Raw genomic sequence first — 57,671 nt, 5'->3', positions numbered from 1 at the left:
TATCTCGATCCATCCAACTTTGCGATACTTGGAAACATCGCGACGGACGAGTATTATAAAGGCGCGATGGAATATTTTGAAAAGAAATATCCGGACGTTCATTTCTATATTTTTACCAGCGATCATGAGTATGCTCGCGAGAATTACGGCGACGAGAGCAAGTACACGATCGTTGATTGGAATACCGGAAAAGACAGTATGTACGATCTTATGCTGATGAGTCACTGCAAGGGCAATATCTGTGCAAATTCAACCTTCAGCTTCTGGGGCGCAAGGCTAAGCGACAGGCCGGATCATGAAGTAATCCGAACTTATAAGATGAGAAACAATCAACCGGTAACACCGGAGATTATGCATGATTACTGGAAAGACTGGATACTTATGGACAACAAAGGAAATATAGTTTAATGGGAAGAGTTCAGGCAGCTAAAAAGAATATAATGTTTGGTACGGCGGGCAAGATCGCGACGGTGGTCTTACCCTTTATTCTGCGAACCCTTTTTATAGTTGATATGGACAAATATCTCGGTATCAACAGTTTGTATACCGAAGTTCTATCGTTCCTCAATATGGCTGAGCTGGGAATAGGAACAGCCATCAATTTCAGCCTCTACGGGCCCGTTGCCAGGGGTGAAAAAGAGAAGGTAAAGTCCTACATGCAGCTCTATAAGAAGGCGTATTATTACATAGCGCTTGTAGTTACTGTTATAGGACTTGCACTTGTGCCTTTCCTTGGTTGGATCGTCAAACAGCCTGAAGGGATGCAGATCGCACAAAGAGATCTGGTTCTTTTTTATCTGATCTTTCTTTTTAACACGGTGAGTTCGTATTTTGTGGCGTACAAATACAGCCTTGCCAATGCTGAGCAAAAGAGCTATATCCAGGAGAATGCATACAACGGAACCAAGATAATCTCTGTAATATTTCAGATCATCGTAGTTGTGCTTACAAAGAGCTTCTACATGTTCCTTATCACGGATGCGATAATTCAGCTTATTCAGAAGGTTATTATTTCGAGATATCTGGATAACAAATATCCTCTTTTAAAAGAAAAAAATGTAGAGCGGCTCAGCAAGGATGAGGAAGATACCATATGGACCAAGACCAAAGCGCTTGTCCTTCATAGGGTCGGGGATGTCTTCAGGCTTCAGACGGATGCCCTCATCATTTCCAAGATAATCGGAACGGACAACGTCGGATATGTCAACAATTACACCATGGTCGTAATGGCCGTTTCCGGTGTTGTTGATACACTGTTTAATTCGATCACTACAAGCTTTGGAAATCTCATCGCAACAGAAAGCAAGGAAAAGCAGTACAGTATGTTCAAGATATACAGGTTTGTTGCTTCTTGGATCTATGGTTTTGCCGGTGTCGGATTTATGCTGCTGCTTTCGCCGCTTATTGAGATATGGACCAAGGGCGCCAAGGGCGTTAAATGGGATCCGATCTGGCTGTTGACTCCGATTGCGGTATTCCTCTATATCACTGATTTTTATTTTAAGGGCGAGAGAAAGGTTCTCGTTAATTTCAAGACGGCTGCAGGAGTGTTCGAGCAGGACAAGTACCTTGCGCTTATTCAGGGCGTTGTTAATCTCATCCTGTCAATCTGGCTTGCAATCGCATGGCGCGATATTCCGACTATCTCAGGTATTGCCGGTGTATATGTGGGAACCGTGGTTTCAGGACTTATCGCCAATATAACCAAGCCCATAATTATTTACAGGACATGCTTTGACAAGAGTGCTTGGAGCTATTTCTTAGATTCATTCAAATACCTGGCATCTTTGATCGCTGTTATGGCGGCATGTTATGCTATTCAGAGACGCGTTATGCCTGTGGCAAGTATTCCGGGGTTCATCGTAATGGTAGTTGTTATTACGGTGTTGTTCAACGGAGTATATCTGCTTCTGTACGGAAGGACAGAGGAGTTTAAGTATCTCGTTGGTAAGATCAAGAACAGAAAGGCGTGAGTTTGGCGCCGGTCTGATCAGAAAAATGTGGCGGAAGCCGGAAAGGCGGAGCAGTGGAGAATTCAGCATATTTTGAACTTGTAAAAGTGACGGCGAATCAGCTTGAAAATATCATGAACGTGAGCCTTTCAGACAGGGCAAAAGATACGGTGAAAAAGGTACTCGGAAGAAGCGTGCGCACAAAAGATCCGCTGTTTTGGCCTGCAGGAATGCTGATGCTGGGGCTCGTTAGCGCGCTTGAGTATCTTGATGCTGAAAGTGTGGGTGAGGGCAATGTGACCGGTTCATCCGATGCAGGGGACCTCGGCGCGGATTCGCCCAAGACGTATGCCGATTCGGCACGCGGATTGCGTAAGCGGATCGAATCCGTGATCGGCAAGCACCTTGATATGTGGCTTTCAAAATATGGCGGCAAGATTGATTATATCGACGATGCGCTTTCGGGATTTTGCTTTATCAAGATGTATGAGAGAACGCGCAATACCAAGTACAAAGATGCCGCTGACAAACTCGCGGAGTTTATAATTAAAAGCCCCAAGGATTCGGCGGGCTCGGTTATCTACAATGCATCTCGAGGGAACAAAAATATCTTTGCCGACGGGGTCGGACAAGTAGCCATGTTCGCGGCGGAATATATTAAGGTATTTGGAACCGGTGAGGATTCGAGCGAGGGCGTAGAGAGTAGACATAAGGCGGAACAGAAAAAGTTTGTCGAAGGCATGCGTTCTGTCAAGGACAATCTTTTAAAGAATTTTCATACTTTCGGAAGAGATCCTAAGAGCGGACTTATCTATCATGCGTATGAATTACAGGAAAATGTGAGATACGTGATCGATGGTGTAAATAATGAAGAGCAGCGAAGACATACCGAGTTCTTCGCAGAGAAGAAAGGTCTCATGTGCTGGGGCAGAGCCTTCGGATGGCTCATAATGGGAGCCGCAGGCGCAGCAGCGTCAAGCTCAAGCGCAGCAGCCGGACCCGGCGCAGAAGGCGGCATCGGTGCGACCGGCGCGGCAGCATCGGGCTCAAGCGGCGCTTTCGACGTAGGCGATTGGTTCAAGGAGCTTGCCTTGGCGACATTGGATTATCAGCGCGAAGACGGCGGATGGAGCTGGCAGCTTCAGTCCGTTGACGGACATATCGACATGTCCGCTACAGGAATGATCGCATATGCGCTTTCTGTGGGATTAAAGAGTGATATCTTTTCTGCAGAAGAGCAGACCAAGATAAAAGAAGCAGTGCAGAAGGCTTCAGAGTGTATGTCACATCACATCGACGGAGGCGCAGTTCTAGACGCGCTCAGCTCATGTGATGACTTCGGCGTTCACTACCAGACTTACGGCAATTATCCCTGGGGACAGGGCGCAGTTCTCGCCGCAATGTCTTTTGCCAAGGCAAACTGAATACGACGCAGTACTTGCCGAAATGTCTTTTGCCAAGTCGAACTGAATACAACGCGGTTCTCGCATCGATTTCATTGGACATAAAAATACTGCCCGGATAATTTTATCCGAGCAGTTTTATTTTGAGTTTTTTGCTGACCGATTTATTTCGCTACCGCCCATGTGATACCGTACATCTGCTCCATGAGCTTTCTGAGCTCGTCCTTCATCTTGTCGCAGGCACTTGCTTCGTCAACGAAGTCGATCTCGCCGATGCGATCTTTTTTATCCTGGAAGAATACTGCCCAGCCGTTCTTGGTCTTGTCGAGGCAGATTCTGTTCTTGTGATGTCCGCCCACTTTGTATAATTTAGAAGGAACAAGGTGCTCCTTTAAAAATCTCTTAAGCTCTTTTGTATTCATAATGCGCCTCCCCACATGTAAAAAACACAATGTAGTTTTTAATACTACATGTAATATATCATATAACTACGTGAGGCGCAATAGCTTTTACCGGCTTTTATTCTGAATCGGAATCTGTCTTGGATTCCTTTTTCGAATCCTTTTTTGAAGCATCCGTCGGATTAGGTCCGGGGAAGTTCATCTGGAAGCTCTCATGGTTGGTTGCATTTATTTTAGTGGCTTCAAGAGTACCTTCAACATCGCCGCATGTAAAAGTATAAGTCTCGCCCGTGATAAGATCGGGTGAAGAGAAAATTATACTGTCGCAGTTCTTTTTGAGGGTCAACTGAGATACAAGGTTACCACTGTTATCAATAATGGTGATGATGCCGCCTTCATTAAGGTACTCATCAAATACGAACGTAAGTGATTGCTGCGTGGAGGATTCGTCAGCAACGTCAAGCATATCTGACATACCAAGTGCTGTTACGATGCCTCCTTTAATAACAAGCATTCCGCCGTCCTCGAATCCTACGTCAATTGCGGCATTTCCGGAATTGGAGGGTCCGTCAACGTAAACCTCTCCGCCGGTAATAATTATATTTTTGTTTGAATCTATTCCGTCTCCTTCGGCATTAACATAGACTTTACCTCCGGAGATATTTATGATTGGTTCGCCTTTTTTGTCGGATGCATTGATACCGTCATCGGTTGAGACAACACTGATATCGCCTCCGGAAATATCTATATTTGTTGATTCGATACCTTCACAGCAATCTGTAATGTTGAGCTTTCCGCCTGTTACGATAAGGCTGTTATCGGCGTGAACGGCGTCATCACTGGATGCGATCTGAATGCTTCCTCCGTTTATAACGACGCTGTTATCAGCGTGGATGCCGTCATCGGCGCTGTCTATAGTGATAGAACCATCATTTATCATGAGTGTATCACTTGCCTTGATAGCTTTTCGGCTAAGCTTTTCCGACTTCTTCGTTTTTTCCTTGGATTCTTCCGAAGAACCGGAGTTAGCTGAATCATCTGAATCGCCTGAATCATCGGAATCATCGATGGTCGCATCTGCGGGAGGCTCGGGGCGCATTCCGGAATCACCGAAGTTCGCATCTGCAGGCGGTGCGGGTGGCATTCCCGAATCGCCGAAGTTCGCATTTGCAGGAGGCATAGGAGGCATTCCCGAATTACCGAAGGCGGCATCAGGACTCATCCCTGCTCCGTCAAATGTGGGTGGAGTTTCAGATTTTTTTTCTATAGAGGCGGAGCCTTGACCCGTGGTGATATTGAAGGTGCCGCCGTTTATCGTAAGATTACCGTCAGCCTGAAGTCCGTCTCCGACAGATGCCAGATCGTAATGGCCCGATGTGACGATAATATCGTTGGTTGCTTTGATACCGTTGTTGGTCGTTGTAAGATTGATGGTCGTATCCTCAAGATATAAGGAATCCCTCGCATGAATGCCGTTTCTCATATATCCGAATACATCAAGTGTACCGCCGCCTTTGAAAGAAAGATTGCATTCCGAAACGATAACGCCCTTCTTGGTAACGGGAGTATCCTTGTTTTCGGAAGTTTCGGCCGATGCTTCGTTTGTGGAGTTGTTAGTGTATGTGGCCGCTTCCAAGGCGCTTTCATATGTGCCGATCTCAGCACAAGTAATACTGTTGGTGGTCGTATCGGGAACATAGACCGTTACGTTACTTGCGGATTCAACGTAGATCGGAGCCATGTTCAAACAGCGAAGATCGACTCCGTTTAGGATCAGAGTTACTTCTTCATCCGCTGTGAAAACTCTTATCTGTCCATCGTCAAGATAGCCCTCGATGCAGTAATTACCGCCTTCTGTGATCATAGCTACATTGCTGACCTGCGAAACATATTTTTTATCACAATTGACTTTCTTGCCGTTAAGAGTGATGGTTGAAGTTATTTCATAGGGAATCTGTGAATGCGGGACTGACTTGGCGTCGAAAGATCTTCCGCTCTTTGAATTCGAGGTGAAAAAGCGAAAGCAGGCAATGAATCCTGCGATAAAAAACGCCGATATGAGGATGACTACAATCGATTTTTTAAAGATGGATTTTGAGTTCATCGGTTTATTACCTTTACATGTGTGGTGGGGGTATTAGTTCTTAACCATAATTATAACAGTATGGTTCACAAAAAGACAGTAAAATATCTAACGATAAGGATGAACGGCAAATATTTTTTAGGATTCAAATTAATATTTTTTTTATAATTAAATACTTGATTTTTTGTTCTATTTGTTCTATAACATACTTGAAAAGAAAATTAGCAGCCGAGACATGAGAGTGCTAACACAACATGATCGGTTGCAACCAAACACTACAACAAAAAATTTATATAAAAAGGAGTGATGACTTATGTTGATGCCTATGTTATGGAGTAACAATAACTTATTTGATGAGATGGATGATTTCTTTAACAACAGATTCTTCGGTGACCTGTGCGATACAGGACTTACCGAGAGAAACTTCGAGCCGGCATCAGGTCTTATGAAGACTGACGTCATCGAGAAAGAAAACGGATATCAGCTCGAGGCTGAGCTGCCCGGATTCAACAAAGAAGATATCAACATCGATCTCAAGAACGAAGTCCTTACCATCAGTGCTTCTCACAATGAGAACAAGGACGAGAAGGATGAGAACGGCAAGTACATCCGCCGCGAGAGAAGAAGCTCATCTTACCAGAGATCCTTCCGTACACCCGGACTTAAGCCTGAGGATATCATAGCTCAGTACAAGAACGGTGTTCTTACGGTCAGCATCCCCAAGAAGGAAGCAATTCCCGAGAAGGAAGAAGCTGTGAAGATCGAAGTTAAGGACTGACGCGCCGGATTGAATTTAAGAATTGAATAAGAGTGAAAAGGGTCGGCAGCAACCGACCCTTTTTTTTAATGCTTCAATGATATAAAATGCTTATAAGGATTACAAATACATGTACAAAAAATATATGTATATAATGTACATGTATATAAAATGAGCAAATATCATGCGGAAACGGAGCACCATGGAAAAAGAATTCGAATACGAAGGCTACAAAGGGACCGTCAACTACGACAAAAACTGTGATTACTACACCGGTGAAGTCGTGATCGACGGGCGCATATATACATATGAGGGTGACACTCTCGAGGAACTTCGCGAAGATTTTGAAGACATTATTGATTCTATGATCGCATTTGAGGAAATGGACGATGGAGATACTTGAATACTTTCTTAAATATGCACTTCCGCTTATTCTGGCATATTTCATAAATCTTTTGATCAACAAATATATCAGCAAGGAAAGGCTTCGCGGCAAGATACACCTTGTCTTTTTGCGAGGCATATTGATCGCTGCTATCTGGGGATTGGCATTTTTTACGATCGCCGGCAATATTCCTTTATTTAAAAATGCGTGGAAGACATTCGCAGGATCATCAGCACTTATCGCGGCTATCTTCGGTCTTGCTGCTCAGTCGACATTATCCAATGTGTTTGCGGGAATAGCGATCTCGGCAGCGAAATCAAGACCTTTTGACATCGGCGACAGAATAAAGATTGATAACATTGATCCCGGCTTTGTCGAGAACATCACGCTTAGACACACCGTTATCAAGACTTATCAGAACGAGATAATCTATATACCCAACTCAACAGTGGGCGCGGCGACTATCATCAACTATACGCAGGAGCAGTCTTTTTCTTTTCCTATTGTGGTTTCGGTTGCTTACGGCACGGACATGCAAAAGGCTATGGACATAATGGCCGACGTTGTGGAGTCGCATCCGTCACATCACGGAATGAGACCTACAGTGCTTTGCAAGAGCTGTGACGACAGCGGAGTGACGCTTCGTGTGCTTGTTGAGACAAGGGATTTCAGGGAAAATCCGAAGGCATGCTCTGACTGCCTTGTTGAGATAATGAAGCGATTTGCACAGGAAGGAATCGAGATTCCTTACAACAAGCTTGTGGTCATCAATTCGGAAGAAAAATAAAGTGGAGAAGGTATGGGAAAGTTATATTTCAGGTACGGAGCAATGGGAAGCTCCAAGACGGCAAATGCGCTGATGGTGCGCTACAACTACATCGAGAAGGGACAAAAGTGCATTCTTTTAAAACCCAAGACCGATGACAGGGACGGCGAAAAAGTCGTTAAGTCCAGAATGGGACTCAGCGCAGAGGCAACATTTGTTGAGGATTTCATTGATGAAGTAAAAAACGAGTGGTTTACCAAAAAGTCTGAAGGCTGGAAGCAGCTTGACTGCGTGATCGTGGACGAGGCGCAGTTTCTGACGGAGGAACAGGTTGATATTTTGGCGCAGGTCGTTGATAAGTACGATCTTCCCGTTATTTGCTACGGACTGCGTACAGATTTTACGAGTCATCTTTTTCCCGGATCAAAAAGACTTATGGAGATTGCCAACTATATAGAAGAAGTTCCGACCGTGTGCTGGTGCGGACGCCGCGCGCATTTCAATGCAAGAGTGGCTGATGGCAAGATTGTTCGCACGGGCGAGCAGGTTATGATGGGCGGAAACGAATCTTACGTATCACTTTGCAGACGTCACTTCTTAAGCGGCGAAGTTTACGGGGAGAGAGAACGCGCAGTTGATCCTTGACCTAATAGTTGACCGGAAATAATATAACGCAAACAATAAGGGCGACCGCACCGAATGAATCAACATATTTCATTCGGGCGACGCCCATTTTTTTACCTTGCGGCCAGATCGATCTGCTGAACGACTCCGGCACCGCCGCTTTCCTTCAGATATACTCCGCTTGAGCGAAGCTTCGCTGCAATGTTAAAAGAGCCGTCTCGAAGCTGATAATCTGTCATGGCGCTTCTTAAGTATATCGCGCCGACATCAGCTTGTTTAAGTGAAAGAAGAGTGTCTGTTCCGTCTTCATTTCTTATCCAGACTCTTAGTTTGTTATAGATCTCGTCGTTTTCATCGATCCATCCGTTGCCGTCTTTGTCATAAGCGGAAAGATCGTTGAAACCGTTGCCGCTCTGCGTTCCGAAGAGCTCCGAGCCGTCGTTTATCTTGCCGTCATTGTTGATATCAAGGGCAAGAAATCCCGAGCCATCGGCGAGATTTGCGATTTTTTCTTCTGTTCCGTCACAGTCAAGATCGAAATAGAAGGATTGATCGCTGATCGTAGTTACATCGCTTCCAACATTGATAACGAGCGGATCAAGGAAGTTAAGCGACTGAGCGAAACTTAATCCTGCCGATTCAACGAGCTTTGATGACATGGAAAAACTGACTCCGAAATCGATGATGCGCCCATCTTCCGTGAATGCGGTTCCCGTGCCTTCAAATAAAACCTCCTCTTCTTCGATGTGACTTTGCGTCAGCGTTGTCACAGACAGCATGCTTCCTGATTGAATAAGTCCCGACATTTTTCCGAGCATATCATTGTAGCTTGCCGACTTGCTGTCGCCGCCGAGCCTTTGCATGAACTTCAGGATCTGATCCAAAAGAGATGTCCTGATCGCCATTAACTGCTCGGCAAGAGATTGTTCGGTTGGGCTTAGCTGCGCAGATTTTGTGGGCTTTAGAGAATTGTAATTCTCACTTCCCAGCGCAGTGCCCTCCCCGGATAATTCCGTGTTTTTCAGGGAAATCGAGTTTATAGTATCCAATGTCTTTTTTTGCTGCGCTTCCAGATTCCCTTGGAATTTTCCGTAGACTGCGATGCCGCTCGAAAACTCTGCAAGATTACTCTCGTAGTGCTTCGAAGTCGACACCAGGTTGACGTTACTTTGTGCAATTTTCATGGTTCTTACCTCCGATCGGTAGCCCTGAAGGTGCACATTTTGCGCAAAAAAAGTGAACCTTCAAAGCTGAAGATTTGATATCCTCCTTGAAGATCCATGCTTTCCGTAGCCCAATACACCGTGGCCGGAAGAAGACTTCCGGCGCGGTGATATTTCATAATATATATCGGCACGCGGCCGCGGCAAGTTAAGAGAGCAGCGTGGAAAATAAGAAAGAAGTTAAGGGATTACGGGGTGAAAAGAGAATGTGCTCACGAGCCCGTAAAAAGTAGCGGCGCATTACGGTTGGAAAAGAGAAAGTGCGCCGGGGCCCGTAAAGCATGCACCGCCTGCAGAGAAAATTGCGGTTTGCGGCGGTGCGAAAACTTGCAGAAACACCGCCAGAAACGAAAAATGTCGCTCCGGGCGGTGCGGAACGGAAAGAAAACACCGCCTGCAGAGAAAATTGCGGTTTGCGGCGGTGCAAAAACTTGCGGAAGCACCGCCAGAAACGAAAAATGTCGCTCCGGGCGGTGCGGAACGGAAGGAAAACACCGCCTGCAGAGAAAATTGCGGTTTGCGGCGGTGCAAAAACTTGCGGAAGCACCGCCTGAAACAAAAAATGACAATCCGGGCGGTGCAAGATACATTAACAAGGCTGCCCACCAATATAGATGGACAGCCTCATACTTAAAAACAAAAATGGCATTAGTTAATAAATATTACAGCCTTACGCGATGATAAAACAATTCCAAAAGAAATCTTGCCAGCTCTGGGGCAACTTATTTAATAATCTCATGTATATTCTCTCCTTTTATGCATTATATTTGTGAAATAAATATTTCATATACATAACATTATATTACGACAAGCCCCGCCCGGTGTCAACCCGAAAAAGCAAATACCCATCAAACTCCGCCCTCCACGCTGTCAAGATATAAAACAAATCCGCCCCGCCACCGAATTATATTGGTCATCCTGCACATTGTCTATTTCCGCCTGCGGTGTTATCATGGAGGCATATTTTTTTGAAACAAGGGCGTTTCATCTAGAAAAATCAGATGGGACGCCTATTTTATGTTATGCGGGACAAAAGCGTAAGTTCAAGCGAGCTTGGTGGAATCCCCGATAAGACATAAGGTTTCAGACAGCAGGAGGTTATACATTGTTAGCAGCACAGATTTTTGCCGTAATAATCTTTATCGGAATGTTCGTTATGATCGTTCTTGATAAGATTGAGAGGCACTACGTAACACTGGGAAGTGGTATTCTCACACTTACCGTCGTATTTGGAATTTGTATGGGCAATTTAAATGCCATACTCAATACACTCGCATTTAAAGATTTCTTTACAAGAGATTTCTGGTATCAGCTTGAGGAAAGCGAAAGCGCAGGTATCAACTGGGCGACCATCTTATTCATCGCCGGAATGATGGTGATGGTAGAAGGCATGGCAAAGGCGGGATTCTTCCGCTGGCTCTGCATGAAAATTGCTTTTCTTGTCAAATGCAAAACAATTCCGATCTTTATCACCTTTACTATAATGGCCGCCGTTCTTTCGATGTTCATCGACAGCATCACGGTTATCATGTTCCTTGCGGCCGTAACCGTAGAACTCGCACAGCTCTTGGACTTCAATCCTTTACCGATGATTCTTTCGGAGATTTTCTGCGCCAATCTTGGCGGAAGTGCGACCATGTGCGGAGATCCCCCGAACATCATCATCGGTACTTCACTTGGTTTATCATTCTTTGATTTCCTTACAAACACAGGTATTGCAGCGGGAATAGGCCTTGTTGTGGCTATCGTTTTCCTGTATTTTGCATTCAGAAAAGAGCTTGTTTCTAAGAAAGCAGAGAAGATAGATATCAGCAAGCTCCCCGATCCTTCGGAAGCAATTACGAATAAAAAAGACTTCATTATAAGTAGCGTTATTTTCGCATGCGCGGTTATTCTTCTCGTAACGCACGGCACAACTCACCTTACCGTTGCAACGATAGGTCTTTTCATCGGAGCGCTCACGCTCCTTACAGCGGGAAAGCACGCGCTTGAACTTCTCAAAAAAGTTGATTACAAGACTCTTGTCTTTTTCATCGGATTATTTATTGTCGTAAGCGGACTTGAAGAGACGCAGATTCTCGATAAGATCGCTATGTTTATCGAGAGCATAAGCGGCGGAAACAAGAGACTTATGATCGCCATCATTCTCTGGGTATCCGCTATCGCCAGCGCCTTTGTGGACAACATTCCTTTCGCGGCAACGATGGTTCCCGTCATAAAGAACCTCTCCGCAGCATCCGGAATGCCTATAACAACACTTGCATGGGCACTTGCCATAGGTACCGACATAGGCGGAAGCGCAACACCGATCGGAGCGTCTGCAAACGTAGTAGGAACCTCAGTTGCAGCCAAGAGCGGACACCCCGTAACATGGGGACGCTATTGCAAGAAACTTGCACCTGCAACAGTAATAATTTTGCTGGTTTCAACAATATATTTGTTTATAATATACTTATGATATAGGTGCCAAAAGACAGGGCACAGAAAGCTTACATGTTGGCATCAACGGGAGGGTGATTATGTCACAGATTATTATTTCAGTCGGACGTGAATTCGGAAGCGGCGGGCGAGTTATCGCCGAAGAACTGGCTAAGAGATTTGAGCTTCCTATATACGACCGTCATCTGATCACGGAGATCGCACAGAGAATGGGGATGACAATCGATTCCGTGGAGAAATACAACGAAACCCCCAAGAATGTCTTTTTATCAAGACGGGTTAAAGGATACAGCAATTCCATCGAGGACAATATCTCCGAGATGCAGTTCGATTTTCTTGAAGACAAGGCCAAGAGCGGCGAATCCTTTGTCGTGATCGGAAGATGTTCCGAGACCAAACTCAAGAAGTATCCGGGACTCATTTCCTTCTTTATATTAGGTGACATGGATAAAAAGATCGAACGCGTCATGGAAGTCTACGGACTAAGCGAAGAGGACGCCAAGAGATTCATACTTAAGAAGGATAAAAAGAGAAAGCGTTACCACAACTATCATTGTCAGGGAAAATGGGGCGATTCGAGACTCTACGATTTTTCAATAAACAGCTCCAAGCTCGGCATCGATAAAACCGTGGATATAATTGAAGAATATATTAAGGCACGTATAGAGGAACTTGGATAAGACAGACGTTTGTTACTGAAGATCTGAATGGTGAAACAATATAAAAATGGAGGTCAGTATGAGCAAATATACCAAAGAAGATATTTTCCGCATCGTTGAGGAAGAGGACGTAGCTTTCATAAGACTGCAGTTCTGCGACATATTCGGAATACCCAAGAACATCGCGATCGCTGCGAGCCAGCTTGAGTTTGCGCTTAACAACGAGTGCATGTTTGACGGCGTGTCCGTAGAAGGCTTTGTAAGAAGCGATGAGAGCGACATGTATCTCTATCCCGATCTAGACAGCTTCGAGATATATCCTTGGAGACCGCAGTCAGGCAAGGTTGCGAGAATGTTCTGCAACGTATATACGGTTGACGGCAAGCCTTTCATGGGAGATTCAAGGAACGTTCTTCATGAAGTTGTAAAAAGAGCTGAGAAAATGGGCCTTAGCTTCAAGCTTAATCCCGAGCCCGAGTTCTTCTTATTTGATTACGACGACGAAGGAAGACCGACCAACAAGACACATGAAAAAGGCGGATACTTTGACGTTGCTCCCGCAGATCAGGGCGAGAACGTAAGAAGAGACATCATTCTCAATCTCGAGGAACTCGGCTTCGACATCTCATCTTCACATCATGAGATCGCACCCGCACAGCACGAGATCGACTTTAGAGAAGAAGACGCCGAGCGCACTGCAGACATGATTATGACTTTCAGAATGGCAGTTAAGACAATTGCCAAGAAGCACGGCCTCTACGCAACATTCATGCCTAAGCCCACAGAAGGAATCAGCGGTTCGGGCATGCACATCAACATAATCGCACATGATAAGAACGGAGATAACGTATTTGTAGACGATAAGGGAGAACTTTCCGATACAGCCAAGTACTTCATCGCCGGCGTTCTCAGCCACGTTAAGGCAATGACACTTGTCACAAACCCCATCGTCAATTCATATAAGAGACTTGTTCCCGGCTACGATGCACCGGTCAACATCTCATGGTCTTCTTCAGGCGCCAACAGAAGCGCTCTTATCAGAATACCTTCAAAGCGCGGCAAGGACACAAGAATCGAACTCAGAAACCCCGATTCAACCTGCAATCCTTACCTTGCGATCGCACTTATCCTCGCAGCAGGCATGGACGGAATCGAAAAGAAGATGACTCCTCCCGAGGAGCTTGGCGACAATCTCAAGAACGCAACCTACGACGACCTCAGAGAGAGCGGACTTGAGACACTTCCCATGACACTCGGCGAAGCGATCGACGCATATCAGGACGATGAATTTGTAAAAGAAGTTCTCGGACATTCCATATTTAATAAGATACTCGACGCAAAGCGCAAGGAGTGGAAAGACTTCCGCACCTGCGTAACTCAGTGGGAGATCGGTAGATACCTGAACATTTTCTAAGGAAGTCTGAGGCTTATCAGTGAACATTATCATTGCTTTTGCAAAATCGGAAGATGCGCAAAATTTCAAAAGCATATTGAGCCGTGGCGGATATGACGGAATTGTAACCTGCACTTCGGGAGCGCAGGCTCTTTCCGCTATGGAAGACCTTGGAAGCGGAGTCGTTATTTGCGGCTACCGCTTAAGTGACATGCTCTATTCTGAGCTTGCCGTCGACCTCCCCAAGTTTTTCCAGATGCTCATGATAGCCTCCCCCGATAAAGCCCCGATAGATAACAGCGGCGACAAGCTCGTCTACCTGCCGACACCTCTTAAGAAGGCCGATCTCTTTTCCACCCTTGAGCTCATGCTCGAGGGCGTTACCAGGAGCAGGAAGAAGGCCAAAGAGAAGGCTAAACAAGGCAGATCCGATGAAGATAAGAAGATAATTAATCAGGCAAAAGAGATCCTGATGGACAGACACCATATGACGGAGCCCGAAGCTCACAAATATCTTCAGAAGTGTGCCATGGATTCCGGAACGAGTTTAAAGGAGACAGCCGAGATGGTTATCTCGTTATCGGCAATTTGAATTTTTTTACTCTTTTTTATAAAATTAATCTAAAGTTTTTTCTAAATAATCCGATAAAGATAATGTAAAGTGTAAAAAGGTATGCACACCTTGGGTATTTAAGCCATTTCTTTTTTTCAGGAAAAAAGACTAAAGAAATGACAACTTCTTCCGATAAAGATAGTAAGAAGTAAATGCTCCAAGGAAGGAGGAAAAAGATATGCGTATAGAAGCATACAGTCAGGTACAGCAGATTTACTCGAACAACAAAGTAAATAAGGCTCAGCAGACCAAGAAGCCCGGAGACGTAAGAGACACTGTTTCTTTCTCTTCTATAGGTAAAGATATCCAGGTTGCTAAGCAGGCTGTTAAGGCAGCTCCCGATGTTAGGGAAGATGTCGTAGCAAAGTTTAAGAATGCTATTAAGAACGGCACTTACGATGTTAGCGGAGAGGATTTTGCTAATAAGTTACTGGCTAAGTACGACGAAGCAAACGGGCTCGTCTAATTAAGTCTAATTAAATAAAAAGATAAATGAAAATAACGGAGGATGATTCCAGTGGCAAGTCTTATGGAAAACTTGGTTGACGTGCTCGACCGAGAATGTGCAAGTTACGAGAAATTGCTGGGGTTATCTAGCCGCAAGACCTCCATCATTGTTGAAGGCGATCTGGCGGCACTTGCTAAAATCACGGATGAGGAGCAGTACATAATAGGTAATATCCAGTCCCTCGAAAAACAACGCGAAGCAGCTATGAAGGATATTGCGAATGTACTTAACAAGGATGTTGATTCATTAAAACTGACCGATCTGATCGCAGTACTTGAGAAGAGACCGCAGGATCAGAAGAACCTGGCATTGCAGCGCGATAGACTCGTTGGCGTTGCGGGAAATGTCAGACGTGTAAACGGCCAGAACCAGGAACTTTTAAAGAGTTCACTGGAGATGGTGCAATTTGAGATGAACATCATCCAAGCCTCAAAAAGAGCTCCGGAAACGGCAAATTATTCAAGAGCTGCAGGCACTACGGGCGATGTTATCGGTTACACATCGGGCGGGTTTGATGCAAAGCAATAAAGTACCACTTGAGTACAACGGTGGTACTAAGGCATGTAGATAAACCCACCGATAAATACCGATAATCGCGGTAGTGTCTTTTTTGTACCCAAAATTAGTGGTTTTTGTAAAAGAAATGAGGTAAGCCCATGTCACTTATGGCTAACTTATATGTTGGAAGCTCGGGACTTCAGGTTTCGCAGAACGCATTGAACACCACAGCTCACAACATGGCAAACATAGATACCGAAGGATATACAAGACAGCAGGTATCACAGGGAACCAGAGCATACCAGACTCTGGAAAAAAAGAATGAATGTATCGCCTGGAAACAGATCGGAACCGGCGTTAACTATAATAACTGTAAGCAGGTAAGGAGTGAATTCCTCGACAAATCCTTTAGGAAAGAGTCGGGAAGAAGCGCCTTTTATGACGTGTCTAAAAAGACACTCGAAGAAGTTGAAGATCAGCTCCAGGAAATGAACGGAACAGAGTTCGCTGAGTCACTCAACAACCTCTGGACAGCGGTTCAGGAGCTTGCAAAAGATCCTTGCTCGGCAGTAACGCAGAGCGCAATGGTAACAAGAGCAAACGAATTCCTTACAAGAGCAAAGAGCGTATACGACGGACTTACTTCTTATCAGCAAAACCTCGACACAACAGTATACGACATCGTTAAGAACATCAATAAGATCGGTGACAAGATAAAAGAGCTCAATGAAAAGATAGTAGATATCGAATCGGGCAAGCAGGAAAAAGCAAACGACCTTCGAGATGAGAGAAACAACCTTCTCGATCAGCTCGGAAAATACGGAAAGATAGATTATTCCGAGGATATCTTCGGAAACGTATCGGTTTACTTTGAGGGATCAAGCTTCATAACAACAGACCATGTAAATCACATCGGAATAGATACAACGCTTGAAAGCTCGGTCGGATATGCAACTCCTTATTGGGAGTACGCAGCACGTACAGAGATCGACAAAGACGGTGATGAGATCGTGGTTTCGATAGACGGAGCACACATCTATGACCTCACACAGACAATCTCGACTTCAACCGATACCGATATAGGAAAGCTTAAGTCAGTTCTTTTGGCAAGAGGCGATCACAACGCAACATATCACGACATCGTTGAGAGCGAAGATTACTACAACAGCAACATCGCACAGTCGGTTATCATGAACGTTCAGGCTGAGTTCGATCAGATGATCCACAACATCATGACAGCCATCAACGAAGTGCTTGAAGAAGCTGAGAGTAATCCCGCAACGATCGACAACACACTCGGAACGGTTAAGGATTTCGACCTCTTCATAGTTGCAAACCCCGAGGACAGAGTCCTTTACGATATGGGAAAAGAGCATCCGGCAGGCTCGGTTTATACAGGCTTCACGATCAATAACACACAGATCAACCCCAAGTTCCTGCAGGATCCCACGATCTTCGGATTCAGAACGGTTGAGGGCAACGAAGATACAGCGACGATGACCAAGTTAAAAGAGGCTTTTACATCGGAAAAGTACACTCTTAACCCCAACGTTAGCACAAGAAACAGCTTCGTTACTTATTACAACGCACTTGTTTCACAGGTTGCCAACTCCGGAGATGTAAATAACAGTATCGCGGAAGCACAGGAGCAGACAGTTACCGCAATTTCTTCCGCAAGAGAACAGATAGTCGGAGTATCAAGCGATGAAGAGCTTGAGTACATGATCCAGTTCCAGAATGCGTTTAACGCATCAAGCAGATATATCAACGTTGTAAGCGAGATGCTTGAACACCTCGTTAACACACTCGGCTCATAACGAGCAATAAATGAAACACTCACGGACCTGGCTATTTTGGGAAAAGGAGCAAGCTATGACATCTACATTTTTTGGACTAAACATCGCTGCATCGGGACTTAGAGCAGCAAATGCAGCCCTAAACACAACAGCAAACAACATATCCAATGTAAATACCGAAGGCTACAGCAGACAGACCGTTAAGCAGGAAGCCAGCGACGCCTTAAGAGTATTTGCTACATACGGCTGCGCAGGTGCAGGTGTAGACACAATAGCCATCGAAAGAGTTAGAGACAACTTCTACGATGTTAAGTACAGAAACAACGCACAGCTCCTTGGAAACGTATCCCAGAAAAACTACTACAACAAGCTTGTTGAGCAGTATCTTAACGACGACGGAACAACAGGATTTGCATCTTTGTATAACACAATGACGGCATCACTTCAGTCCGTAATGACTGCAGCCGGAACAACAGAGAGTAAGACAGCGTACATTTCAAACGTTCGCTCCATCACAGAGTATTTTAACAACGTATACAATAACCTTCAGGGCTTGCAGGATGACATCAACTCGGAAGTTAAGCTCTGCGCCGACAGGATCAGCTCCATCGCACAGGAAGTTGCTTCACTCAATAAGCAGATCAACGTCATCGAGATGACAGGCACTGTTGCCAATGAACTCAGGGATAAAAGAGATGTTCTTTTGGATGACCTTTCCAAGATGGTCTCCATAGAAACAAAAGAGACTCCCATCATAGATGAGACACAGCCCGACAGAGAGAGCGGTGCAACAAGATTCCAGGTATGGATCTCAGGCGGATACGAGCTTGTAGATACATACGAATACAGAAGAATGATCTGTGTAGCCAGAGAAGACGACGGCGGAATGGGCCAGAACGATATAGACGGTCTTTACGACATCAAATGGGGAAGCGCAAGCTACAAGGACGGCGACCCCGTAAACGAGCTTTCGGATTTCGCAATGGATTCTAAGCTCATCGGAGGAGAGCTTCAGGGTCTCCTTGCAATGAGAGACGGAAACAACGGCAGTTATTTCTACGGAAAGAGCGGACTTGTCGATGAGAACGCAAGCCCTCTTAAAGTAACCGTTGAGGTTACCGACGAACATCTCATGGATATGACCAAGTGTGCTATTCCCGAAAACGGCCTTATCCACATCGGAGCCAAGGATTACAAGTATGACAGCTGGGAGTATGACGGATACAATGCATATACATTTACGATAGACGAAGAGAACCTTAAGAGCGTTCCCGACAGCTTTACCAACGTATCCATCGGATATGCCAACGATTATCAGGGAATTCCTTATTATCTTCAGCAGATGAACGAGTTCATCAGACAGTTCTCTGATGCGATAAACGAGATCACAAAGGGCGGATACACATCCGATTCTCAGGAAGGCGTATTCATGCTGACAGGCGCCATGGACATGAACTCTGCGGCTCAGTACAGCTACGAACAGCTCACATCAGAGTCCAAGAACAAGGGCTACTACAAGCTTCGCGGCGGCAACTTCGCTGTTAACAGCGTGCTTTTGGCAGATGCAAACAGACTTTCAACCAAGGCCGACAAGACTGAGGGTGAATCGGAATTCGGTAACCTTACCAAGTTAAAAGATATGTTCTCAACCAAGAAGATATTCAGAGGAGCAACATCAGGTGAGTACCTTACCAAGGTTCTTGCTGACGTAGCCCTTAACTCAAGCAATTCCGGAACACTTCAGGATACATACGAAGCACTCGATACAACAATTCAGAACCAGAGATTATCTGATTCCGGCGTTGACGAAGACGAGGAAGCATCAAACCTTGTTAAGTTCCAGAACGCATACACGTTGTCGTCCAAGATGATCCAGACACTTACCGAGATCTACGACAGACTAATTCTCCAGACCGGAGTATAAAATAAGCGAATCGGCTGAGCCAAGCGCCCGGCCGATTCTTTTTTTGTCTGATAATTATTACGAAAGTTCTTTTACCCCCTAAAGATATGGACGGAAACGTCCGATAATCAATGTGAGAAACTTATATGGTATACACTTGTGCACGGATGCGCATTGTTTTTTCAGACTAAGGATGGTCTACACACGGAGGTTGAACTATGCGTATCACCAACAAGATAATGCAGAATAATTCTCTTTACAATATCAATAATAACAAGGTTTCCGAGGATCAGCTTAACACCATGATGTCAACCGGCAAGAAGATCACAAGACCTTCGGACGATCCGGTTATCGCTATAAGAGCATTGCGCCTTCGCAGCAATGTTACTCAGCTTTCACAATATTATGAGAAGAACGCCAAGGACGCAGAGAGCTGGCTTAATGTCACAGCCGACGCTCTTTCTACAGTTACGTCCGTTCTTACAGACTGTGTTAAGCAGGCTACTAAGGGCGCCAACATGGACCTTACGTCAGACGATCTTTCAACCATAGTTACACAGATGGAAGCTCTGGCAAAAGAGTATTACTCAACGGGAAATGTCGACTACGCAGGAAGATATATCTTCACAGGCTACAGAACAGACACGGCTCTTACTTTTGACAGAACAACAACAGCCGACTACAAGGGAATCAACGACGAGTTCAACGCTTCAAGCATCGGCTGGTCAAGCAGAGTTACCGGAATGAGCAAGCTCGACTCTACCAACATCCTCAACATGAACGCGCAGGAAGTCAGAGAGAACGACATTCAGGAATATTCCGTAGGAAAGATCAGACTTTCCTATGACAACCTCAATTACAGAGAGAGCGATCCCAATTTCACAGCTCCCGAACTTAAGTGGAGAGAACAGCTCACTCAGCCCGCAACAAGCTCGGTTGAAGGAACTTCGGATCTTATCAACCTTACATTTACAACAACAAAGGGAGAGACACACAGAATAGCACTTCCTTCACCCGACGATCTTGCTCAGGGCGAAGCTTATACCGTTACAAGCGAAGGAATATCTTACGATGTTAAAAAAGATATCGACGGCTCTTACATCATAAAGGCATCTGAAGCTTCAGCCGATTACAGCTTCGTTATCAACAGTAACGGCGTGTACGATACAACTCAGCAGAGTGCGAACGTTCTTTCCGGACAGGTTTCAAGAGAGACAGTTCAGAAGACCACACTTTCTTTTACAAACGAAGACGGTGACAGAGTAACATTTAAGCTTCCTCTCGTTCCCGCTATCGGACAGTCCTACAAGATGAAGCTCGAGTACGAAGGCGGAACCGCTACCGCAGTGATCAACAGCGACGGAACCTACACAGTTACCGACGGCTCCAATAAGGTCAATTCCGACGGAACGATAAGCCGGAACATCATCAACGTTACAGCCAACGGAAGCGTACATTCTTCATATAAAGAGACAACTCTTGAGATCGGCGGCGCCAACCTTATATTTACAACAACATCTCAGGAAGATATAGATAGCGTGTACAGAAAGCTTGATGAGAACAAGACAGGCTCACTTGCATACCTTAACGTAGCTACAGGAGAGGTGCTCCTTAACAAGGAGCTTTCCGATAAGCTTTCGACACTTCCCGATCTTATAAATGCCAACTCAATTGATGTTGTTTATAACAAAAAAGAGTGGGAAGACGGCGATATCAAGCCTGAAAATCTGTTTAATTGCAATTATACGGATGAAAATGGCAAGACAGTGCTGTATAATAAAGGTTCAGCATCCCATGACATCGCTTATGACGTGGGATTCGCGCAGTCGGTAGTTGTAAACACCACAGCTGATGCGGTTTTCACAACAAGCGTTAAAAGAGATGTCGATGATCTCAGCACTATGGTCGGCGAACTTAAGCAGATGGAAGCAACGATCAAGATCTTAGAGGATAAGCTCAGCGCTTCTTCAAATACAGACGAAAAAGACAGGATCAAAGTTGAGATCGACGCCGCACAGAAGGCATTTAACTATCAGAGACAGAACATCCAAAAGGAGTTCGAACACAAGATAACATCGCTTCAGAAGTCTCTCGATACAGCCAACATCGCGGTTACTGACAACGGCACAAGATGCAAGAGACTCGACCTTGTTAATTCAAGACTCATGACTCAGACTACAACATTTAAGACACTTCAGTCTGAAAACGAGGACATCGACCTTGCCGAGACCGTTACTCAGCTTACATCGGCGCAGGTTACTTATGAGGCCAGCCTTATGGCTACAGGTAAGATCAGTCAGAATTCTCTTATGAATTATATCTGATCAAATAATTAAAATGTGGTAATTGTACGTTTTTACGTATATAATTAAATAAAGTGATAACAATGTATATTTTTATCAGGATTATGGAGGTTACAGCATGAAATTAAACACTAGAATTTTTGGAGAGGTTGAGATTGAAGACAGTAAGATCATTTCTTTTCCAAATGGAATAATCGGTTTTCCTGATCTTAAGAGATTTACACTTATGCATGATGAGGAGCAGGGAACCAATACGATCAAGTGGCTTCAGTCAATAGAAGAGCCCGGATTCGCAATGCCGGTTATGGATCCGCTCTTTGTTTGCCCCGATTATCAGCCTATGGTTGATAAGGAAGCAGTTTCCGATATCGGCGAGTTGGACAACGATGAGATGCTCGTGCTTGTTACGGTTACCGTTCCGCACGACCTTAAGCAGATGACAGTTAATCTCAAGGGACCTTTCATCATCAATACAAAAGAGATGAAGGCAACCCAGACTATCATTGATAATGAAGAGTATCCTGTAAAATTCCCGATCTATGATATTTTGCAGAAGAACAAGGCAAACGCTTAAATCATACTACGGGGAGGGATAGGACATGTTAGCATTATCAAGAAAAAAGAACGAAGCAATTGTAATCAACAACAACATTGAGATCACTGTACTCGATATCAGAGGAGATCAGATCAAGCTCGGAATCTCGGCTCCCAAGGATATCCCGATCTACAGAAAAGAAGTATACATCCAGATCCAGAATGAGAATAAAGAAGCAACAGATGTATCCGGAATTGAGGAACTTAAGAAATTGCTTTGAACTAGACTTACGTCGGCCGCCCGGAATAGGGCGGCCGGTTTTGCTTTGGACGGAACTTTAATTTAAAGAGGGACAGCGTGCGAATACTATATTACTACTGGGACGAATTTAACGGCGAAGACTGCATGGATGCCATGAGAAGGCTCGGCCACGAAGTCGATATGCTTAGACTGCAGCTTGAAGGCTTTGAACTTACTCCGGAGATTGACGAGAGGTTCAGAGCTCTTTTGACCAAGGAAGATTTTTTGGGCAGAAGATATTACGACATAGTCTACAGCTTCGACTACTACCCCTGCATCTCGGATGCATGCCAAAAATACAACACTCCGTATGTGTCCTGGGTTTTCGATTGCCCGCACTATACGCTTGATTCGCATACGATCACAAATCCCGTGAATAAAGTCTTCGTCTTTGACAAAGAGCGCTACAGACAGATGAAAGCCAAGGGAACCACGACTGTCAGATACTCGCCCCTTGGAGTAAACGAAAAGAGACTATCCGAGTTTTGCGACAAACTCGATGCCGAGACGGACGGGCTTATGGTCTATCAGCACGACGTCTGCTTTCTTGGAAACTTATATGACAACGAATTCAACTTTTACGATCAGGTACAAAGCCTACCGCCGGATCTAAAAGAATATATAGATAACGTTATAAACGATCAGGAAAAGATATTCGGTAAAGATCTTTTTTCCGATGAACAGGTTATAACTCCGGAGCATGTAAAAGAGCTCAGAGAATATATAAAATTTGAAGATACCGGAAACTACGACCTTAACTACGACAGCATCATCCTTGATATGCTGCGCATCAAGGTCACGGTCAACGAAAGAAGACATATACTCGAGCGGATGGGCGAAAGATTCGATTCTTTCCTTTATACACCGCCCGGAGCAAGACCCATTAAAGGTGTAAAGAACATGGGACTTGCGGATTATCAGACCAAAATGCCTCTTATTTTTAGGCGCAGCAAGATCAATTTAAATATAACGCTCCGTTCGATAATCTCGGGCGTTCCGCTACGGGTTCTCGATGTTTTGGCAGCAGGCGGTTTTCTTATTACAACTTATCAGAAAGAGATAGAGGAGTATTTCGAGAACGGAAAAGAGCTTGTGATAGCGCATACTCCGGAAGAGATGGTCAAGCTCACGGAATATTACCTTGAACATGAGGATGAGAGAAAAGAGATAGCTAAAGCGGGGCAGAAAAAAGTGTTTGAAGAGTTTGCCTATACGAAATTGCTCCCCAAAATACTGGAAGAATGATCTTTTTAATGTGTAAAATCTAAATTTTTTATTAAATTTAGCATTTTCTTTTGTCATGCGACTAAAGATTAAAGAACTTTGTCCGATATACCTTGTAAGAAATATTATGCTTATGTCCAAATAAGCTTTATGGAACGCGAAAACAAGATAAATACAGGTAAGATTCCTGATTCTGACACGGAGGTATAGGATTATGGGAATGGAAGCAATTAACGGCTACAGTCCGCTTGTTCAGCAGACGCAGCCACAGGTAAGAACACAGATAAAAGAACAGAGCCAGTCTCAGAGCGAGATTGCTGAATATGAGGCAAACGGTGCTGTACAGGGAATGGATCTCAAGGTAGAGGCAGCAGATAATTCTGCGAGCTCCAACAACGAGTCCGCTGCACAGAACTTTGCACAGAACCAGAGCAAGAGAGCAGAGACTGAGGAGCAGATCCAGGCTGACAACGCCAAGATCAAGAAAGCCATCTCTGAGATGACCAAGAAGGTTCGGTCCAATGCCGAAGCTGTTTTTGGCATACATGAGAAGACCAACAGAGTTACCATTAAGATGGTCGACAAGGAGACCAAGGAAGTTATCAAGGAATTTCCGCCTGATGAGACTCTCGATATGATCGCAAGGATCTGGGAAGTTGCAGGCATCATGGTTGACGAAAAGAGGTAACACGCAGATTTATCGGCACGACGGCATATGGATAGGCTGCCTGTCCGATGTATATCTGTTTAATTAGGAAACGGATTTCCGATCACATCTCACGGATTGAGAAAGGAGAAATGATATGCCTATCAGAATAACAGGAATGAATTCCGGTCTTGATACCGAGAGTATCATCACAGCCCTTACTCAGAAAAAGAAAGATAAGGTCGATACTTTTACGGGAGACCAGAAGAAGCTTACCTGGAAGCAGGATAAGTGGAAAGAACTTAATAAAAAGGTAGTTTCTTTTTATAACGGAACACTTAGCAATATGAGATTTGCTTCCGCTTATGTAAAAAAGACAACTACATCATCAAATGCCAATGCCGCTACGGTTATAACCGGCGACAGCGCAATGAATACCACACAGTCTCTTGATATAACTAAGCTTGCCAAGGCTGCTTATCTCACGGGAAAAGAGCTTAAGACCGTTGGAGAGAACGGAAAGAGACCTACCATGTCCACAACAATGGAAGAGCTTGGCGCCGCAACAGGTGAAGAGGGAGGACAGCTTAAGTTTAAGATCGGCGGAAGTGAGTCACATGAGTATATCACTGTTGACATTGCTGCTTCCGATACTATAGAGAATGTTCTTAGTAAGTTAAGAAGCACCAAGTCGATAGATGAGACTACCGGTTTGAGCACAGGAAAGACATTAAACGCCAACTTCGATGAGGGAACAGGAAGATTCTATATTTCTTCAAAGGAAATGGGCGAAGCAAACTCTTTTAGCATGGAAAGTACAAATGCTATGACTAAACTTGGTCTTGTTGAGGAAACGATTGAAGGCAAGTCCAATTACCAGGCAGGCAGCAGCGCAGAGATCTACCTTAACGGAGTAAAATACGAATCCAACTCCAATACTTTCCAGATCAACGGACTTACGATAACTGCCAATCAGGTTGCTTCGGATATAACACTTACGACCAAGCAGGATACAAGCGGAATCTACGACAACATCAAGAAGATGATAAAAGAGTACAACGACCTTATGAAGGAGTTCGCTACTCTTTACAATGCAGATCCTGCCAAGAAATATAAGATGCTTACAGATGATCAGAAGGATCAGATGTCCGATAAGGAAGTTGAGGAATGGGAGAAGAAGATCAAAGAAGGACTCCTTTCCAAGGACGAGACTATCGGAAACGTAAGAAACGCTCTTAAAGAGATCATGAACCAGTCCTTCGAGATCACTGACAAGAACGGTAAGACGAGTAAGTTTTCTCTTGCAAGCTTCGGTATTTCAACAGGAAGTTACTTCTCAACAGAAGATAACGAGAGAGACGTATTCCATATCGACGGAGATGCGGATGATTCCGTAAGCAGCGGTAACACCGATCTTCTCAGCGGTATGATCGCCAATGATCCCGATACTGTACAGAGCTTCTTCTCAGAGCTTTCAAAGACTCTTTACAACAAGCTCTTTGATATGATGAAGGGAACTCAGTACAGCAGTGCATTTACGATCTATGAAGATAAGCTCATGGCTTCACAGTACAGCGCTTACAACACCAAGATCTCCGATGCACAGAAAGCACTTGAGGCGGCTCAGGATAAATACTACAAGAAATTCTCCGTAATGGAGACCGCGCTTTCCAAGATCAACAGCAGCAGTTCGTCACTTGCCAACTTCTTTGGCGGCGGACAGTAATGGCATAATAAAAAACTAATCATACGGATATAATTTTACAGAAATGCGAGGGAACACATATGCCGGTATCAACAGCACAAAAAGCTTATGCTCAGTACAAAAACAATAAGGTTATGGGTGCGAGCGGCCCGGAACTTACATTGATGCTCTACGACGGAGCGATCAAGTTCCTCAATATCGCTGACATGGCAATTGAAAAGCACGACGTCCCCAAGGCCCATGAGAACATCATGAAGACAGAGCGTATCATTGACTATCTCAGGAACACTCTGGATATGAAGTATGCTGTTGCACAGGACTTCGAGAATATGTATTCTTATATTGGTAGAAGACTTGTTGAGGCGAATATTTCAAAAGACAGAGATATCATCGCCGAAGTCAACAAGCACATGCACGCTATCAGAGATAACTGGGTAGAAGTCATGAGAGCCAATAATATTGTTGTTAAGGATGCATAATTAAGGGGGACTTACGGATGCTAGCTTCAAGCCTTGATATGTTGGAAGAGAGCCTTAGGAAAAAGATCGAGATAATGACCGAGATCGAAGCCGAAAACGAGAGGCAAAAAGAGGTTCTTTCCAATCCGGACAATGTCAACGAAGATTTGTTTGACGCCACAGTCGATACGAAGGGCGAGCTTATTGATAAGCTTGTCGCATTGGACGACGGCTTCCAGTCACTTTTTGACAGGGTAAAAGAGGAAGTGGGTTCAAACAGAGAAAAGTTTGCCGATCAGATCAAACGCATGCAGGCACTTATAGAAGAAGTAACTGCCAAGAGCGCATCGATCGAAGCGGCAGAGCGCAGGAACAAAAAGCTTGCCGAAACCTATTTTGACACCGCAAGGCAGAAGATGAATGTCAGTAAGCAGACATCCGCCGCGGCATTTAATTACTATCGAACCATGAACAACTTCAAAGATATTCCACCGCAATTTTTGGATCAAAAGAACTAATGTAATATAGCGGGATTGAAAAGAGACACAAGCTTCAATCCCGTTACATTTATTGACAATAGTAACCAAATTGGGTAGTATTTTATCAGAACTATCTGATTTGGTTACCTAGAGGATTATAATATGACATATATGATAAAAGAACTCAGAAACAGCACAGGGATGACTCAAAGAGAATTTGCGGAGCACTACGGAATACCTATGAGTACGCTCAGAAAGTGGGAGCAGGGGGAGTCTTCTCCCGCACCTTATGTCATATATCTTTTGGCAGCTACTCTTCCGAGTATAAGAGCATCCATTCGTGAGATAACTGTAGGTGAAAAGAAATATTATTATGATAAAAATAAAAAAAAGATATACGACAGCGTGGGAAACGGAATAAAAGTTTCCGAGGACATTGATGGGATTAAAGAGAAAAATCTTGAGATATACATAGAGGATCTGTTTGAAGCCTTTTATAAGGCCCAGGAAAGATTTGATCGCGATTGCAGATTGGACCGGGAAGAAGATATTATATGGTCAAGATAAATTATGATTTGAAAGGAGGCATACATGAGATTAGGAAGTTCAAAAGAATATTTTTTGATGCATAAGGATATCAGAGTATGCCTTATGGATATTGATGACGAGGGTAACATAGGAAGGCTCAGACGTAATGAGGCGGAAAGCGAACATTTTCCTCTGGGAGGAAGAATGAACGATATGAAGTTTCATGAATGGTGGAGAGACCGCGCTATCCCCAAAACGAGACACGGAGCGAAGACTGCTCTTCAAAAGCTTGGATATACATCGACAAACAGTGCTCTTGTAAATAATCTTGCGCTCAGCCTTTCCGATTGTTATTGGATCATGCCAAGGGAATCGGAGTTGGAGTGGAAGGATGTTAATCTTTTTACCAATGATTTTGTAGATACTTTTGGTGAGTTGACACTTAACTCGGATTATATTATTGATCTTAGAAATAAAACCAGGTTCAACTGTGCCACTTCTCAGGGAGAACTGCAAAAGAAGTGGTGCATTGATGAATCCGGGCGAAGATATATGATAAAAGGAAACTATGGAGAATCATATCAGCAGAGCCTAAATGAGATATTTGCATCTGAATTACATAAGAAACAGGGTTTTGATAATTACACGAAATACTCGCTTGTAAAACTGCAGACAGATATGGGAAGCGAAGGCTTGGGCTGCATGAGCTATGACTTTTGCGGAGAAAATATTGAATGTATATCTGCATGGGAGTTGCTGCAGACAATTAAACTTAAACAAAACGAATCATATTATTTTCCATTAAAAGAAGTATGCATGTCGCTTGGAATGAAAGAAGAAGAATATACAAGCTTTATGGATTATCAGATAATGACGGATTACCTTATTTCCAATACGGACAGACATATGAATAACATTGCGATAATAAGAGATCCGGACACACTTAAGCTCCTTGGATTTGCTCCGATATACGATTCCGGAAATTCAATGTTCTACAATATATCATATATGGATCTTTCAAAGGTAAAGCTTTCAGATATAAAGACGCATTCTTTTGTTGAGAAAGAAGCCAGACTTCTCCAGTATATAAGGAACAGGGATTGCATAAATCTGGAAAAGACCGATATTTCTTTTGATATATATGAGAAGGATATAGTTGAAAGGAAACTCAGAATTCCATTATTAAAAGAACTTTTCGAAAAAAAGAAAATGTCACTTTTGGCGTTCCAGAGCGGGAAGGATATTTGGAAGAATAATAAATACTGATGAACAGAGGGCGTTTGCCATATATCGGCAGACGCCCTCAAATACTTTATAGCAAAAATGAAAAAATCGAATAAAATTTCATTTTTGCATATTTTTTTGAAAAAAAATTCAAATAAGGGTTAAGTACGCGCATTCACTGCCGATAATAATAGTGACAAACAAAAAACAAGCAGCCATGGAAGGGACTCCGCGTAAGCTGCACAATAGTAAAAGGATGAAAAGGCAGCACGGACGCGGGCCCCGTTCATGGAGGATTATATTATGGTAGTACAACACAATGTCACAGCGATGAATGCAAACAGACAGCTTGGAATCACAACTGGTATTCAGGCTAAGTCAAGTGAGAAGCTTTCTTCCGGTTACAAGATCAACAGAGCAGCAGATGATGCAGCAGGACTTGCTATTTCCGAGAAGATGAGACGTCAGGTAAGAGGTCTTACACAGGCTTCCGCAAACGCACAGGACGGTATCTCAGCAGTACAGACAGCAGAAGGTGCTCTTAACGAAGTTCACGATATGCTTCAGAGAATGAACGAACTTGCAGTTAAGGCAGCTAACGATACTCTTACAACATCAGATCGTAGATACATCCAGAGTGAGGTTGATGCACTTGTAAACGAGATCCACAGAACAGGTGAGGCTACACAGTTCAACGACACAAAGCTTCTTGACGGAACATTCGTTAATAAGAACCTTCAGGTTGGTTCCGACAAGGCTGACAACAACGTTATCAAGATCGACATCGTAGCTCTTACAGCTTCAGGACTTGAGATCGACGGAACAAAGGTTAACGTAACAGGTACTGACGGTGTTAATGCAAGAAACTCAATCGGAACTATCAAGGCAGCTCTTGAGAAGGTTTCAAAGCAGAGATCTGATCTCGGTGCTATCCAGAACAGACTTGAGCACACAATCAAGAACCTCGACAACGTAGTTGAGAATACACAGGCAGCTGAATCACTTATCCGTGATACAGACATGGCTGAGGAAATGGTTAGATATTCTAACAACAACATCCTCGCTCAGGCCGGCCAGTCAATGCTTGCTCAGGCAAACCAGACAAACCAGGGTGTACTTTCACTCCTTCAGTAATAAAAAACATAACCCATTTAAGCCTAGGATCGCTCCGGAAATTAAAATCCGGAGCGATTTTAGTATTTTAGAAATAATTTATAATTTATTTTCAAAAAAGGGGGTTATTTTTTTAGATTTATGGTCGATAATAATAGTGTAAACAAACAGAGATAGTTTTTAGGCCAGCACTAAGAGCTATTTCCAAAAACGAGCAAACGAGCAGCAAGGAAGCTGCCGTACAAATTCAAGGAGGAATTATATTATGGTAGTACAACACAACGTAACAGCAATGAATGCAAACAGACAGCTTGGAATCACAACTGGTATTCAGGCTAAGTCAAGTGAGAAGTTATCATCCGGTTACAAGATCAACAGAGCAGCAGATGATGCAGCAGGTCTTGCAATTTCCGAAAAGATGAGACGTCAGGTTAGAGGTCTTACACAGGCTTCTGCTAACGCTCAGGATGGTATTTCAGCTGTTCAGACAGCTGAGGGTGCTCTTAACGAAGTACACGATATGTTGCAGAGAATGAACGAGCTTGCTACAAAGGCAGCTAACGACACTCTTACAACAAAGGATCGTGACTACATTCAGTCTGAGATCACAGCACTTACAGATGAGATCAACAGAACTGGTGAGGCTACATCTTTCAACGACACAAAGCTTCTTAATGGTAGCTTTAAGAACAAGAACCTTCAGGTTGGTTCCGAGAACAATGATAAGAACCTTATCAAAGTAAGCGTCGACAAGATGACTGCTTCAGGAATCGGTGTCAGCGGAGTTACAGTAGCAGGCTCAACAGGAGCAACAGCTCGTACAGCTATGGATACAATCAAGAGTGCTCTTGAGAAAGTATCACAGCAGAGATCTGATCTCGGTGCTATCCAGAACAGACTTGAGCACACAATCAAGAACCTTGACAACGTAGTTGAGAATACTCAGGCAGCTGAATCACTTATCCGTGATACAGATATGGCTACCGAGATGGTTAAGTATTCTAACAACAACATCCTTGCACAGGCTGGACAGTCAATGCTGGCTCAGGCTAACCAGACAAACCAGGGTGTACTTTCACTTCTCGGTTAATTCTAAATGGTTCACAAGGAAAATTGGTCATTTGCATAATTGCAACTACCAAAGAGAGCCCCGTTTATTCGGGGCTCTCTTTCATTTATGCGTTTCCATTATTATTTTTATCATCGCCATTACTCTGTGAAGAACACTGTCTTCTTCACAGATTTTTTTGTATCCGTTTTGCGCGATAGCTTCGCGCTCATCGTCGTGTTCCAAGTAATAACGCGCTTTTTCGACAAGCTCGTCGACAGAGCGATAGGTTTCAAGATGAACGCCGGGAGTTAAGAATTCATCGAGCTCAGGCTGATAATTCGTTAGAAGGAAGCCTCCGCAAGCCAGGATATCCCAGATTCTCTGGGGGAGTCCCGATCTGATCGCTCTCATGGTCGTGTTTAAGTTGATCTTACTTTTTTTGAATATAATAGGCATTTCCGTGAACGACTTGGCAATGCCGCGATTTCTTATAAGCGGCGACAGCTCTTTTGTATCACTAGTTGTGAAAAGATCGATCTTATAATTTCCGATGCTTTCGGAAAGGGTATTTAAGATTTCTTTTCTCTCAAGCACTGTGATGTGTGATCCAAGATAATCGTCCAGAACTATCTGCCTGTCGAGATTTCTGATGCTGAGCCTTGATGAATAAAACTCGGGATCGGCGTCTTTTATCGCGGAAATCTCTTCATCCGTAAGTGTGTTTTCAACATATTCAAGGCCATAAATATTTTCTTTTAACTGGCGAAGCATCTTTTCTTCGAGACCGGATTCAATACCCGCAGGTAAAGAAAGTGCGGCGTACGGGTCTTTTTCGGTATAAAGAGATCCGATAAAAGAAATGTCGAAGTCATAGCCGACAGCACCCTTCGTTGTGGCATTCATCCTGTCAACGGCGCCGCCGAGCGGAAGGTGGAAAATGCAATTGGGATTGGCTGAAACAACGGATTCGTACTGCTTTTTATCGAATAAAAATACCCTGTTGTAGGGACTTTTTATCGCATTATTATAGATCTCGAGAACCGGGCAGTCCACGGAAACGCAGACGTACGGAACCTTGATCCTCTCACAGAGCATGGCGATAAAAGGAAAAAAGTTGATGGAAAAGATGAAAAGAGGCCTGTGCTCGGCGATCAAATTGCCGAGATTGGTGATCCTCTCATCCAGAGTCATGGAATCATGCTCCGATCTTCCTGTGTTGTCTTCAATTATCGTTAATCCGACAGCCTTCAGAGCATCGATATAATCAGGCTCGCAAATGCTGTCATATCTGTAAACTATCACATTCATAGACTTATTGTAGCACTATATCTGCTATAATTGATATAGGATTGTGAAAATTGCGGAAACGAGTCGTAGCAGTCCATACATCATATATGTCTTGTATTTTTGAGCATGGAGACTTTTTATGAAGAACGCGGATTTGATCAAACAGATAAACGAAATTTTGTCATACCTATACGAGAACGCAGGCGCTATGGGAAAAGACGGCGTGCGGGAGGCTTTTTTGTCTGTATATGAGACGCTGAATGCGAATCTTTTGTGTGATGAAAATAAAGATACGCTTGAAAGACTCTACAAAGAGGCCGATGAGAACATCCTTGATGTCGACAGACTGCGGATTCTTTCAATGGATGCGATCATCAGATATGCATACAGTAGCCCGGACGACGGCGTTTCCGCGGAAGTTGCGGACAGTCTGAAACAAGCGGCGGCGCATCTTGAAAAGAAAAGTATACAGCTGGATAACCTTCTTGAATATATCAGACAGGTCGATCACGTCAGAGAAAAATATCATCTAAGATACCCGACGCCTTCTGATAAGTTTGAGGGAAAGGGCGTTGTCTACACGGTCATCACCGGGGACTATGATGAAATAAACGAGCCCGAAACGGGAGACTCGGGCCTTTCGTATGTTCTTTTAACCGATAAAGAAAGACCGGATTATAAGGGTAAGTGGGAGATAAGAGTTATCGACAATCCCGATAATCTAAACAGTGTGAGGCTTTCGCGTTACCCCAAGATGTTTCCTCATATCTTTTTCCCGGAATATGACTATTCGGTTTATATCGACGGATCCTTGATCATTAAAAAAGATATTCGCACCTTTATAGACACATACAGGCGCGACTGCGGAATGATCTGCTTTGCTCATTTTTGTTCGGAGAGCATCATGGATGAGGCGGTTCTTATCGTCGAGCGCGGAAAGGCCGATAAGGCGGCTCTCGATACGCAGCTCGAGGTTTATAAGAAAAACGGATATACCGCAAAAGGATATATCGCTGAGCTTACCTGCATAGTCCGCGATCACCACGACGAGGCGCTTAAGAAGGTTATGCAGGATTGGTGGGATGAGTACATGTCCTACGAGCATACGAGGGATCAGATAAGCTTTGATTATGTAACTTGGAAAAACGGCTATGTATTTGATCTGTGCGACCTTTCGGTGTACATAAACCCGTGGCTTGAGATAGAGAAAATACATTAAGAATTTTGCCGGCAAAAAAGCCTGCAAATCCGCCATCACAGCGTATTTCTGTGGTAAAATATAAGTGGTTTTTCAGTGTTTGTGCATTTCTAAAATGTTTTGACTTGACGAGGGGGTAATATGAGTGATTTTGTTCTTACGGCGTCAATGATGTGCGCCGATTTCGGCAATCTTGAGAAGGAGGTCAAGGCGCTTGAGGCGGCCGGAATAGACTCTTTTCACATAGATATCATGGACGGTCGTTATGTCCATAATTTTGCAATGTCTTTATATGACATGATCTCGATCGCAAGGATCAGTAAGAAGCCGCTCGACGTGCATCTTATGATTGAGCACCCGAGGAATAATATAGATCTTTTCCTCAGATATCTCAGAAAGGGCGATACCGTCTACATTCATCCCGAGGCGGAGTATCACCCGTCAACGACAATCTCGAAGATAATTGATTACGGCCTGCATCCGGGCATCGCGATAAACCCCGGAACCAGCGTGGAATCTATAAGAGAGCTCCTTCGCATCGTCGACAGAGTTCTTGTTATGGCGGTCAATCCCGGCAACGCCAGTCAGATGTTTTTGCCATTCGTTGGGGAGAAGATCGACACTCTTTTGCATCTTAGGAAAAAAATGAGCTTCGAGCTTTACTGGGACGGGGCTTGCGGAGCGGATAGAATGCGCGAGTACGTGCCCAAGAAGATGGACGGCTTTGTCCTCGGAACAACTCTTTTATTCGGCAAAAGAGCTGAATACGCCGATATTATCCCGGCTGTAAGGAAACTTGATTTTTCATACCTCGATAAGGAGCCTGTACAATTCGATGATCAATACTAATCCCGATGATAAGGAGCTAAAAGAGCTTGATGAATACTAATCCCGATGAAGAAATGAAAATGATGCCACTAGAAGAGATCAGCTTTCCGCTTTCTTTTTTTAGGGAAGAGGTCAGGAACGGCTTTTATATCCCGACGATGATCAAGCGTTACTGGGCGGGACAGCTGCAGATTCTTTCTGAGATCGCTAAGCTGTGTAAAAAGCATGATATTCAGTGGTTTGGCGATTACGGAACGATGCTCGGTGCAGTCAGGCACGGCGGATATATTCCGTGGGACGATGACTTTGATATTTGCATGATGCGCGACGATTACGAGCGCTTTTTTGAGATTGCCAAAAAAGAATTTCCCAAGGAGTACATCATTCTTTCTCTGAGAGATATTGAGGAAGGCTATGACAACATTCTCGGAAGGATAGTCAATTGCAGCGCCATCGATTGCACCAAGGAACATATGGATGAGTTCAGCGGCTGCCCGTATACGGTCGGCGTCGATATTTTTCCGATGGACGGAATGTTTGCCGATGAGACCAAGGAAAAAGAGCGTTATGACAGGGCCAAAAGAGCTATCCTTGTCCACAATGCGGTTGAGGCTAAGGACGAACTCGGCGATCTTGCCAAGAACATCGAGAGTTTGCTCATAGATGTTGAGAAAGAAAATCATGTTCATCTTAAAAGAGGCAAAAAACTAAAAAGAGAACTTGAGCTTCTTATTGAGAAAATTTATATGGAGTGCCCTGTTTCCGACGGCGACAGGGTTGCTTTGATGCCGTTTTATATGATGTACGGCAATCATGTTTTCCCTAAAAAGTTTTTTGAAAAGACTTTTGAGATGAAGTTTGAAAATACAACAATCCAGATTCCGTGCTGCTATGACCAGATTCTTTCAAGCAACTACGGAAACTATATGGAGATACGTAAGGGCGGCGGTATGCACGAATATCCGTGCTATATCAGCCAGGAGAGAGCGCTTAAGAAGAAGCTTGAGCACAATCCTTACAGATATACTTTCGATGCAAATCACATGCTTGTATCGGTAAAAAGATACATGACAAAAATGCTTGCTCCGGCTCCCGCCAAGGAAAAGGAGACAATTGTGTTCCTTCCTTGCAGAGCGATGTGGTGGGAGACCATGGAAGGCCTGTGGCATCAATATAAGGCCGAGGGACATGATGTTCACGTATATCCCATAAATTTCTATGACTGCGATTATTACGGAAACGTAGGAGAAATGCATGATGAAAGGGCTTTGTTCCCGGATTATGTTGGCGTAGAAAACTGCGAGGAGCTAGATTTTGCGCAGATCCGGCCCGACAAGATTGTGATCCAGGTTCCCTGCGATGCAGAGAATACGGCACTTACCGTGCATGAATTCTTCTACTCATCGAATCTTATCAATTTCACCGATGAGCTCGTCTATGTCCCTTGCTTTGACATTGACGACCCCATCGACCGCGACGACAAAGCCTGCCGCGGCATCGAGATCCTCGCCGAGCAGCCTGCCGTTGTCTACGCGGATAAGGTGCTGCTTAAGTCGGAGAAGCAGCGCGAGCTCTACCTCGAGAAGCTCATCTCCCTCTCCGGCGAAGAAACCCGAGCCTTCTGGGAGCAGAAGATTGAAGTCTCGCCCTACGTCGGAAGCGATTGGAAGAAACGCGGCGCGCAGAGCGCGGGCGCAGGCAGAGCGCATGGCGCAGGTTCCGCTTCTCCTGTGGAAATTGAGCACGAGCGCGAGTGGCGCGAATTCCTCGGCGATTACGCCGACCGCAAAGCGGTCATCTACTACTTCACGATTAGTACCGTGATATATCACGGTGAGAAAGCCATAGATAAGTTCGAGCGTGTGCTCGAAACCTTCGCCGGCGTGAGTGGCGTGGGCGACACAGCGCGAGAAGGCGCTGCAGATCAGGGCGGCATGGGCAATCGCAGCGCAGACGGCGATTCTGAGAACGCCGGAGCCGGCGTGCGCGGCAAGATCGTTGCGATCTTCGTCCCGCAGGACTACCTGACAGCGAACCTTGACAAGGCAGAGCCCGCCGTGCGTGAGCGCTATCTTGCTTTCATAGAAAAGGCCAAGAACACGCCCGGAATCATCTTCGATGAAGCCGGCCGAAGCCTTGACTTCATAGATAAGTGGAGCGCGTACTACGGCGACACAGGCGTCGCTGCCATGGAGTGCGCAAGCAGAAAGATCCCTGTAATGCTTGAGAATGTAGAGGTGTAAGCGCGGCGGCGATGCGCACGGCGAGGAACGCCGAAGCATGAGCTGCTGAAGCGGGCGGCGTCTTTTGCCGCGAACGGCGATAATACTAGCGAAACGGAGAATGAGCGTATGAATGTAGCTATAATACTTGCAGGTGGTGTCGGCAGCAGAGTCGGCGGCGATGTCCCCAAACAGTTCGTAGACCTTGCAGGCGAGATGATGATTGTGCACAGCTTGGAGCCCTTCGGAAATCTCCCTATAGTTCAAAACATCATAATAGTTGCGGATGATAAGTGGCGCGAGGATATCGAAAATGCAATTGTCGATTACCCTGCCATCAGCGAGAAGATCCTCGGATACGCAGACCCCGGCCAGAACCGCCAGTTATCAATATTGAGCGGCCTTGAAGCTATTGAATTACTGGGACTTGGCGACATGACCGACAATGTCATAATACATGACGCGGCCAGACCCTTCGTCACTGAAGACCTCATCACCGCGTGTCTTGAAGCTCTTTCGGACCACGACGGTGCTATGCCTGTCCTTCCCATGAACGACACCGTCTATCTTAGCCACGGCGGCGTTCAGGTCGATCAGCTCCTTGACAGAAACACGATATTTGCGGGCCAGGCACCCGAAGCATTTGTATACAAGAAATATCTCGAAGCCAACAGGAAACTCATTCCCGACAAGATTCTCGTGATCCACGGCTCTTCCGAGCCCGCAGTCATGGCCGGCATGAAGGTTGCCATGATTCCCGGCGACGTGCGCAACTTCAAGATCACCAGCGCTGCCGACATGGAGCGCGCTGAGGAGATCTTCCGGGAGAAGTACTGATTAGTAGATATTAGTGTCATCAGACGGAGAAATTGATACATGAAAGCACAAGTTCTATACGACATAGGCGAAATAAGTTACGCGGATGTGGAGAAGCCCGTTCCGAGAGCGAACGAGGCTCTTGTTAAGGTGCGCGCGTGCGGCATCTGCGGCTCCGACATCCCGCGTATATATAAGACGGGCGCGCACAATATGCCGCTCATTCCCGGTCACGAATTCTCCGGAACAGTAGAGGAATGCGAGACTGCACCTGAACTTGTAGGAAAAAGAGTCGGCATCTTCCCGCTAAAACCCTGCATGGAGTGTGCACAGTGCAAAAACAAGCACTACGAGATGTGCTCTAACTATGACTACCTCGGATCGCGCTGCGACGGGGGATTTGCGGAGTACGTGGCTGTTCCTACTTGGAACCTACTTCCAATTCCTGATGAAATAACCGACAGCGAAGCAGCAATGCTTGAGCCCATGTGCGTTGCGGTTCATGCAATGCGTAAGGCCGACCTTGAAATATGCGCCGGTGCGGGCACGCAACAGGGCCATACAACGCCTTCGGACGCGAACAAATCAATCTTCATCTGCGGCCTTGGCACAATCGGCCTCTTACTTGCAATGTTCCTTAGAGACGCGGGCTACCACAACATCTACTGCATATACAACAAAGGCATCCAGATGGAAAAGCTTGTAGATATGGGCTTTGCGCTCAGCAACCTCTGGGATTACCGCGAGGGCGACCCTGCGGACTTTGTCCGCGAGAAAACCTCCGGAGCGATAGGCGCCAACGCAGGTACAGACGCAACTTCCGGCACTGAATCAAACACAACCCCAAGCCCCGGCGCAGATGTCTTCTTCGAATGTATCGGAACGTCCGAAGCCTACGAGCGAGCAGTATCCTTGACCGCTCCGCTTGGCACCGTCGTTCTTGTCGGAAACCCCGCCTCGGACATGAGCTTGAAGCGCGAAGTCTACTGGAAGATTCTCCGCAATCAGCTCAAACTAGTCGGAACCTGGAATTCCTCATTCTATGGAAATCCGCTTGCCGCGAAGCCGGTGGATGCCGCCACAGTTTCGGCCAACACAGCTTCCGACGCAGGGCACGCCGGAGCCTCGCTCAGCCATGCCCCCACCCTCGACGACTGGAACTACGTCCTTTCAAGACTACCTGAGATCAGAAAGAGCGGCTTCTCGCCCGAGAACCTCATTACCCATAGGTTCACACTTGACGAGATGCAGCAAGGACTTGAAATTATGCGCGATAAAGCTGAAGAATATATCAAGATAATGGTAGAATACTAATACGCGCGGCTGAAAATCTAATAAATGTGCTGGCTTTGCGCTATTTAAACACACAGTGAAGTCGGTGAAGTTCACAGTGAAGTAGAGTGAAGTTTAGAGCGAAGTGCAGTGAAGTTTTACTTCATTTTGAGTGAAGTAGGATGAAGTATACAGTGAAGTAGAGTGAAGTTTTTGTTTACAACTTCACTCTTTTTTTCTATAATTGGTATATATAAGGAGAAGTCACTATGAATATAGAAGAGCTTTTGCCTGGACTGGGGCTGGAAGATAAGTATATTGAGTACAAAGGAATAATTGAAGAAGGCAAGTCAGCCAATGGCAAAGTGTTGGAAGTCGGCTGGCTTAAGACCCTGGTTGCTTTTGCAAATACTGAGGGGGGAAGGCTGATTATCGGCGTCGAAGACAAGACACATAAGGTTGTTGCGCTTGATAAGAAGACTGCTGATAGAGTGATTTTGCTTATACACCGTAAAGTACGAGAAAAGATAGACCCGGTAATAGATTATGAAATCGATAATATTCCGATAGGAGATAAGGATAAATTTAGATATGTCCTGATTGTTCAGGTTAAGCGTAGCAAGAGTTTGCCGGTTACTCTTCATGAAGAGGGGCTTCTTGGCATATATGTCAGGAATTACGGAAGAACCGATCTTGCTACATCGGAACAAATTAAAGATCTTGTACTTATGAGTGATAACGCTCCTTTTGATGCCGCGGAGACAGAGGAGACTTTCGATACTGATGATTATACAAATCTATTTAATGTCGCCAAAGAACGTAAGAGCCGCATTTCGGAAAAAGAATTGAAATCGAAGAGGGCGGTATCTGCAGAGGGTAAGGCTACACGTGGTCTTCTTTTGTTTAAGAATGATTGCGATGATCAGAGGACAAAAGTTGTTGCAACCGTTTGGCCGGGTATTACCAAGGGAGGAACGATAGTTTCTTCAACAGAGGAATATGTTGGAGATATTCTTACTGTGATACAGAAGAGTATTGAGTTTATAAAGAACCATTCCAATAACGGGTTCAAAAAAGAAGCTACCAAGACAGTTGAGTATAGAGCATATCCTGAGAGGGCAGTGACCGAGGGCGTGGTAAATGCTGTAGGTCATCGTAATTATTATATGCAGGGAACGCAGATTGAAATCAACATTTTTATCGATAGAATGGAAATTACTTCTCCCGGTTCTCTTTTGGGAGTAAGAGAATTGATCAAGGAAAAAGATATTGCTTCAATTATTCCAAGACGTAGAAATGAGATAATATGTGATATCCTTGAAATGTGTAAATATATGGAGAAGAAAGGATCCGGTTTTGATAATATCGAGGCTGATTATGCCGGAAGAGGAGATGAGTATGCTCCATATATAACAGCAGATAGTACGTATTTTACGTTGACACTTCCTGATCTCACATATAGTAAAGGTGTTTTAACTCAGGAAGAGGATTATCCTGAAGTATATGTTGAACAGTTGCTTGAGGGAAAGAACGATCTGAAAGTTTTGTCATTTTGTTTCAATACACCACGTACAGCAAGGGAAATAGCAGATGCTATTGGTGTAACACCATCTACATATTTTAGGAGCAATGTTCTCGGAAGATTATCTGAACAAGGGTTCCTGATTGAAAAGGCGGCATCGGGAGCAAACAGATATGTATCTAATCCGGATAAGGTTAAGATAAAAGTGTAAATATACGTTTCAACGCGAAAGGAGATTTCTATGGCAGAGAACAACAAATGGAGATGCAGAGCAGCGGACCTTAAGGGCACCGAGACCGAGAAGAACCTTCTTGCGGCATTTGCCGGCGAGTCAGAGGCAAGGAATAAATACACATTCTTCGCTTCAAAGGCTAAGAAGGAAGGATATGTGCAGATTTCAAATATATTTGCCGAGACGGCAGCCAATGAAAAAGAGCATGCTGAGATCTGGTACAAGATTCTTGAAGGCATCGGAACAACAGTAGATTGCCTCAAAAACGCAGCAGAAGGCGAAGAGTACGAGTGGAAGGAAATGTATCCCTCATTTGCCAAGAAAGCAAGAGAAGAAGGCTTTGACGAGATCGCTGAGCTCTTCGAGGGCGTAGCCGCTATCGAAAAAGAGCATGAGGAGCGCTACAGAAAGCTTCTTAAGAACGTTGAGGATAAGATCGTCTTCTCACGCGACGGCGACTGCATCTGGCAGTGCAGCAACTGCGGTCACATCGTTGTCGGCAAGCAGGCTCCCGAAGTTTGCCCTATCTGCAACCACCCGCAGGCTTACTTCCAGCTCAAGGCAGAGAATTATTGAGATATTCCACAAGAAATATCATACTCATAAGATGAAAAAAGCGCGGACGCATATATCATGCGTTCGCGCTTTTTTACAACATATCACTGTCCTTCGTGTAATCGATTCGTCCAGTAATTGTAGACATCGACATTTGCGCCGTCTTTTTCGGATATTGCGTCAAGACATGAATTCATAAGATCAAATGGAATGTCTCTTATTTCACTATATGATCCGGATTCGCTGCTACCGTATATCAAAAGTCTGAGAGCGCAGTCTATATCTTTGTCGGTGTATCCCGTTTTTTCTGCTATTGTTTGATATGCATTATTGACATTTTGGCTGTTACTGCTGTTGGCACCGGGGCCCAAATAACCGAAGTTTTCTGTTGGACAAAGATCCTCACCGATCTTTTTGACTACGGCATTGGAGTAATCATTTCCGGTATATATTGAGTTGAATACCTGATCGTTAGTCATTCCGGAATCTTTTATGATTTCAGAGATACCGTTTTTATCCCATTCCTGAAGGAGTCTTATTGCGTCGTAATTATATATTCCGACGGCGCCGGAACCGGTATTGTAACTGTAGAAGGATTGAAGCTTTTCAACATCAATCCATTCATTTTTGTCCTTTTCGAACTTATCAAGAGCTTCCTGATATTTTACAAGCCCTCCGACTGCGGTGGCTCCTATGGATGCTCCTGTGCACACATATTTATGGCTCTTTCCGTATCTTTCTTTAAGAGCGTCTTTTACCAGATTGGTGGAATTCTTCAGTGCCTTATCCGCATCTGACAATTCTCTTGCCATATAGATTCCGTCTTTTAAAAGAGGATTCACAAGACCTGTCAGATCTATCAAGCAATCAACCGCAATGTTTTTCTTTTTACGATCAAGCTCTTCCTGTAATTTCTTTTCCATTGCTTTGGCTTTTTCACCCGTAGCATCATGACCGTCTTTGATTGACGACCTGATCTCAACCTGCTCTTTTTCTGTAGTTTTCACAGAAAGGAAAGCTCTTTCTTCTTTATCCCTGATGGTATTTAGATTGATATCTCCGGTATTGGGATCGTAGGAAAGCTGTCCAATCTCGATATTGTGATAGGAGGCATCTTTTCCGTAATTGGTATATAACCCGCTGAACACGCCGTAGTTGGCGTTTGCGGCATTTAGGGCATGGCGAAGAGCCTCGTCATTGTCACCGCCTTTTTGGTCGTTCATGACAGCAAGAGAACATGTATCGGCATAGACACCTGCGCCTGATGCGATATCGAGCAATATATTATGTGCGCTTCCGTTGATGCTGCTTTCAAGTGTTGCTTTAAGATACTTTTTATAATCAGTGGTGTCGGGATTATTGAGCAATGTTGCGCCCATCTGAGCAAGGGAAACACTGAAGTTGTCGCTTATTCCTCTTGCAAAATCAGACGGATCCGAATAATCTTCATAATAATCTATATCAAAAGCATTGTCCTTGCCCTTTATATTAAAATCAGAATCGGATAATGCAATATTGGTCATAATCTTTAGATCATTTGGATTTTCTACAGTTTGGAACATTCCGATAAGTTCATCATCGGTTAATCCGTGATTGTCGTAGTTTGTCGCGCCGGTTCTTTTATCACGCAGGTATGATGCGGCATTTTCTTTTCCGCTTGCAAAGAACTGCTTGCTGTGCTCGGCGTAATCAGTACCCAAAAAGTAACTGTCCTTTACATTTACAACCGTAAATCCGCTTTCATCACGATAATAAGAGACATCAACATTTCTGTTATGAGAATCCGGATTGTTTACACGATATGTGTTTCCGTCGTTTTCCAATTTGGACAGCACATTGTAAGCCAGAGAATCAGAGGCTCCCAAGCTTTCCATTGAAGCCTTCATATTGCTGACAAGAGCATAGTCAAGAGACGCGTTGGCATACAGTTTATTGTCACCCGCAGGATCTACTTTGTATAAATTTGAAGTTATCTGTTCATTGATCTTGGAATATTTATCATAAGTCTTTTTATCAGTTCCGCTTTGCTCCAGCATGTTTCCGGAATAGATAAAAAGCGCGGTAAGAGCAGCGAAATCTTTGTATTGTTCATCGGAAAGGTTAGCCCACTGCTCATCTGTAAGATTTTGAAAAGACTTAAGCTTATTTATGATCGTGGGATCATCGGAGTTAAAACCGGCTACCCACGCATCTACTTTTGCCTTGGTCTCTTCATCCAATTTAACCGATCTCGCGGAATCAATATCGGCTTGAATAATGGAATTTTTTTGATTGATCAAAGCTCTTGTCAGAGCGCCGCAGGAAAAATTACGAAATGTATCGCCTGCCTTGGCGACGTTTCGCCAGTTTTGAAACAGTTGTACCATGCACTCCGTCCCGCATACAGCATCACCGTGATCAAGTGCATCAGTATTCAAAACAAGCTGACTTGAAGCATTGGTTATATTTTTTTGCAACTTGGTATAAACACCGGGATTAAGCGACAGGCGTGAAAAACCTCCAAAACCGCCACTTCCGGCAGAGATATTTAGATTCCCCATTTTTAGTTTTCCTTTCCCTTTAAAGCGAAACCGATACTAAATATAACAATTTTATTTTATTGATTTTAACATTTTAATGCAAGTAATCGGATGCTGCATTTGTTTTATCCCCTATTAAAATGTATAATGTACAAGGCAGGTTTGAAATTTACAATCTGATATTATGCTCTTTTTGAGTATGACCACCAATATTATCACAATATAAGAGGCCTTCAATGAAAAAGAACAAAATTCAGAAAAGATATATTTATAGAGGAATGTGCACGGCGATTCTTTGCGCAATCGCAACAGTACTCTTCTTTGTAGCATGGTACGGCTTTGTACATAAGAACAACAACACAGGCTATCTTCTTGGTCTTGGTAACCTCGGAATGGCTATCGGTATATATTTAGTTTTATATTATTTCATAGGCAGATCTCTAAGAGCCTTCAGGATTGGCGTAGACAGAAAGGCCAACCTTCTGGCGTCTCAAGTTATGACCATCTTTATGTTGGATTTCTTCGAGATATTTATTTCTTGCGCTATCACCGGACAGTTCAGATTCTTCCATATATTTTTTGTAAGATACCTTATCCTTGCACTTATTCAGAGTGCAGTACTCTGTGGTCTGACACTTCCTCTTGTGGATATCTACAGAAAACTGTTCAAGCCTCAGCGTATTCTTGAAGTATATAGCGAAGACTCCAATGAAAAGACTGAGTTCATGAATGAAAGACCTGATAAATACAAAGTCGTAGAATCAATCAGCATATATGAAGGAGTGGATAAGATTCTCGCTGTTGTGCCCGATTATGAAGCTATTCTTCTCAATGATATTCCTTCAGAACTTAAGAACATCATACTTAAGGAATGCTTCCGCATAGGCAAAAGAGTCTACTTCACACCTAAGATTTCTGATATTATCGGTAAAAATTCCGAAAACATAGACCTTTTTGATACGCCACTCTACTTGTGCAGAAATAACGGCATTGCTCTTAGCCAGCGAATACTCAAAAGATTCTTTGATCTTTTGTTCTCGGTATTGGCTTTTATCGTATTCAGCCCACTGTTTCTCATAGTAGCTATCGCAATTAAACTCGAGGATGGCGGCCCTATATTCTATAAACAGGACAGAGTTACAAGAGGCGGCAAAGTATTTGGAATTCTTAAATTCAGATCAATGATCGTTGATGCGGAGAAAGACGGAAGACCTCATCCCGCAGGCGAAGCGGATGACCGTATCACCAAGGTAGGACACGTTATCAGACCTACCAGAATTGATGAGCTTCCGCAGCTCCTTAACATAATAGCCGGAGATATGTCTATCGTCGGTCCCAGACCCGAGCGAGTTGAGCATGTTGAGAAATACACTCAGGATATCCCCGAGTTTGCGTTCAGACTTAAGGTTAAAGGCGGACTTACAGGTGTTGCTCAGGTTTTTGGTAAATACAACACAAGCCCCTTAAGTAAGCTTAAGATGGATCTCTACTACATAACAAACTATTCGCTCCTTCTTGACCTTCAGATTATCTTCGAGACGGTCAAGATTCTCGTTCAGAAAGAGAGCACGGCAGGTTTCTCTGAAGAGAAGCAAAAAGAGATGGGACAGGCGCAGAAATAAATAATAATAACAAGTAAATTCAGGATATTTGGCAACGTCAATCATTTTCAACAGGTGGAAAGGAGATTTCATCTATGAATACCAAGGCAATGTACAAGTTATCTTACGGTTTATTTGTATGCACAGTAGTAAACGGTGACAAGAAAAACGGCTGCATCACCAACACCGCGGTTCAGGTCGCATCCGATCCCAACAGGATTTCCCTTGCGATCAACAAAGCCAACCTGACTCACGACATGCTAAAGGAAACAGGCAAGTGCAATATCTCTGTGCTCAGCACCGATGCGTCTTTTGACATCTTCAAGCATTTCGGCTTTCAGAGTGGAAGAGACGTCGACAAATTTGCATCATTTACCGATTGCAAGCTTGCAGAGAACGGTATCCCTTACATCACAAAGGGCACCAACGCCTATTTTTCATTGAATGTGGAAAAAGAAGTTGACCTCGGTTCGCACACTCTTTTCATCTGTGAGCCTGTATTTATGGACGTTCTGGCCGATACTCCTTCCTGCACCTACGAGTACTATCAGAACAATATCAAGCCCAAGCCTCAGCCTGTCGGCGAAACACCCAAGGGCGAGACAATCTGGCGCTGCACGATCTGCGGCTACGAATACGTCGGCGAAGACATGCCCGACGACTTCATCTGCCCGATCTGCAAGCACCCCAAGGACGATTTTGAAAAGATAATAAGATAATAATGTAATAAAGTAATAGTGTAATAAAATAATAAGGTAATAATGTAACGCCACATATCCGAGGGGGTATGTGGCGTTGTTTTTGGCAGAAAAATAGGACGCTGCCGTCAATATATTGTGCGCTGGCGAAAAACTTTACTTTTCCCCGACTTGGACATATAATGTAATTAACTCGGAGGATACCGAGTCGGAAAGGACCGAGTAAAATGAAATTTCATGGAAGAGAAAGACAACTTGAGCAGTTAAGGAGAGAAATCTCAGCTGATGAATTGCGCACAGTGCTTATCTATGGCAGGAGAAGAGTCGGAAAAAGTGAGCTTGTTAAGCAGGCACTGAAAGAATCGGGAGTGAGGAGCATCTACTACGAATGCAAGCAGGTTACGGAAGAGAGTAATACACAGAGCCTCTGCGAGATTCTGTCTGAGGAACTTGGTATGCCCAAGTTAGGGTATACTTCCATAGAAGAACTTGCGGATTATTTATTTAAGCTTGCCTGTGACGAAAAGATGGTATTTGTTTTGGATGAGTATCCGTATCTTCGAGAGAATGTCAAGGGGCTTGATAGTATTATGCAGACTCTTATTGATAAGTACAAAGAGTCTTCTAAGTTGACGTTTATTATATTGGGATCGTATGTGGAAGTGATGAAATCTCTTTTGGATAAAGCGAATCCTTTATACGGAAGAGTGGATCTTTCAATCGATCTTAAACAGATGGATTATTATGAGACATCCTTATTCTATCCCGGAATGAAGGAAGAAGATAAGGTTAAGATATATTCTGTATTTGGCGGAATCCCTTATTACAATAGATTGATCGATGATAAAAAGACAGTAAAAGAGAATGTCATAGAACTGATTGCATCAGAAGGATCAAGGCTTGAGAATGAAGTCTCGATGTATCTGAACGCCGAGATTTCTAAGATTGTAAATGCTAATGAGGTCTTTGAGGCTCTTTCCAGAGGCTTTTCCAGATATAGTTACATTCTATCGCAGTCTAATGTTTCAAGCGGGCCGACATTGGCAGATGTACTGGATAAGCTTATCAAGATGGAAGTTGTAGAGAAAAGAGCGCCCATCAATGATGAGAATAATAAGAAAAAGACAGGATATTATATTTGTGACAATCTTTCTCTTTTTTATTTCAGATATATTTTTAAATATTTGTCTCAGATGAGAATTATGGAACCCAACGTTTTTTATGAAAAATACATAGATAAGGATTTTGAAGAGCAATATGTTCCGCATAAGTTTGAAGAAATCTGCAGACAATATTTGATAAGACAAAATAAGCTTGGGAAAATTGATCCCGTTATAGAGAAGATAGGCAAGTACTATTATGATGATCCCACCAATCATACAAATGGCGAGTTTGATGTAGTGACATTGGATGAAAAAGGCTATATTTTTTATGAGGTGAAATTTAGGAACAGAAAGATATCAAAAGAAGTTGTAGAAAAAGAGATAGATCAGGTTAAGAGGACAGGACTTAATTGCTATAGATATGTCTTCTTTTCAAGAACCGGATTTAAGTGCGATGAATCGGAGGAGATTCGATATATTGATATAAAGGAATTATATAAATGATATTTAGTACTTATGATGCCGAAAAAGAAAAGAAGTGATATTGTAGAATGTTTGAATCGTACATGAGGGGGTATCCATGATAGAGAACCGGTGGTACGCAGTTTTGGATTCCAAAGCGCTGAGGAAAGGCAAGCTCGTCGCTGCAAGAAGGTTTGGCGAGGACTTGGTTTTCTTTAGAACGACTGCGGGTGAAGTGACGGCAGTGACAAGTCTCTGCGCGCATCGCGGGGCGTCGCTTTGTAACGGTTGGGTGGAAGGCGATAATATTAAGTGCCCGTTTCATGGTATCGAGTACGACGCTACGGGCAAATGTGTCTACGTGCCTTCTGACGGCAAGGCTTCTGAACGCGATTACACCGGCTTTAATCTTAAGAATTATCCCACAAGAGAAATCGGCGGGATCATCTTTGCATGGTATGGGGAAAAAGAACCTGATACAGAGCCTGATGTATTTGAAATAATAGGCGACAGCTCTTTTACCTATGATCATATAGAAGATGCCTGGAATGTACATTATTCCAGGGTTATAGAGAATCAGCTGGATGTTTCTCATCTGGCTTTTGTTCATCATAATACAATTGGCCGCGGAGGCAAGACTCTGTGTAACGGGCCTAAGGTTCTGTGGCTTGATGATAATACGATGCGCACGAGCGCTGATAATGCGGTGGATACAGGGCAGGTGCCCAAGTCTTCCGAAGACAGCGTTATCAAATCTACCAATCTTACTTTTAAATTTCCCAATATGTGGCTTAACCACGTGACAGACAAGATTCAGATACTGGCCTTTTTCATTCCTGTCGATGATGAGCATTCAATCATTGCGCTTAGATTTTATAACAAGATTACGGGATTTAGGCCTGTTGATAAGCTTATAGCGTGGCTTGGAAGCAGGGCAAATAAAGTGGTGGAGCGGCAGGATAAGCGCATTGTTGAGACGCAGCTTCCTAAGAAGACGGATCTTTTTATGGATGAGCATCTTGCGGCGGCGGATTTGCCGATAATTGAATACAGGACAAAGCGGAAAGAATTACAGTCAAGAATATTCACTGCGGCAGGTGAAAGGCAATCACGGACTGATCTTACGGATAGAAAGGAGATTTCATCTATGAATACCAAGGCAATGTACAAGTTATCTTACGGTTTATTTGTATGCACTGTAGTTAATGGTGATAAGAAGAACGGCTGTATCACCAACACCGCGGTTCAGGTTGCATCCGATCCCAACAGGATTTCCCTTGCAATCAACAAAGCCAACCTGACTCACGACTTGTTGAAAGAGACGGGCAAGTGCAATATCTCTGTGCTCAGCACCGATGCATCTTTTGACACTTTCAAGCATTTCGGTTTTCAGAGCGGAAGAGACGTCGATAAGTTCGCATCATTTACCGATTGCAAGCTTGCAGAGAACGGTATCCCTTACATCACAAAGGGCACCAATGCATATTTTTCTTTGAACGTGGAAAAAGAAGTTGACCTGGGTTCCCACACTCTTTTTATTTGTGAGCCGGTATTTATGGATGTGCTTGCCGATACTCCTTCCTGTACCTACGAATATTACCAGAATAACATCAAACCCAAGCCCCAGCCTGTCGGCGAAACACCTAAGGGCGAGACAATCTGGCGCTGCACGATCTGCGGCTATGAATACGTCGGCGAAGACATGCCAGACGACTTCATCTGCCCGATCTGCAAGCACCCCAAGGACGATTTTGAGAAGATAATAAGATAATAATGTAAAAACGTAATGCCACATATCCGAGGGGTATGTGGCGTTGTTTTTGGCAGAAAAATAGGACGCTGCCGTAGCATCGCCCCGTCAAAGCATATCTGCTTTTTATGTTAATATAATTCTAGTGTTAATTATTGGCAGTGTCAATGCATTCCACAAAATATTCATAAATTGTTTATAAATAATAATTAATTACTTTACAGCAAAATTTGTATGATGTGGTGATGACATCGTTTGTGGCGAAGAAGACCTTTTCTCTGGGAATACGAGTAAAGAATAGATTGTGTAATTCCAAAGTGCGATGGTGACGTACCTCATTGTGCACAACAAGATTATAAAGGTAAATTAGTGCAGAAAATTCAAGTAGAGTTCTGCTTGAAAGCTTTTTCTGACGTTGTGATCTGCTGATGCTTCCAATTGCTTTAATGGCATTAATGATTTCAGATGAAGGTATGCTTGTACCTGAAGCAAGGTGGCAAAGTAAGCAAGCGTCATGAGATGCTCCGTTTCGTAAACTTCTTACTAGATTCAGAGTGCTCCATTTAGCAGGAAGAGGGATACTTCTGGATGAATTATAGAAACTGTAGAATTCTAGAAGATCGCCAAAAGTCAAACACTCAACTAAAACCCATGCAGGACAATCATCATAAGCTGTTATGTGCGATATGGACTTTCCGGTAACAGGATCAGTGCTAATTGATATGGAGAAATATTTTTTTATTAAGTCTCCGGTGTGTGGGGAGCTAATTGAGCGTTCTAGATTGTTGATGACATAGTTGTGTTTAGTAAGGAATTGGTTGACTATATCATAGCCATCGGTAGTAGTATCATTATCAATCTGTTTGAGAAGTTTCATACAAAGGCTATGCTCAATATCTGAACACATTTTCTTTACAAGAAATCTATAGTGCATGTCAATTATGGACAGTTCCTTCAAGTACGAAAAATCTAGATCAATATATTTTCCCTTATTAGGCCCTGCTTGATATTTTGGATACAATACTCTATAGCATGCGGTACGCAGATAATTGTTGTGATCTGAAAGAAAAGTAGTTGCGTTAATTTCGTTTATAATATTAAATTTAATCCCCTTTTCGTCCCGCATTTTTGCAACTATATCGGAAGGAGAAAGCTTGGGTTTGCTAATTTTGTAGCTCATATATATAAATCCTTTCAAGAATTAAGATAATTATAATCATTAACATTACAATGGTAAATATATATAGGATTTTTTTGTCGGAAAGATGATATACTCTAGAAAAAGAGGCAGAAATACATCAAGATCAAGCCTCCACCCGTCGGTGAGATACCTAAAGGGCGAGACTATCTGGAAATGTACGATCTGAGACTATGAATATGTCGGTCATAGTCGGAGTATATGAATATTTTGTGGAATCACTGATTAACTTAACCGAAATGCATTTAACCGAAGCGAATTTCACCGAATTTGATTTCGGTTAATGAGTTTATAATACAGTACCCCCAAAAAATGTATAGAGTCAATCGATCATCATTTTGATGGTTTCATTATAATATAGACGTAGATATTGGAAAACGTTATGAGGAGAGACTTATGCGAGGAAAAAAGCATAAGAAACGAACCATAAAATGCATAATCCTTGAAAAGACCGGCGACGTTTGCGTCAAGTGCGGCAAGCCGCTACCGCTCGAAAAGACAACCATCGACCACCTCATTCCTAAGTACAGAGGCAGAACGGACGAGCTTTGCAACCTCATCCCTATGTGCAAATTTTGCAACAAGCAGAAAGGCTCGAGGATTGTGGGGGTGGAGGAGCTGAAATATTTGAAGTAAAACGAAAAACGCGGAAATTCCGCGTTTTTTTCTTTAAACACGCATGGATACTGCTAAAGAAAGGCGCCAGTTATGCCGATAAATATCTATATGGGATTAAGCACTGGTACATTTAGTGTGATAAAATAATAGTATATTACGATATTTCGATTAATATGCCTAAAAGTATTGTGAGGGACGAAAAAATGAAAACTTGTGCAATTTGGGGAGCGACTGATTTGGCGATATGCCAAGGATTGATTTTGGATAATAGTATCAATTTAGATATGCATTTTATTGGAAGCTATGATAAGAATTCTGATAAATGCAGTGAGATGCCAAGACCTATTTCAAAATCTGAAGTAATAACGGCAGATATTATTTTTTCTGAACAAAGATTAGTTGAATCTGTAAAAAGAGATTTAGCAATATATATTAATAATAAAAATGAATACCCTGAAGTTTTATCCTGTCAAAGTTTTATGAAAGACTATTTAAATGTACATCCTAAGGCGGTAGGCAATGGTAGCGGATTTGCACATTGGATAGTAAGTGCCCGGAAATTCATGAATGCGCCGATAGAGAATTTCTTTGAGGTGGGTTCTAACTATTCACAAGATGCTAATTTTGTGAAGCAAGTCTTGGGAATAAAGGACAATAACATATACTGTTTTGAAGGAAATACTAATATTGCAAAAGAAGCTTCTGAGTTCTATTCATATAATTCTATTCATTCTGTTGTATCAAATAAAAACGGAACAATGAAAATGTATATGGTACCGGAAGATGCTATAAATAGTGGGCTCAGCACTGTAGTAAATTATCCTACCAAAAGTGAGTGGAAGACTGAGGATGTTAGATCAATCAGGCTAGATGGCTTTATGGAAGAAGAAAATATTTCAAGCATGGATTTTTTAAAGATTGATGTGGAAGGAATTAGTTATGAGGTACTGGAAGGATTGGGGCAGAGAATCAGTGATGTGAAGTGTGTTCAATTGGAAGCTGAGTATTTAAATAAATATGAGAAACATGCGTGGAAAGACATTATGGGATATTTGATTAGCAAGGGATTTATACTTGTTGATTATTGTCCGACATCGAAATATCAATGTGATTCCTTATGGATAAATGAAGAATATTTAGATGTGGCTTTGACTAACTGATCATTTTTACGAGAGGAGTTTAACATGTCGGGTCTGTTTTTGATAAAAGACGATAATATTTGGATACTTAATTCGGCTAAAGGAGTTGATTATCTGGCTAAGATAGACATTACTACCAAGAAAGTAAATTGCGAGTATGTTTTTGAAGAAAGTAATTTTGGAAGAGAGCTTTTCTCTGACATGGTTGCTGTTGGTAATAAAATTCTTTTTGTGCCTAAGGTATCAGAAAATATCTATTTATATTCACTCAATGAAAAGATCATGCAGAAGAAAAAAATAAAAAAAGGCATTATAAAACAGTTTGAGGCTAGTTATACTAATTTTGCAAATGCGGTAGTAATAGATGATTGTGCTTTTTTAGTCCCTCATAAATATCCGGCAATGATAAAGGTGGATTCAAATAATATGAATCTTGAGTATATTGATTGTTTTGCTCAAGATATATTGGATAAACATTCCGGTGGTGGTGGTTTTTTTGAAAGAGGAATAGGTGTGGGAAATTTGATACATCTATTATGTAATGGCTCAAACAATATTTGCGAATACAATATTGAAAACGGAGACTATCATCTTAAACCTATAGGAGATAGCGGAACAAGGTTAAGCGATTTATGTTTTGATGGTATAAATTATTGGATGGTCGATAATGATGATCGAGTTTTAAAGAAGAATACGAGCCAAGACGAGATTGAGGTGACTTTTGATTATAATTCAGCTGATATAAAAAAGACGCATGATAATCAGGTTTGGAATAAGAGAATAATATATATAAATAATGCTATATGGTTGTTTTCGCATGAATATCCAATTATAAAAATTGATTGTGAAAACATGGAGTATAAGATTATATCTGACAACTCGGAAGAAGGCGAGGTTTCCAGAAGATTAAATTATGTTGATGCTGAGGCTGCGGATGACTGCATTTATGCTTTGAAGCAATGCACAAACGAAATCAATGCATTTAATGTGACTCAATCGAAAATGGTTAACAATTATTCTTTGATAGCTAATGGTGAAAGCGTACTGAAAGCATTTATCGAAATGGTTTCAAATTTATAATTATTACTACAAAACAAATAGTAGGGGGCTTTAAATATGAAGAATGCTATTTTTTATGGCGCAGGAAACTGGCTGCGAGATAATTGGGATGATATTTGTGGTAAGTACAATCCTTTATGCATATGTGATAAGGCACCATCAAAAATTGGACAAAAAATCAACAACGTTGAGATCTTATCACTTGAGAATGCTATGCGTTTATATCCGAACGCGAATTATTTAGTTACACTAAAAGGTGGAAAAGGATATAAATTTGAAGCAATGGATTCACTGATAAAGGACCATGGTATCTCTAAGGATAGGATCTTAAATTATGAGGACTATTATTATGGATATGGATGCCCGTTAATGCAGAGCGCGTTGATATTTCAGCATGATAGAATACAAAATTGCTGTGAAAATATGATTTTTTCTAATGTTCCGCATGCTGATTACAGTGATAATAATTGTATTGAAGACATTTATTCGATGAAAAAAATGGCTCAAGAACAGATCAGTATTCTTGATGAGATAGAAGGAAAACTTGACAAGGATGCACTGTTATTTGAAATGAAAGACGGAAGGTGGGCATATAATCCGGAACTTAAAGATACTAAGACTACTAACAGTGGACTACATTGCTTACATTGTGAATCTGCTGAGAAATGGTGGTGGTCCAAGGAAAAGTTTACTATTGATTATTTACAGGTTACTGCTAATTCTGATAGTTTTTGTAATTTTAAGTGCTGTTATTGTTGTGAAGGAATGCAAGAATACATTCCGGGTAACAGAGCATCCGTTTCAGATAAAATAGTCAAGGTCATATCAGAAATAAAGAATTCTAACGATAAAATTGTGATGGCTGACAAGGTTGTGTTAGATGTTGCATCCGGAGAACCCGCACTATATAAGGGATTGGAGAAAGTGACATCCGTGTTGCCTGACGCATACTTTCATATCTTGACGAATGCATCAGTATATAGTGAAACAATACAGAAATTGATAACAGATGGAAAAGGCGAAATACTTGTTAGCTTAGATGCCGGAACAAAGAATACTTTTAAGGAAGTAAAAGGAGTTGATATATTCGAAACTGTCTATAAGAACCTTGAAAAGTACAGAGGGTTCGGAAAAGTTACATTAAAATATATAATGCTTCCCGGACTAAATGATAATGAAAATGATATTGATGGTTTTTTGGATATTTGCAAAAAAATCAATCCTGAGAAGGTTTATATCGCAAGAGATTGTATTTATGATTATGACCTTTACAATGTGAATTACGAGGAAAAGACAATTAAGATGCTGAAGATGCTTGTTGATGGTGTTAAAAGCATAGGAATTAAGCATGAATTGCTTTATTATCCCGAGAGCTTTATTGAGGAACATTTATGATAAGGTATGAGATTGTTTTGCTATTGTTATTAGTGTGTTTCATTATATTGATTTGTCTTTTTCTTCTGCAAATAAAAACCACTTTGAAAGTAAGGAATGAAAAAGAAAGATTAGAAAAAGAAATAAAAAGAATAAATGTTAATAGCGCCATTATGAAGGATTGGCTTATGTTAAAACAAAAAGGCATTAGTCTTTCTGATTGGATGATAAAATGCGGTATTACAAAAGTTTCATTGTATGGGTATGGGATACTTGGGAAAGCGTTCTATCAAGAGTTAAAAGACAGTGATGTTGAGATATTGTGCATTATAGATAGAAACTATAAGAACATTAATTCAAACATCCCTGCAGTTAGTCCGGACAATGTTCCGGATTCTCAAGCTATAGTAGTATCTGTAATTAATTATTATGATGAAATAGAAAAAGAATTAGCGTGTAAGTACAGGTGTCCTATTATTTCGCTTGAAGATATTGTATATGGGGTGGGATATAACTTCGATGAATAATAAGTTATGCATTGCGACTTGGGTATATGGTAGAAAATATCAGGGATGGATCCCATTGTATGTTTATTCAATCAAGAAGAATTATCCTGAATATGATATAAAGATCTTTGTTGATCAGAATCTGTCATTGGGAATAAAACGACTTTTGGATGAATTTGATTTATCGGATTCGGTAGATATATATGAAAATATATTTACCGATGAATTTTTATGGCTGAGAAACGATATCGAAAAGAGATGTTATCGTTGGCTTATTCGTGGATATGGACTTGATAAATATGACTATGTATATTGGGGAGATATTGATATTTATATAGTTAAAGAAGAACCATCGCTATTAGAACAACATGTTAATAAGATAAATGAGAATAATTTAAATTACAGCAATGCTATAAGGCTGACTATAAAAGATTATTTATATAATCGAGGTAAAACAGATAAAAGACATTTGCTTAGATTAACCGGATTACATTTTGTTAAAACTCATGAGTATTATAAAAAAGTAAAAGATAAGCAGGACACAATAATAAAATATTTAATGAGATCTCATAGAAACAGGTTTATAGACGGGTTGTTTTTTAAAGATGATGAGAGATGTCTTTGGTTGCTTAATTTTCTTTCTAAGAATGGATTTCCGAAAGGGTCATATCAGTTATCCGGAGGTATTTTTAGACCGCTTCACGGAATTCATTTTGCTGTGGGAAGAGTATTTGATGAATATAAAAAAATATTGACGAATGATTCGGCTCATCAATCTGAACATAGATTTTATTTTGAACGGTTTTGTGATGAATACAATAGAGATGAAGTGTTGAGGAAATTAGTGTTTAATTCTTCGACGTATATCTTAGACATAATAAGTAAGACATGTGATTTTTGGAAAGGGTCACTTCTTAAAGATGAGATTAAAACCGAGTAATAGTCTTAAATCCTATTTTGAAGAAAAAAAGACAATGATAATTGTTCCGCATCAAGATGATGAATTGTTCTTGTGTGGCACTGTTCTTGGTATGCTAAAGGGCTGTAAACAGAATGTATATGTTGTTTTTACGACAAATGGGGACTATGGTTGCTCGTTTGAAATAAGAAAAAGAGAAAGTATAAAGGCCCTTTCGGTGTTCGGGATAAAGAGTTCCAATATTATATTTCTGGGATATGGTGATCAATATAATACAGAATATAGGCATTTATATCATGCTCCGGAAAATGAAACGGTGGAATCAAAAGCAGGTTATACGCAAACGTATGGTGGGGAGTTTTGCTTAATTAAAAAAGGTATTCATCATGAATATACATTGAACAATTATAAACTGGATTTGGCTATGGTAATTGCTAGTGTTCATCCTGATGTATTGATTTGTAATGACTTAGATTGGCATCCTGAGCACAGGATAACATCCTTGATATTTGATAAAGTGATGGGGGAAATATTGAGTGATAACATCGGATATTATCCGTTGGTTCTTAAGGGCTTTGTTTACTTCATTGGCTGGGATGGGATTGATGATTATAGGAAGAAAAATCTTGAGAGTACTAAGAGACCCGGTAGATGTTACAGTACAGATAAGCGATTTGAGTTTGGCAATCCATATTTTAAGTGGAATCAAAGAATACGCTTTCCGATAGATTATATGTTGATAAAGAAGAAAAAAAACCGACTGTATAAAGCAATATATAAGTATCGCTTTTCTCAAAACGCGAAAAGGTTTTATGGATGCATGATGAACTCGGATGCAGTATTTTGGTATAGGAATACCCAAAACCATGCCTTGGGAGCTTCTATATTGTCGAGCAGCGGAAATCCGGAGTTTTTGAATGATTTTGTTATTGCAGACTCAGGTGATATTACCAAAGAAAAAAACATGCCATATGATAAATCGATTTGGATGCCGGCAGAATGGGATACAAGCCCTAAGATTCATATATCATTTAATAAAATAATCACTGCAAGAAAAATAGTATTATACAGAGATTTATATAGTTATGCACATAATCAATGCATAATTAAGGCTGTGGTTTCTTGCAGGCAGGAAGGAGAATGTCACAGCAGAGAGTTTACACAAAAGATAAGTGAATACGAGCTATTGAGTACGATATCTTTTGGAGAGGAACTTCAGGTAGAAAAGATAGAGATACAAATTGATAATAATAAAGTGGGATTTTCGGAAATAGAGGTCCTTAATTCGGGATTGCCGGCTTTTTTAAAGATAAAAGTTAATGGTGATTATATATATGATTATTATTTGGGGACAAAAACTAATGATCTTCATGTAGGAATAGAAGTGTATGGATGTAAAGAATCAGATATTGTTAGAGAAGTAATTCAAGATTCACCTAAAGCGTCAGTATTATGGCAAGGCGATAAATTATATTTTGATAAAAATTTTAAAAGGTGTTATTTAAAAGCTTCATTAAAAAGTAGGCCTGAAGTTTTTGACATTGTGTGTATAAATAGAAATAAGACTAACTATTAAAGAAAGTCAATAAAAATGTTTTAAAACAGAAATGTTTTAAATATAGCGACGATGACTTATGCATCGTATTCAGCACCTTGAAAACTGCATGACAAATAGAGCATCGTTTTAGATGCTCTTGAAAGAAGATTTGTATGGAATTAGTTAAGCTGCTTTGTTGTATAACTGATGAGATTTCTCAAGCTGATATATCAGTCTCACAAGTTTTTTTGTGGCATGGGATACAGCCACATAATAATGCTTCCCTT

At 42.6% G+C, this 57,671-nt stretch carries 51 protein-coding genes and 1 pseudogene (1 of these 52 running past the window's edge); 46 read left to right on the top strand and 6 right to left on the bottom strand.

Annotated features, from left to right (window positions below; translation table 11 throughout):
- The 3 genes in view from BM377_RS06380 to BM377_RS06370 are tightly spaced (at most 53 nt apart) and all read left to right on the top strand, a layout consistent with a single transcriptional unit that may run on beyond the window.
- Positions 1-408, top strand: partial view of an alpha-1,2-fucosyltransferase gene (locus tag BM377_RS06380; RefSeq protein ID WP_092245464.1) — the 3' end only. The gene continues 522 nt to the left of window position 1, outside the view; only the last 408 of its 930 coding nucleotides appear in the window; its start codon lies beyond the left edge, outside the window; it ends in the stop codon at positions 406-408.
- A complete protein-coding gene (locus tag BM377_RS06375; protein ID WP_092245461.1) occupies positions 408-1,973 on the top strand; it encodes a lipopolysaccharide biosynthesis protein in 1,566 nt (521 codons plus the stop codon). The genes BM377_RS06380 and BM377_RS06375 overlap by 1 nt, the downstream gene beginning before the upstream one ends.
- Before the next feature lie 53 nt (positions 1,974-2,026).
- On the top strand, positions 2,027-3,376 hold the full coding sequence (locus BM377_RS06370) for a glycoside hydrolase family 88 protein (protein ID WP_092245458.1): 1,350 nt from the start codon (positions 2,027-2,029) through the stop codon (positions 3,374-3,376).
- A 143-nt stretch (positions 3,377-3,519) separates the two neighbouring features.
- On the opposite strand, the gene BM377_RS06365 is transcribed toward BM377_RS06370, so the two are convergent.
- Positions 3,520-3,777, bottom strand: a complete 258-nt coding sequence (locus BM377_RS06365; protein ID WP_092245455.1) for a hypothetical protein — start codon at positions 3,775-3,777, stop codon at positions 3,520-3,522.
- A 97-nt stretch (positions 3,778-3,874) separates the two neighbouring features.
- Entirely contained in the window at positions 3,875-5,860 is a 1,986-nt protein-coding gene (locus tag BM377_RS06360; RefSeq protein ID WP_092245452.1) for a carbohydrate-binding domain-containing protein, read from the bottom strand.
- 292 nt (positions 5,861-6,152) lie between these two features.
- Between BM377_RS06360 and BM377_RS06355 the strand changes: the two genes are divergently transcribed.
- The 4 genes from BM377_RS06355 (at position 6,153) to BM377_RS06340 (ending at position 8,392) form a co-directional block, all read left to right on the top strand.
- Positions 6,153-6,617 (top strand): Hsp20/alpha crystallin family protein, encoded by a 465-nt coding sequence (locus BM377_RS06355; RefSeq protein WP_092245449.1) that lies wholly within the window; start codon positions 6,153-6,155, stop codon positions 6,615-6,617.
- Between the two features lie 181 nt (positions 6,618-6,798).
- A complete protein-coding gene (locus BM377_RS06350; protein ID WP_092245446.1) occupies positions 6,799-6,999 on the top strand; it encodes a hypothetical protein in 201 nt (66 codons plus the stop codon).
- Entirely contained in the window at positions 6,986-7,768 is a 783-nt protein-coding gene (locus BM377_RS06345) for a mechanosensitive ion channel family protein (protein ID WP_092245444.1), read from the top strand. The genes BM377_RS06350 and BM377_RS06345 overlap by 14 nt, the downstream gene beginning before the upstream one ends.
- Positions 7,769-7,780: 12 nt before the next feature.
- Entirely contained in the window at positions 7,781-8,392 is a 612-nt protein-coding gene (locus BM377_RS06340; protein ID WP_092245441.1) for a thymidine kinase, read from the top strand.
- 92 nt (positions 8,393-8,484) lie between these two features.
- Here BM377_RS06340 and BM377_RS06335 read toward each other — a convergent pair whose 3' ends face one another.
- Complete coding sequence (locus tag BM377_RS06335; RefSeq protein WP_092245438.1) at positions 8,485-9,555, bottom strand: hypothetical protein; 1,071 nt, start codon at positions 9,553-9,555, stop codon at positions 8,485-8,487.
- Positions 9,556-10,699: 1,144 nt separating this feature from the next.
- Between BM377_RS06335 and BM377_RS06325 the strand changes: the two genes are divergently transcribed.
- The 20 genes from BM377_RS06325 to BM377_RS06230 all read left to right on the top strand — a co-directional run bounded on the left by BM377_RS06325 (position 10,700) and on the right by BM377_RS06230 (position 31,008).
- Positions 10,700-12,052, top strand: a complete 1,353-nt coding sequence (locus tag BM377_RS06325; protein WP_092245432.1) for an ArsB/NhaD family transporter — start codon at positions 10,700-10,702, stop codon at positions 12,050-12,052.
- Positions 12,053-12,113: 61 nt separating this feature from the next.
- Complete coding sequence (locus BM377_RS06320) at positions 12,114-12,713, top strand: cytidylate kinase-like family protein (RefSeq protein WP_092245429.1); 600 nt, start codon at positions 12,114-12,116, stop codon at positions 12,711-12,713.
- Positions 12,714-12,771: 58 nt separating this feature from the next.
- Positions 12,772-14,106, top strand: a complete 1,335-nt coding sequence (glnA, locus tag BM377_RS06315; protein ID WP_092245426.1) for a type I glutamate--ammonia ligase — start codon at positions 12,772-12,774, stop codon at positions 14,104-14,106.
- A 19-nt stretch (positions 14,107-14,125) separates the two neighbouring features.
- Positions 14,126-14,677: an ANTAR domain-containing response regulator gene (locus BM377_RS06310; RefSeq protein ID WP_092245421.1), complete on the top strand. Its 552-nt coding sequence runs from the start codon at positions 14,126-14,128 to the stop codon at positions 14,675-14,677.
- A 199-nt stretch (positions 14,678-14,876) separates the two neighbouring features.
- Positions 14,877-15,164, top strand: a complete 288-nt coding sequence (gene flgM, locus BM377_RS06305; protein ID WP_092245418.1) for a flagellar biosynthesis anti-sigma factor FlgM — start codon at positions 14,877-14,879, stop codon at positions 15,162-15,164.
- A gap of 51 nt (positions 15,165-15,215) precedes the next feature.
- On the top strand, positions 15,216-15,734 hold the full coding sequence (locus BM377_RS06300; protein WP_242948110.1) for a flagellar protein FlgN: 519 nt from the start codon (positions 15,216-15,218) through the stop codon (positions 15,732-15,734).
- A 128-nt stretch (positions 15,735-15,862) separates the two neighbouring features.
- Positions 15,863-17,521 (top strand): flagellar hook-associated protein FlgK, encoded by a 1,659-nt coding sequence (gene flgK / locus BM377_RS06295; RefSeq protein WP_092245415.1) that lies wholly within the window; start codon positions 15,863-15,865, stop codon positions 17,519-17,521.
- Positions 17,522-17,576: 55 nt separating this feature from the next.
- A complete protein-coding gene (locus BM377_RS06290; protein ID WP_177223821.1) occupies positions 17,577-19,424 on the top strand; it encodes a flagellar hook-associated protein FlgK in 1,848 nt (615 codons plus the stop codon).
- A gap of 197 nt (positions 19,425-19,621) precedes the next feature.
- Complete coding sequence (locus tag BM377_RS06285) at positions 19,622-21,727, top strand: flagellin N-terminal helical domain-containing protein (RefSeq protein ID WP_092245409.1); 2,106 nt, start codon at positions 19,622-19,624, stop codon at positions 21,725-21,727.
- A 97-nt stretch (positions 21,728-21,824) separates the two neighbouring features.
- Positions 21,825-22,280, top strand: a complete 456-nt coding sequence (fliW, locus tag BM377_RS06280; RefSeq protein WP_092245406.1) for a flagellar assembly protein FliW — start codon at positions 21,825-21,827, stop codon at positions 22,278-22,280.
- A gap of 25 nt (positions 22,281-22,305) precedes the next feature.
- Positions 22,306-22,521, top strand: coding sequence for a carbon storage regulator CsrA (gene csrA / locus BM377_RS06275; protein WP_092245403.1), 216 nt, complete (start codon positions 22,306-22,308; stop codon positions 22,519-22,521).
- A gap of 77 nt (positions 22,522-22,598) precedes the next feature.
- Positions 22,599-23,786, top strand: a complete 1,188-nt coding sequence (locus BM377_RS06270; protein WP_092245400.1) for a CgeB family protein — start codon at positions 22,599-22,601, stop codon at positions 23,784-23,786.
- A 193-nt stretch (positions 23,787-23,979) separates the two neighbouring features.
- Positions 23,980-24,453 carry a flagellar protein FlaG gene (locus BM377_RS06265; RefSeq protein ID WP_242948109.1) on the top strand — a complete coding sequence of 158 codons (474 nt, stop codon included), beginning with the start codon at positions 23,980-23,982 and terminating at the stop codon, positions 24,451-24,453.
- Positions 24,454-24,568: 115 nt separating this feature from the next.
- The gene (fliD, locus tag BM377_RS06260; RefSeq protein ID WP_092245397.1) at positions 24,569-26,137 is read left to right on the top strand and encodes a flagellar filament capping protein FliD; all 1,569 of its coding nucleotides are present in this window, start codon (positions 24,569-24,571) and stop codon (positions 26,135-26,137) included.
- A gap of 59 nt (positions 26,138-26,196) precedes the next feature.
- Complete coding sequence (fliS, locus tag BM377_RS06255) at positions 26,197-26,595, top strand: flagellar export chaperone FliS (protein ID WP_092245394.1); 399 nt, start codon at positions 26,197-26,199, stop codon at positions 26,593-26,595.
- 17 nt (positions 26,596-26,612) lie between these two features.
- Positions 26,613-27,092 carry a hypothetical protein gene (locus tag BM377_RS06250; protein ID WP_092245391.1) on the top strand — a complete coding sequence of 160 codons (480 nt, stop codon included), beginning with the start codon at positions 26,613-26,615 and terminating at the stop codon, positions 27,090-27,092.
- Between the two features lie 123 nt (positions 27,093-27,215).
- Positions 27,216-27,620 (top strand): helix-turn-helix domain-containing protein, encoded by a 405-nt coding sequence (locus tag BM377_RS06245; RefSeq protein WP_092245387.1) that lies wholly within the window; start codon positions 27,216-27,218, stop codon positions 27,618-27,620.
- Between the two features lie 24 nt (positions 27,621-27,644).
- Positions 27,645-28,847 carry a HipA domain-containing protein gene (locus tag BM377_RS06240; RefSeq protein ID WP_092245384.1) on the top strand — a complete coding sequence of 401 codons (1,203 nt, stop codon included), beginning with the start codon at positions 27,645-27,647 and terminating at the stop codon, positions 28,845-28,847.
- A gap of 261 nt (positions 28,848-29,108) precedes the next feature.
- A complete protein-coding gene (locus BM377_RS06235; RefSeq protein WP_092245381.1) occupies positions 29,109-29,939 on the top strand; it encodes a flagellin N-terminal helical domain-containing protein in 831 nt (276 codons plus the stop codon).
- Positions 29,940-30,183: 244 nt separating this feature from the next.
- The gene (locus tag BM377_RS06230; RefSeq protein ID WP_092245378.1) at positions 30,184-31,008 is read left to right on the top strand and encodes a flagellin N-terminal helical domain-containing protein; all 825 of its coding nucleotides are present in this window, start codon (positions 30,184-30,186) and stop codon (positions 31,006-31,008) included.
- An 81-nt stretch (positions 31,009-31,089) separates the two neighbouring features.
- Here the strand turns inward: BM377_RS06230 and BM377_RS06225 are convergent, their stop codons facing one another.
- A complete protein-coding gene (locus BM377_RS06225) occupies positions 31,090-32,277 on the bottom strand; it encodes a CgeB family protein (protein WP_092245375.1) in 1,188 nt (395 codons plus the stop codon).
- Positions 32,278-32,395: 118 nt separating this feature from the next.
- On the opposite strand from BM377_RS06225, the gene BM377_RS06220 reads away from it, so the two are divergent.
- The 7 genes from BM377_RS06220 to rbr all read left to right on the top strand — a co-directional run bounded on the left by BM377_RS06220 (position 32,396) and on the right by rbr (position 40,922).
- Positions 32,396-33,475 (top strand): glycosyltransferase domain-containing protein, encoded by a 1,080-nt coding sequence (locus BM377_RS06220; RefSeq protein ID WP_092245372.1) that lies wholly within the window; start codon positions 32,396-32,398, stop codon positions 33,473-33,475.
- 120 nt (positions 33,476-33,595) lie between these two features.
- A complete protein-coding gene (locus tag BM377_RS06215) occupies positions 33,596-34,303 on the top strand; it encodes a ribulose-phosphate 3-epimerase (RefSeq protein WP_092245370.1) in 708 nt (235 codons plus the stop codon).
- A 29-nt stretch (positions 34,304-34,332) separates the two neighbouring features.
- Positions 34,333-36,525 (top strand): LicD family protein, encoded by a 2,193-nt coding sequence (locus BM377_RS06210; protein ID WP_092245367.1) that lies wholly within the window; start codon positions 34,333-34,335, stop codon positions 36,523-36,525.
- A 108-nt stretch (positions 36,526-36,633) separates the two neighbouring features.
- Entirely contained in the window at positions 36,634-37,341 is a 708-nt protein-coding gene (locus BM377_RS06205; RefSeq protein ID WP_092245364.1) for an IspD/TarI family cytidylyltransferase, read from the top strand.
- A gap of 39 nt (positions 37,342-37,380) precedes the next feature.
- Positions 37,381-38,634: a galactitol-1-phosphate 5-dehydrogenase gene (locus tag BM377_RS06200; protein WP_092245361.1), complete on the top strand. Its 1,254-nt coding sequence runs from the start codon at positions 37,381-37,383 to the stop codon at positions 38,632-38,634.
- 227 nt (positions 38,635-38,861) lie between these two features.
- Positions 38,862-40,325 carry an RNA-binding domain-containing protein gene (locus BM377_RS06195; protein ID WP_092245358.1) on the top strand — a complete coding sequence of 488 codons (1,464 nt, stop codon included), beginning with the start codon at positions 38,862-38,864 and terminating at the stop codon, positions 40,323-40,325.
- A gap of 30 nt (positions 40,326-40,355) precedes the next feature.
- Entirely contained in the window at positions 40,356-40,922 is a 567-nt protein-coding gene (gene rbr, locus BM377_RS06190) for a rubrerythrin (RefSeq protein ID WP_092245355.1), read from the top strand.
- An 83-nt stretch (positions 40,923-41,005) separates the two neighbouring features.
- Here the strand turns inward: rbr and BM377_RS06185 are convergent, their stop codons facing one another.
- Entirely contained in the window at positions 41,006-43,441 is a 2,436-nt protein-coding gene (locus tag BM377_RS06185; protein WP_092245352.1) for a hypothetical protein, read from the bottom strand.
- Positions 43,442-43,656: 215 nt separating this feature from the next.
- Between BM377_RS06185 and BM377_RS06180 the strand changes: the two genes are divergently transcribed.
- The 5 genes and pseudogenes from BM377_RS06180 (at position 43,657) to BM377_RS16725 (ending at position 49,055) form a co-directional block, all read left to right on the top strand.
- Positions 43,657-45,042, top strand: a complete 1,386-nt coding sequence (locus tag BM377_RS06180) for a sugar transferase (RefSeq protein WP_092245350.1) — start codon at positions 43,657-43,659, stop codon at positions 45,040-45,042.
- 74 nt (positions 45,043-45,116) lie between these two features.
- The gene (locus BM377_RS06175; protein WP_092245347.1) at positions 45,117-45,740 is read left to right on the top strand and encodes a flavin reductase family protein; all 624 of its coding nucleotides are present in this window, start codon (positions 45,117-45,119) and stop codon (positions 45,738-45,740) included.
- A 206-nt stretch (positions 45,741-45,946) separates the two neighbouring features.
- Positions 45,947-47,326 carry an ATP-binding protein gene (locus tag BM377_RS06170; RefSeq protein ID WP_092245343.1) on the top strand — a complete coding sequence of 460 codons (1,380 nt, stop codon included), beginning with the start codon at positions 45,947-45,949 and terminating at the stop codon, positions 47,324-47,326.
- 76 nt (positions 47,327-47,402) lie between these two features.
- Positions 47,403-48,341 (top strand): annotated as a pseudogene (locus BM377_RS16730) (Rieske 2Fe-2S domain-containing protein); the annotation flags it as partial.
- Positions 48,342-48,431: 90 nt separating this feature from the next.
- The gene (locus tag BM377_RS16725) at positions 48,432-49,055 is read left to right on the top strand and encodes a flavin reductase family protein (RefSeq protein ID WP_092245673.1); all 624 of its coding nucleotides are present in this window, start codon (positions 48,432-48,434) and stop codon (positions 49,053-49,055) included.
- A gap of 175 nt (positions 49,056-49,230) precedes the next feature.
- Here BM377_RS16725 and BM377_RS06155 read toward each other — a convergent pair whose 3' ends face one another.
- The gene (locus BM377_RS06155) at positions 49,231-50,214 is read right to left on the bottom strand and encodes an Abi family protein (RefSeq protein ID WP_143104473.1); all 984 of its coding nucleotides are present in this window, start codon (positions 50,212-50,214) and stop codon (positions 49,231-49,233) included.
- Between the two features lie 414 nt (positions 50,215-50,628).
- On the opposite strand from BM377_RS06155, the gene BM377_RS06150 reads away from it, so the two are divergent.
- The 7 genes from BM377_RS06150 (at position 50,629) to BM377_RS06120 (ending at position 57,423) form a co-directional block, all read left to right on the top strand.
- Positions 50,629-50,868: an HNH endonuclease gene (locus tag BM377_RS06150; RefSeq protein ID WP_092245341.1), complete on the top strand. Its 240-nt coding sequence runs from the start codon at positions 50,629-50,631 to the stop codon at positions 50,866-50,868.
- 185 nt (positions 50,869-51,053) lie between these two features.
- Complete coding sequence (locus tag BM377_RS06145; protein WP_177223817.1) at positions 51,054-52,010, top strand: FkbM family methyltransferase; 957 nt, start codon at positions 51,054-51,056, stop codon at positions 52,008-52,010.
- Positions 52,011-52,034: 24 nt separating this feature from the next.
- Positions 52,035-53,069 carry a hypothetical protein gene (locus BM377_RS06140; RefSeq protein ID WP_092245336.1) on the top strand — a complete coding sequence of 345 codons (1,035 nt, stop codon included), beginning with the start codon at positions 52,035-52,037 and terminating at the stop codon, positions 53,067-53,069.
- A 36-nt stretch (positions 53,070-53,105) separates the two neighbouring features.
- Positions 53,106-54,443 carry a radical SAM protein gene (locus tag BM377_RS06135; protein WP_092245333.1) on the top strand — a complete coding sequence of 446 codons (1,338 nt, stop codon included), beginning with the start codon at positions 53,106-53,108 and terminating at the stop codon, positions 54,441-54,443.
- Positions 54,440-54,949, top strand: a complete 510-nt coding sequence (locus BM377_RS06130) for a hypothetical protein (RefSeq protein WP_092245330.1) — start codon at positions 54,440-54,442, stop codon at positions 54,947-54,949. Before BM377_RS06135 ends, BM377_RS06130 begins: the two co-directional genes overlap by 4 nt.
- Positions 54,942-55,868, top strand: coding sequence for a hypothetical protein (locus BM377_RS06125; RefSeq protein WP_143104472.1), 927 nt, complete (start codon positions 54,942-54,944; stop codon positions 55,866-55,868). The genes BM377_RS06130 and BM377_RS06125 overlap by 8 nt, the downstream gene beginning before the upstream one ends.
- Positions 55,869-55,902: 34 nt before the next feature.
- Positions 55,903-57,423, top strand: coding sequence for a PIG-L family deacetylase (locus BM377_RS06120; protein ID WP_177223816.1), 1,521 nt, complete (start codon positions 55,903-55,905; stop codon positions 57,421-57,423).
- The last annotated feature ends 248 nt before the right edge of the window (positions 57,424-57,671 follow it).

The sequence above is a fragment of the Butyrivibrio sp. INlla21 genome, assembly GCF_900116875.1.
Classification (GTDB): domain Bacteria; phylum Bacillota; class Clostridia; order Lachnospirales; family Lachnospiraceae; genus Butyrivibrio.
This window is presented reverse-complemented; position numbering and strand designations above follow the sequence as displayed.

Bases quoted from the DNA above. Each gene is read 5' to 3' on its own strand.
- BM377_RS06245 (WP_092245387.1), top strand. From the start codon at position 27,216: ATGACATATATGATAAAAGAACTCAGAAACAGCACAGGGATGACTCAA.
- BM377_RS06360 (WP_092245452.1), bottom strand. From the start codon at position 5,860: ATGAACTCAAAATCCATCTTTAAAAAATCGATTGTAGTCATCCTCATA.
- BM377_RS06185 (WP_092245352.1), bottom strand. From the start codon at position 43,441: ATGGGGAATCTAAATATCTCTGCCGGAAGTGGCGGTTTTGGAGGTTTT.
- BM377_RS06285 (WP_092245409.1), top strand. From the start codon at position 19,622: ATGCGTATCACCAACAAGATAATGCAGAATAATTCTCTTTACAATATC.
- BM377_RS06215 (WP_092245370.1), top strand. From the start codon at position 33,596: ATGAGTGATTTTGTTCTTACGGCGTCAATGATGTGCGCCGATTTCGGC.
- fliD (WP_092245397.1), top strand. From the start codon at position 24,569: ATGCCTATCAGAATAACAGGAATGAATTCCGGTCTTGATACCGAGAGT.
- BM377_RS06175 (WP_092245347.1), top strand. From the start codon at position 45,117: ATGAATACCAAGGCAATGTACAAGTTATCTTACGGTTTATTTGTATGC.
- BM377_RS06290 (WP_177223821.1), top strand. From the start codon at position 17,577: ATGACATCTACATTTTTTGGACTAAACATCGCTGCATCGGGACTTAGA.
- csrA (WP_092245403.1), top strand. From the start codon at position 22,306: ATGTTAGCATTATCAAGAAAAAAGAACGAAGCAATTGTAATCAACAAC.
- fliS (WP_092245394.1), top strand. From the start codon at position 26,197: ATGCCGGTATCAACAGCACAAAAAGCTTATGCTCAGTACAAAAACAAT.
- BM377_RS06145 (WP_177223817.1), top strand. From the start codon at position 51,054: ATGAAAACTTGTGCAATTTGGGGAGCGACTGATTTGGCGATATGCCAA.
- BM377_RS06335 (WP_092245438.1), bottom strand. From the start codon at position 9,555: ATGAAAATTGCACAAAGTAACGTCAACCTGGTGTCGACTTCGAAGCAC.
- BM377_RS06195 (WP_092245358.1), top strand. From the start codon at position 38,862: ATGAATATAGAAGAGCTTTTGCCTGGACTGGGGCTGGAAGATAAGTAT.
- BM377_RS06135 (WP_092245333.1), top strand. From the start codon at position 53,106: ATGAAGAATGCTATTTTTTATGGCGCAGGAAACTGGCTGCGAGATAAT.
- BM377_RS06130 (WP_092245330.1), top strand. From the start codon at position 54,440: ATGATAAGGTATGAGATTGTTTTGCTATTGTTATTAGTGTGTTTCATT.
- BM377_RS06240 (WP_092245384.1), top strand. From the start codon at position 27,645: ATGAGATTAGGAAGTTCAAAAGAATATTTTTTGATGCATAAGGATATC.
- BM377_RS16725 (WP_092245673.1), top strand. From the start codon at position 48,432: ATGAATACCAAGGCAATGTACAAGTTATCTTACGGTTTATTTGTATGC.
- BM377_RS06200 (WP_092245361.1), top strand. From the start codon at position 37,381: ATGAAAGCACAAGTTCTATACGACATAGGCGAAATAAGTTACGCGGAT.
- BM377_RS06125 (WP_143104472.1), top strand. From the start codon at position 54,942: ATGAATAATAAGTTATGCATTGCGACTTGGGTATATGGTAGAAAATAT.
- flgK (WP_092245415.1), top strand. From the start codon at position 15,863: ATGTCACTTATGGCTAACTTATATGTTGGAAGCTCGGGACTTCAGGTT.
- BM377_RS06170 (WP_092245343.1), top strand. From the start codon at position 45,947: ATGAAATTTCATGGAAGAGAAAGACAACTTGAGCAGTTAAGGAGAGAA.
- BM377_RS06210 (WP_092245367.1), top strand. From the start codon at position 34,333: ATGAATACTAATCCCGATGAAGAAATGAAAATGATGCCACTAGAAGAG.
- BM377_RS06375 (WP_092245461.1), top strand. From the start codon at position 408: ATGGGAAGAGTTCAGGCAGCTAAAAAGAATATAATGTTTGGTACGGCG.
- BM377_RS06225 (WP_092245375.1), bottom strand. From the start codon at position 32,277: ATGAATGTGATAGTTTACAGATATGACAGCATTTGCGAGCCTGATTAT.
- BM377_RS06230 (WP_092245378.1), top strand. From the start codon at position 30,184: ATGGTAGTACAACACAACGTAACAGCAATGAATGCAAACAGACAGCTT.
- rbr (WP_092245355.1), top strand. From the start codon at position 40,356: ATGGCAGAGAACAACAAATGGAGATGCAGAGCAGCGGACCTTAAGGGC.
- BM377_RS06235 (WP_092245381.1), top strand. From the start codon at position 29,109: ATGGTAGTACAACACAATGTCACAGCGATGAATGCAAACAGACAGCTT.
- BM377_RS06355 (WP_092245449.1), top strand. From the start codon at position 6,153: ATGTTGATGCCTATGTTATGGAGTAACAATAACTTATTTGATGAGATG.
- BM377_RS06350 (WP_092245446.1), top strand. From the start codon at position 6,799: ATGGAAAAAGAATTCGAATACGAAGGCTACAAAGGGACCGTCAACTAC.
- BM377_RS06340 (WP_092245441.1), top strand. From the start codon at position 7,781: ATGGGAAAGTTATATTTCAGGTACGGAGCAATGGGAAGCTCCAAGACG.
- BM377_RS06220 (WP_092245372.1), top strand. From the start codon at position 32,396: ATGAAGAACGCGGATTTGATCAAACAGATAAACGAAATTTTGTCATAC.
- BM377_RS06150 (WP_092245341.1), top strand. From the start codon at position 50,629: ATGCGAGGAAAAAAGCATAAGAAACGAACCATAAAATGCATAATCCTT.
- BM377_RS06155 (WP_143104473.1), bottom strand. From the start codon at position 50,214: ATGAGCTACAAAATTAGCAAACCCAAGCTTTCTCCTTCCGATATAGTT.
- flgM (WP_092245418.1), top strand. From the start codon at position 14,877: ATGCGTATAGAAGCATACAGTCAGGTACAGCAGATTTACTCGAACAAC.
- BM377_RS06180 (WP_092245350.1), top strand. From the start codon at position 43,657: ATGAAAAAGAACAAAATTCAGAAAAGATATATTTATAGAGGAATGTGC.
- fliW (WP_092245406.1), top strand. From the start codon at position 21,825: ATGAAATTAAACACTAGAATTTTTGGAGAGGTTGAGATTGAAGACAGT.
- BM377_RS06205 (WP_092245364.1), top strand. From the start codon at position 36,634: ATGAATGTAGCTATAATACTTGCAGGTGGTGTCGGCAGCAGAGTCGGC.
- BM377_RS06265 (WP_242948109.1), top strand. From the start codon at position 23,980: ATGGGAATGGAAGCAATTAACGGCTACAGTCCGCTTGTTCAGCAGACG.
- BM377_RS06345 (WP_092245444.1), top strand. From the start codon at position 6,986: ATGGAGATACTTGAATACTTTCTTAAATATGCACTTCCGCTTATTCTG.
- BM377_RS06120 (WP_177223816.1), top strand. From the start codon at position 55,903: ATGATAATTGTTCCGCATCAAGATGATGAATTGTTCTTGTGTGGCACT.
- BM377_RS06250 (WP_092245391.1), top strand. From the start codon at position 26,613: ATGCTAGCTTCAAGCCTTGATATGTTGGAAGAGAGCCTTAGGAAAAAG.
- BM377_RS06140 (WP_092245336.1), top strand. From the start codon at position 52,035: ATGTCGGGTCTGTTTTTGATAAAAGACGATAATATTTGGATACTTAAT.
- glnA (WP_092245426.1), top strand. From the start codon at position 12,772: ATGAGCAAATATACCAAAGAAGATATTTTCCGCATCGTTGAGGAAGAG.
- BM377_RS06365 (WP_092245455.1), bottom strand. From the start codon at position 3,777: ATGAATACAAAAGAGCTTAAGAGATTTTTAAAGGAGCACCTTGTTCCT.
- BM377_RS06320 (WP_092245429.1), top strand. From the start codon at position 12,114: ATGTCACAGATTATTATTTCAGTCGGACGTGAATTCGGAAGCGGCGGG.